Raw genomic sequence first — 56075 nt, 5'->3', positions numbered from 1 at the left:
GTATCGCCATCTACTAAGTCGACGAGTTGCAGACGTTCGAGCGCCTTGAGCTCTTCGCTGAAATCGACCGCCAGTTCGCGTCCGAATACTGAAGCGTAGCTCTTTCTGCTCAGTGCGGACAACGTGAGGCCAAGCAGGACGTAGCGACGCGCGAGATCTTCCGGCATCAGTTTAATTCCGTGCGATGCTATCGCGTTAGGATCAAAGGAGCGAGCCGAGAACGTGTCGATGATTGACGAAGCGGCACGTGAGTTGACGGCATAGTCCGTGCCATAGTGATATGGTCCGAAATAGCTTCTGGCCCCAGCTCCCAATCCTAGCAGCGGCGTTCCCTCGAAATCCGAGGCCTCCTGCCGGTAGGCGCGGTCAACAGCGATTTTGGTGAAACGCGTGAAGGATTCCTGGCGGTAGCCTTTGGACGCCACCAGAGCAACGTTCTGGTCGTAGACCTCATACTTTTCCACTTCAGAGAAGAATAATTCGGGGTTGTGCGCCTTCGAGGTCATGATGTTTGTCATGGGACGAACAACAACGGGGTAAAGAGAGAGTGTCCGCGGCTCGTAGTCGAGCACGCGGCCAAGCGAAAAGATCCAGGAGTCACGAGTTTGACCACGCAGGCCATAGATCAGATCAAGATTCACGTGGGAAAAACGTTCCGTCAGCGCTTTGAGTCCCGCCTCTGCAGTCTCGACCGAATATGGTCTACCAGAGTGCGCAAGTTCGCCGGGTACCATGCTTTGGATGCCCATGCTCATTCGGGTGACGCCAAAGGTCTTCAAGCAATCCAGAAGGTTGTTTTCAAAAGTGTCTGGCGCGCTTTCGACCGTAATCTCACATTTCCGGCTTCGTTTTGGAAATGCAGCGTCGAGGGCGGCGAAGAGTTTGCTGAATTGATGCTGAGTCAGCAGAGTTGGCGTGCCGCCGCCGAAATAGATACTTACAACCTCTCGATCTCCGAAGTATTCTCCATATCGCACGATGTGCTCCGCTAGTTGAGCAACATACGAGTCCCCCGTTGCTGGGTTTTGGTGCGTTGTAAGGAAGAGGGTGCAGTAGGTGCACCGGTAGCGGCAGAACGGGATATGGATATAGATGTTGATTTGCTTAAAACGGCTAGCCTGCTCAACGACATCAGTTATGCGGAGTGGCTGCGGAAAGGCCCGATACGCTCGCTTGGAAGGATAACCATATACGTAGGTTGGCAGCTCCTTTTTCGATATGCTTGTCCGAAGAAAGTCCAGACAATTCATGGCCTAACCTGCTGATTGCCAACCCGGTGAATGCCTGAACGCCGTCGTTCGCCGAACGACACAAGCAAGCAGATATAACCACCCGAGAATTCCACCGACTGCTCCTATGTGCAGATGCTTCTTCAGAAGTTAATTCGGTCGCACCGTAAGCTGACATATCGGTCTTCATTGTTGCTTTCCTTCTCAATGAGAGGATCAAACAGTGATGCCGGTCTGTAGCTCCAGCCGCCGGACAACGAGAGACGATCAAGAGTCGTGCCAACTGCGGGCGAAGAGACGCCGAACAGCAGTCCTACATTCCATTCGACAAGTTAACTGCGAGCGCGGCAGCCCGTTGGTCGAATAGTCGTGTGTCGCAGGCGCGACAAACGACAAGCCACTATCTGCGCGCCTTACGACACTGTCCGACGCCCGCACCTCGATCGGCCGATACCTCGACTTTTACAATGGCCGACGTCCACACTCGAGCCTTGACGGCAGCACACCGGATCAAGCCTACTTCAACCAGCCGCCAATCCGCATAGCGGCCTAACCCCGGCAGACGCTCCACTTATCGACGCGGAGATTCTGTTTAGACAACCGGGACCAGCTCAGTCTTGAACGTCTCCCTGAACATGTCGCCCGGCAAGTGAAACGAGTTGATCTGGCGACGACCATCTGAGAGGAGCTTGTAAGTGCGCACCGATCCAGAGTTAATTTGGTAATCGTATTCCGCCTCCTCGCCCTCGCCGAAAATCTCGGAGCCTCTACGATACTTGAACTCGCTACAGAACACCCGCTCGCCAACAAGAGCAGCGAGGTGTCCATCGATCGGCCTGCGTTTCGCGGAGTTGATGTTGACCAGCATGGGTTGAGACAAGCGACGAGAGGAAGAGATGCGCGGGACAGGCTTGCTTCTGCTCGGCGATAGAGAGCGGCTTGTTCCAGCGAGCGCAGGACCACGCGGCATCGCCGAACATCTCGGCGTGGCGTGGATGCAGGTCCGGCAAGAGATGCGCGCGAACGAGTGCTCATGGCAGTTTGCCAGATGGTTGCACATCGTCCGGCACTTGAACGCCATCTTGGCGTTGGGATTGTCGTGGATTCGAAGCGGTTGATATCGCAGTGACCGAGTTGCACCACGGCCATCTGACGGAGCGAGCGCAGCGTCATGACGCCGTCGATGTATTCGAGGAAGATCGTCGCCGCGATCTTGTAACCCTTACCGTAGCCGGGCTCTTCGATGGTCTTCCATCCGTTGCGGGCGCAGGCTTCCGCGCGGATGATGTTTTCGAGACCCGTCGTCGAGTCGAAGATCGCCGTGGCGTAGTTGTGCTCTTCGTTGACGAGCGCGCCGATGGCCTCGCACAGGTCGTTGTAATTGCGAACCTCGATAGTGTCCGCAACGATGCCAGCCGGGACGCTTTCGCCAGCCGCCGTCTGGATGAACACCGGGCGCGGAAACTCCGACGCCAGCGACGACTTGCCAATCTTCGGCACGCCATAGATGGTGATGATCGGTTGGTCTTCGGCAGCGGACTTCTTCTTGACGCTGCCCTTCAGTGAGATTGCCATGTGGCTCCCCGGTTAGTGCTCGACGGCGTCGAGCTTCAAAGTCTTCGTCCAAGCCAGCTGGTCCACGAGCCGGTAGCCGGTGCGGTTGATGGTCTCGATGACGACGGAGTGGCCTTCGGTCTTCGACCGGATGCGCGACATGAACATCGCGACGCCATGATCAGGACGGTCTTCCGTCCCGTAAAGAACGAGCATCGCCATCTCTTTGGTGACGCTGTCGTTCGCGAGCAGGACCAGGAACAGATCACGTTCCTTGGGGGTCAACCGCCAGTTGGTGGGCAGCGCGCCGGATGCGCGCATAGAGTTGCGCAGGGCGGCAAACTTCTGTTCGAGTGCTCTAACGCGCGCGACCAGTGCCTCTTTCGTTTCCTCAACCAATTCCATCCGTCGATTATCGCTTGACATCCGTCGTCTATCCGGTTTTATGCCGATCAATCGGCAATTTTTCCGTGAAGCCGCTGAACTTTCTGTAACGGACGAAGGCAGTGACGTCAACAGATGGCGACGGATGAATAACAAGAATCATCGATCGATCCGTCGCCGGACATGACAACACGGTAATGAGTGTTCGAGTAGCGATCCCAAAAGAGACGTTTTACAAAGGGGTTATTCGAAATGGTGATCAGCAGAGTGCGCAGGGGGTTGAAGACCATGAAGTCGAGAGCAGAAGAGAAGCGCACCAAAGCGCATCCCGCACTCGAAACCATCAAGGCGCGAATCGCGGAGCGTCTAGTGGCGGCGGGACTATCGGGAAGAGAGGCTTCGGTTCGCGCGAAGCTCGGTCTCACTTACGCGAACGACATTCTCTCAGGACGTTCTCTAAATCCAACACGCGAGACTTTGGCTAAACTTGGAACGGTTCTCGACACGGATGCCGACTATTTCTTCGGCACTCAAGACACTCCACGAAACACCCCGCATTCTAAGTTGGCTGCACTAATCAGCGCTGCCCCTGCGGTTGAGGCAACCGCTGCTCGCTCGACGATTCCATTATTCCAAATCGGCTTGCCCGATGCTGACGGCTTCTTTGCACTGAGCGCGGACCGCCGATCCACTTGGGCGTCGCCGTTGGCTTCGGAGCGAGACGCCTATGCGATCACGGTTCCCGACGACTGCATGGCTCCGCGCTATCGAATGGGTGAGGTGGTTGTCGTTAGCCCAACCAGGCCCGTTATGCATGGAGGCTTTGCTTTGGTGCGACAGACGGATGACCGCGTTGCGATTCGTCAGATCGTCACGATCTGGACTGACAAGATCACGGTAAGGTTGCTTAACGGGAAGGGCGACATGGACATCCCCCGTTCCGAGGTGAAGGCGCTGGAACGGATCATTGCTTCCTGTGAATTAGTCTGATCTTTTTATCCGTCGCGGTCCGTCGACATCCGTTGGCGTAACGGATGAGGCTACTTATGGTCCGTTGCTGCTCGGGAGAGGCAACGGACCATGCAAAGCATCAAACTGGTCGTTTTGGAGTCGGCCTACGCTGGGGCGGTGGACGACAATGTCGCCTACGCGCGGCGATGCCTGAAGGATCGCGCCCTGGACGGCGAGAGCGCGCAGGCTTCGCACCTTCTTCTCACTCAGGTTCTCGACGACACGAAGCTGGACGAACGCGCCATGGGGATCGCGCTCGGCCTCGCTTGGCGTGCAGTCGCGCACTACTCGACCTTCTACACAGGGGGTGGTCGAACGGAATGCGGGCGGCGCTCGATAGTGCCATCCTCGAACAGCGGGCCTTCCGGCAGCGCGCGCTCGACGGCCGCGTTCAATATCCGCCTCGCGTCGAGTTGCCCCTGACCGTCTATGAAGACGTGACCGCCAATGCGTGAGCCCATGTCCCACGCAGACAAGTTCGCGCTTCTGCGCGCAGGTCGCCTTGACCGACGGCGATTCGATGGTCGCTCGCCGCCATCTCGCAACCCTTGAAGACATCGCGATCCGCGACGAGATCGATCCGCGCCGGTCTTTACGACTACGCGAGCAACGCCTGCGTTGCTTCACCCATCCGAAGTATCGGACCGCCGACGAATGAAGGCGCACGTCGGCTCGGACCATCATTTTCAACCGGCTAGACAAGGGAGCCTTCCGTGAAATTCAAGATCAATCGTGACGCCTTGGCTGACATCGTAACGCGCGGCGTATCCAGCGCACCGAAGAACTCGCCTGCCGTCATCGCCAACAATGCGCGCATCGTCGTGCAGGATGGCACGATCTCCATTGCCACGACCGACTTCGAGATGATGGTCGAGGCGACCGGCGCGTGCGAAGTCGAGACCGATGGCGCGACGACGGTCGAGGCGTCGAAGCTGAAGTCCGTCGTGGATCGTCTGCCGAAGGGCGTCGATGTCACCTTCACCATGGACACGGCGAAGTACGAACTGATCGCGAAGGCAGGCCGTTCGCGGACCACCTTCCCGACCCTCGCCGCCGAAGACTGGCCTGCTCGCGACTACGCCATGGACGGCGCGCAGTTCACCATCGAAGGCGCTGATCTCGTCCGTCTGTTCGGCCACACCGCCCAGGCGCTTTCAACCGTGCTCAACTCGCCGATGCAGGGCGTCTTCCTTCACGTCGCCGAGGACGGGAAGCATCTGGCTGCCGTTGGCACCACCGGCACGATCCTGTTCAAGGCGACAGTCCCTGCGCCGGATGGTGCGGAGGACATGCCGCTGAACGACAACCGTCCCGGCGTGATTCTCTCGGCCGAGACCGTCAACGCCGTGCTGCGCCTCTATCGTAGCGCGGACGTTGTGAACGTGGTCGCCAACGCCAACTCGATCTTCTTCTACACCGAAACGACTCGCTTCTGCTCTTCGCTCTTGATCGGCACTTATCCGAACTACCTGCCGCTCGTTTCGAGCCCGGCTGCCGAGAGCATCGTCGTCAGCCGCGAATCGTGCGCGAGCACGGTCGCCCTGCTCGAAACCTTCGCTTCGAAAGAGTTGGGCCATCGCTTGCAGTGCGCCGGTTCGGAAGACGGCTTCGTGATCGCGGTCGGCAGCCAGACCGGCGGCAGCGTTGACGTTGTCGAGGCGACGATCAACGGCGACATCGCAGCGTTCGGCATCAACGGCATGTTCATGAAGACGATGCTCAATTCGTCCGAGCGAGCAGCATCGCGCTCCATCCCGACCATCGCAATCGTCGCATCATGTTCCAGGCAGATGACGAACATCTGACCGGCGTGATCGCGATGATGAACATCGCGACCGACCTCGCATCGGGTCCGAAGCATGAGTAGGACCCGCGACCGCGCCAACCGGCGCACCGTCACGATGCCTGACCGCGTCGGCCCTCATGTGAAGCTCGTCTTCGCAGAGATGGCGCGGCTCCGTGTCACCTATGACGAGACGGAGGAAGGTTCTGGCGTTCGCCGCGCTTCGATCAAGGCGTGGCGGCGCAAGAACAAGCCGCGGCTCGAGTCTCTCGAAGCGGTGCTCGGCTTTCTCGGATGGGACTTTGTCGCGGTGCCCCGCGCCAAGGTTCTCCCCGAGGAAGTCCGCGCAGAGCTTCAGCCCATCGCCGACAAGCTTGGCCTGACCATGCCGCAGGCGGTGACGGCTCTGATCGAGATCGTCACCGGCATCCATGAGCGCTTCCCCTTGCTGCGCGATCCGGCCGGTGCGCTTCAAGGGTAAGCGGAAAGAACGGCTGACCATCCATCCCGACCAACACTCGCTCTTGCAGGAAGTGCCGATCCATGTCGCACATTGACGACAAGACCACCAAGCAGATGATCGACGCAGCCGTGTCGCGAGGCGCGAAGCCGGAAGCCGAGTCGGTCAGCTTCGCCCTGCTCGACGCGCGCTTCCGTGCTTTCGAGATCAGCATGAGGCTCGATGCCGTGATCGCTGGCGTCCGCTCGGTCCGCGCCACCGTCACCATCCCCGTCTTGGATGTTGTCTAACGCTAGAACCGCCCCGGAAAGCTAAGCATTTCGGAGCCTTACCACCCCCCTTGCCCCAGGCGAGAAGCCGGATTAAACCCGGATCATCCGCCGCCCATCCGTAGGTTTGCTGCGGTTCCACGGGACAACACAGCGACGGGTCGAACTGCTCGACCGTGGAGGACTTCCGGAGATGGACGCCTGATTTCCGCAACTGTGCATTGGCCCGACTCGGACTTCCCGCGATGTGCGCACTTTCACGCCGGTGTGACATCCTGACGGTTGCCGGATCAGTATCTCTTGATGCGCCGATCTGCGTCACGTTGCGGGCATGGAAACCCGCATCGTCGATACCATCCCCGAGTGGCGCTATCACGCTGAAGTCATTGCTCGGCTTCACGCGCTCGAAGACGCCGGGCTTCCGATTACCTGTGCCGGAGATATGAACCGAGCCAAGCGTTCGCGACGCGAGCGCATGGAAGCCAAGGTAACGGGCCTTACGGCGGGCGAGCCCGACGTGCGCGTTTATATCACCGGCGGCTTTCTGCTCAGCATCGAACTGAAGACGCCGAAGGGATCGCGCTCGAAGGCGCAGAAGGAACGGCACCCCAAGCTTCCCGAGCGGCGCCGGCTGCATCACGGGCTCGGTGGACATCCAAGACGACCGCACCGAGATCGAGTGGTGCGGTTGGGGTCAGGACGATGAATCATGGTCGCTCGACTACAAGGTTCACTATGGCGCGCCCAACTCTCCCGGCTTTTGGGAGGTCGTGGATAACGCCTTGCTGCGCTCGTTCAGACATCCGTCCGGCGTCGAAATGCGCGTGGAAGCGGCTTGCATCGACTCTGGCGGCCACTTCACGCAGCACGTCTACAACTTCGTTCGGCCGCGCATCGCTCGCCGCGTCTACGCGATTAAGGGCATCGGCGGACCCGGTCGCCCGATCTGGCCGGTGAAGGGCGCCGTCAACAAGGCGAAGAACGTCACGATCTTCGTCCTGGGCGTCGATCAGGCGAAGGACATGCACTACAAGCGCCTCGAAGTGAAGGAGCCCGGCCCCGGATACTGCCATTACCCGCTGCTCGAAATCTATGACAAGAAGTTCTTCGAGGGCTTGACCGTCGAAAAGGCCGTGCTGAAGACCGATAGGAAGGGATTCGTCACGAAGGAATGGCACAAGGTCCATCAGCGCAACGAACCGCTCGATCTGCGCGTCTACAACATCGCGGCGCGGCTCTCGCTGGGCATCAACATCGAGCGTCGCTTGATGGCGCTGCGCATGGCAGCCGCTAATGCGTTGAATGCAGCGCCGCAAACGACCGCCGTGAGGGAAGAACCGGCCCCTGCGGCTCCCCAGGCCGTTCCTGGGCGGCGTCGGGTCCGCAGTCGTGGCGTTGAAAGTTAAGATTTGAGCGGTTAGATGAAAAGCATGATGACCAAGGACGATGTGCGCGCGGCTCGCACGAAGCTCGGCCAGATGTGGAAGCCCGGCGGCGGCGCTTTGACTGCGCAAGAGCTTGTGCGCGCCCTGGGTCTCTCGGAAGACCACGGCACCGACCATGTTTACAACATGGAGAAGGGCAAATCGGCCGTTTCCGGCACTATCGAAATGCTTTTGCGTATTTATCTCGCCGGTGGAGTGCCGCCCGACGATGTCGTGATCTTCAACGATACGCCGAACGGCCGTCGGCACAGAAAGTTGTCCGAGATGTAACTTTCCATCCCCGATATTCGCCTGTCTCAAGGACGTGGCAGGCGGGCTCTATCCTCGATCTGTCTATCCCTGAGCAACAGTTCTAGGTCGCCGCGCGGTGTGATGGCACTAGTTGAAGCATCTGCCAGCACCTTGGTTGCGATGCCATCGGGCCATGTCCTGATTTCGGCGCGGGGGTTTGATGCCGCGCACAGGCGCTCAATCCAGTTTAGAATGTTCATCTTGAGTATCCATTTTTGGGTATAGGTAGAGCACTGTAAAGATGCTGATATCAGCGCGGAACGCGACCGAATTGTGGCGCTTCGGCCCCGCTCGACCTGACGGAATTTCCGCAATGGGTCAAAGGGGCAAGCTGTGGATAAGCAAAACATTTCCGCTCAACCCGCAAGCGGAACTTCGCACGAGTTGAGGTCGCGCTAAGGGAGATCGGAACGATCTCTTTCGAGCGAGCCATGTCCCGTAGTTTCGGGTCATGGCAAAGACCGTCGAAGAGCAGCTTCAAGAGACCTTAACCTCGATCTCCCAGGTCGAGCAGAGTGGTCAGCGCTACACGATCAAGGATCGTGAGCTTTGGTGCGCCGATCTGCGCCAACTCTATCAGCGGGCGCAGCGCCTCGAAAAGCAGGCGGCGCGTGAGAAGCGCGGCGGCCTCCGTATTCAGCGGGTGATCCCGCTGTGATTAAGCCCGTTGCCCCGACCCTGATGGACCGCTTTCTGGCGGGCGTCGCTCCCAACTTCGCGACGCGCCGCTACCATGCGCGCCTCTCGCTCAACTACATGGGCCAATACGCGGGTGCGAAATCGAACCCCGCCGCGCTGAAGGCGTGGAAGACCCATCCCGGCTCGGCCGACTCCGACTCCCTGGGCGATCTCCCCGCGCTGCGCAGCCGCTCGCGCGATCTCGGCCGCAACAACCCCATCGCTGCCGGTGCGAAGCAGACCTCGAAGAGCAACGTCGTTGGCTCCGGCCTGCGCGTGCGTGCGAAGCTGAACCCGAAGCTGCTCGGCATGTCGCCGGAAGCCGCCGAGTTGTGGGAGCGCAAGTCCGAGACGCTGTTCGACCTTTGGGCGCAGTCCAAGCTCTGCGACATCACGCTCACGCAGAACTTCTATGAACTTCAGGGCCTCGTCTTCACCACCGTGTTCGAGTCGGGCGATACGTTCGTCCTGCGCCGCACGCCGAAGCGTCCGAACGCCGTCGTTCCGCTCGCGCTCAACGTGGTCGAGGCCGAGCTTCGGGCGCCCCCCGGCTTGCCGCCCGATTTAGCGCTGCGCGTCCCGCGTGCGCTCCTATAGAGCTGTATATCGGACTATGTTTGTTTAGGTGAGCTTAGGCCGTAGGACATCAACAGCCCGGCGCCGTTTCATCCGCGCGACCGCCGCATAGCCGCCGTGGGCGCCGCAGACCCAGAGCCCGTACCACGCCATCGCCAGCATGCCGCACGGCGTGCCGTCCCGCTTTGTTGCCGTGCATCGAATGCGATTTGTCCTCCCCGGCGCGAGCTGATTGTTTCGCATTGCAAGCCGCCAAGCGGCATTTCCTGCGGAGACGGGATGACGGTTCACCATGGGTCACCTCAGCGTGTGTGGTTGCTTTGGTTTGGGTTGCGCAAAATCGCGCTTCTACTGAAAGGGGAGGTCGGAGCCGAACTTCATTCGCTGAGGCGGACAAGGGCCGATACCTGATTTTCAGCCAATCGTCAGATCCATCGTGACTTAGGGCTGCAATGCCAATCGACCTAACCACGACGATCAGTTCAGCCAAAACGAAGGCCAAGCGATGACAGCGACAAAGTGCGAAATCCCCATACCGGCATGACAGAAAAAGTAGACCATCCCTTTTGACGCTACAATGCAATCCGCGCGGCTTATGAAAAGAGAAAAGTAGATCGAGTGCAGGACGCCCAAGCAATCCTGCGCGATAGCGGCCATAGGCGGATTATTGCTGCCGAGCGCGGCACGCAGACTGGCGGTCAAGTCATTCTTAAATTCTTGCGTTGCCGCTTGCAGCGCGGCCTTGTTGGGCTCGGCTTGACGATTGAGTTCGGCGCAGTCCGACGCCCAAACTGAGTGCGATTGAAGTAGAAAAATGACGGCCGCGATGCGCACTCTCATCGTCTGATCCCTCCACCCGGCCTTAATCATCTGGCAAAACCGCTAGTTGTCAATGAGTGACGTATCGCCTTAATGGAAAAAGAGCTATGATCCAGTTTTCCGACCAAATGAGATCTTTCCCGATGAAGAGCTTTTCAACTGTCATCCCAGTAGCAGTCGGATTGTCCCTATGCGGGGCGCCAAATAGCGTCGCTCAATACTTAGCTGGCTCGGCCCGCGAAGACTTCGTCAACGGGGCGATCAATGGTTGCGTTCGAGATAAAGATAGCGCGGATGAGAGAAAAGTGGTCCCAAACTCTCTATTTTCGGGATATTGCCGATGTTACCCTAACGGGTTGGCGGATAGGATCAAGATAGCCGACATGCAGTCCGACAACAAAGCCGCCACCGATCCGATTGTGAAGACCGTCGCGACGGCTTGCTATCAAGCGATGAAGGCTGAGGCGCTCAGATTGTACAACGCCGGACAATATCCAAAGCAATAGGCGGTGAACGAAATGGGCGAGCTTCACGAGAGATTTCCGAATGCTGATGAGCTGCTTGCGCTCACACCTGATGCATTCGCGCCGATCTTGCTACGGATTGCAGCAAACGCGCGGCAGAACGGTATGTTTGTCCCTTCGAGCATCCTGACGATGACGTTTGGTTCCGGGATGACATCTGAACGCGGCCCTATCTATCCGCATCCTAAGAACCAGCAGGTCGAAAGCTTGGTCGGCGAGACAATCGCATTGTTGGGCCGCGAGGGCATGATACATCCCGCACCCGGCACGAATGGGCAATACGGTTGGATGGTTCTGAGTACCATCGGCGAAGCAGCGCTGGACGGACCCGACGGGTATGAACTAATTCGTGCGCTCCGCACTTTCCCCAAAAACCTGCTCCACCCGCGTATCGAAGAAAAAGCATATGCCGCTCTACAGCGAGGAGACCATGTTGCCGCCGTAAGAGACGCGTTCACGGATGTTGAAATCTATGTCCGGGAGGCAGCTGGATTAACGCTTGACGATATTGGCACGGATTTAATGCGCACGGCATTCAACGAGAAAAATGGAAAGCTAAGCGATCAAAGTTTACCGAAGGCGGAGCGCGAGAGTTTTGCACATCTGTTTGCGGGGAGTATCGGTGCGTATAAGAACCCGCATTCTCACAGAAGTGTTGTGATAGATAATTTGCGTGAGGCTCAACGCCAAGTCCTCTTGGCTAGCCATTTACTCTACATCGTTGATGCCGCTAAGGCCCGGTTGGGCTAACGGGCTGGTCTATGCGCTGCGTGTTCGTCTTCGCGCTCAGCGGTGGCGCGGAAAGGCGAATGAGGAGGCGGCGTTGCTGATTAGCCACTATGTGCGCACGGCAGCAGCGCCACCAACTCATCGCCTTCGATGCGGATGATTGCAGGGCCGCTCGGATGTCTGCGCGCCAGCAGCTCATCTGCCATCCTCTGCACCGCTTTGACATTTGCCTTGAGGTGGAGGTTTGCCAAACGATAGCCTTCGGCACGAGCAGCACGCCGTGCATTTCCGGCCAGGCCCGTCTGAGCAACAAGGAAACCCCCCGACGCACCCTAACGTCACCGCCGTGGTGCTATAGCACCACACTAATTCAACGCATAATTAACCAAAGCATTGCATAGGGTGGGCAAATCAAGCATCTTACGCGCAAGAAGATGCATAAGAGGACGAAATGGAGCATTTTTCGGTCATCCAAAGCCTTTGCCGGGTGGGGCTTGATACCGGAGACGAGCGCGTCAGAAAGCAGGTCGAGCGACTGAGAGACCGCTTGATGAAGGCTGCCGACAAGCAGTGCGCAGACACACTGGATCGCCTTCTGACCGCCAAGCAATCAGAAGGCGCGATGGCCCCCAGTGTCGTGCAGGTTTCGCGCGCGCTGGTGAAGGGGGAGGAGCTGACTGCAAACGTCCATCCTCCCGTCGACCGTGAAACGAGTGTTCCTCTTGCGGAAGTGTTGCTCCACCCAGCGGCCGGACTACCGTCGCCGATACATAACGAAACTCTGCAATTGGCCCTGACTGCACTTGTCAATGAGTGGGGGAAGGTCGACGAGCTAAGGGCCATGGGCGTCGAGCCATCGCGCTCCTGTTTGCTATATGGCCCGCCGGGCACCGGAAAAACGCTTACAGCTCGAACGTTGGCCAGCAAGCTCGACTTGCCGGTTATTAATGCTCGCATCGACGGGCTCGTCAGTTCGTTCCTCGGCACAACCGCGCGCAACATCGCTAATCTTTTCGACTTTGCCAATCGATACCGATGCGTGCTGCTTCTCGACGAGTTTGATGCGCTAGCCAAGATGCGGGACGATCCGCATGAGCTGGGTGAGATAAAGAGAGTAGTGAATACCTTGCTGCAAAATCTCGATGCGAGAAGCGGCGTCGGTCTCACTATTGCAATCACCAACCATCAGGGGCTGCTCGATACGGCAGTTTGGAGGAGATTTGAAAACCACATACGGGTAGAGCTTCCTGATCTGGAAACTCGCTTGGCTATGTTGAATGCGTTCTTGCTGCCGCTTTCGTTGGAAGCAGATGTGACTAAGGCACTCGCGTTTGTAGTTGGCGCTCGTTCCGGCTCGGACCTTCGTACATTCGCTGACATGCTCAAGAGAGGGTTGGTGATGCGCGGTGAAGCTGCAACTCCTCAGGCTCTCTTTGCTTCCGTCAAGGCGCTCCTCCCGCGTTTGGGGATGGGTTACGAGGAGGGTACCCCAGCTCAGTACCTATTGAACGACGAAAACGCATTTATTGGCGCGGCAATACATTCGTCAGGGTTAGGTATCCGCCAAGAAAGTCTGGCTCAGATGCTGAACTGTAGTCAGAGCAAGATCTCGCGGGCAGCCGCAGAATGGTCGGAGCAGGTTCAATAGAAAGGCGAGACTGCGCATGGCTAACAACCCGGTTCAGATCGTACTTAACGACGACGCATTTCTCCGTGCCCCAGAGCCCGGCAGGGCTGGACCGGAGAAGGACTTCTTCGCTGGTGACGACGCAGCCTTTGCTGCCCACAAGGCTGCAATGCTGGCGTCCTTCGACCGGATAGACAAGCAGCTCGCAACATCTGCTACTGGTCCTCTGGTTTACGTCCGCGTGAAATTGCGTGTGGAGGCCGTCGCCAAGTCGTATCGCCCCAACCGAGCGCTGCTTACCTCCGATTTGTTTCCTTGCGTGGGCGCGGGTTCACCCGGTGAGCTGTATTTCCGTATGCCTCGGGTTCATCTCCATCGTCTCCGTGCGCGCATGCAAAGCGCGACCGAGCGTGCTGAATGGCGTCGTCCGGCTTCGGGGCGTGAACCGTGTTTGCTAGTAAACCGTGAGCGTTCAGAGTTGGGTGCAATCGAGAAATTGGAAATTGCGCCGCCAACTTTGAAGAGAACTTTTTCGGCCGCTGACGCTGTCACCGCCTTGCCAGATCCGAACGCGGCGAGCGGATATGTAGTCGAGTTGTTTGAGCAAGCGCCGATTGAAGGGACAAATGCCGACGATGTCCTCGGACTTCACAAATCGTTTGATACGCTGCAGCTCGTCTTGAGCAGTACTGAGGGCTATCGTTGCGCATCCGGCCGGCGAGCTCCGAAAGGGAGCTTTCTGCGCTTTCCGCTGGTTCTGCCTGGCCGAGATTATCAATGCCGGTCCCCACCACCGAGACGCGCACCGTACCTTCCAACTGCTCATCAAAAGCGGCGCCAATGATAATATTGGCATCCTGGTCGGCCTCTTCGCGAATGCGGCTAGCGGCCTGGTCGATTTCGAACAGCGTCAGGTCCTTGCCGCCAGTGATAGAGATGATGAGGCCACTGGCTCGCTTGATCGAGGGGTCTTCGATCAGTGGATTGGAAATCGCGGCTACGGCGGCTTTGAGCACACGCGATGGGCCAGAAGCCTCGCCCCTGCCCATCATCGCCTTGCCCTTTTCGCGCATAATCGAGAGAACGTCGGCAAAATCGAGATTGATCAAGCCCTCCTTGACTATAAGGTCGCTGATGCAGGCCACACCCGAATGGGGCACTTGGTCAGCCATGGCGAAAGCTTCGCCGAAGGTGGTCTTCTCGTTGGTCACCCGAAATAAGTTTTGGTTTGGAATGATCACCAGAGTGTCCACGGTCTTCAGCAGATCCGCGATGCCGGCTTCGGCAAGGCGCATTCGGCGTTGGCCTTCGAATTGGAATGGCTTTGTGACAACACCAATAGTTAGAATGCCAAGCTCACGCGCGGTCTTGGCAATAACAGGCGCTGCCCCGGTGCCGGTGCCGCCGCCCATGCCGGCGGTAACGAACACCATGTGTGCGCTGGTCAAATGATCACGGATGGCATCGATTGCCTCTTCGGCCGCGGCGCGCCCGACGTCAGGCTGCGAGCCGGCCCCGAGTCCTTTAGTCGTCTGGGTGCCCATCTGGATGAGGCTCTTGGCCTTCGACATCGAGAGCGCCTGTGCGTCTGTATTGGCGACGACGAAATCGACACCCTGCAAGCCGGCCGCGATCATGTTGTTGACGGCATTGCCCCCGGCGCCGCCCACCCCCGACCCTCACGGCGACTTGGTGGAGCGCGTCGCAGCTCAAGTTTCGACGAGGCGCGCATCAGACGTAATCTACTTGAACGCGTGCGATCCCTTGCAGCCATATGGGTACAATCCCCTGCGGCATGTCCGAGAATCGGATCGCGCTCGCCGCTTCTGGCTTCATCGAAGTGTTCAAAAAAATGTGGCCGGATGCATGGTTCGCATGGAGCACATTTTGCGAAATGTGTTGATGGCGCTGCTCGAGCAACCGCACGCCACGATGCACGACGTGCTGCGCACCCTCTCGGACCGGCAGTTCCGCGCTGATGTTGCGCGACACCTGAAGAATGAGACGGTCCGGACGTTCTTCATAGAAGAGTTTGCGCGATCTTCGTTTGGCTACCGTGCCGACAGCACAGCGCCGATCCAGAATAAGGTAGGCGCCTTTCTTTCAGATCCGATACTCAACAGACTTCTAACTGTTCCCCAGCATGATCTCCACGTGCGGCAAATCATGGATGAGCGCAAAGTACTACTGGTGAATCTGGCCAAAGCACAAATCGGTGAGGACAGCACGTCGCTCCTGGGCGGATTGCTGGTCACGACACTCGGGCTTGCTGCGTTCAGTCGCGCCGACCTACCCGAGTATGAACGGCGCTCCTTCTTTGTCTACGTTGACGAATTTCAAAACTTTACGACGCTCGCCATGGCGAATATGTTATCAGAGCTTCGCAAGTATCGGGTCGGCTTTACAGTCGCCCACCAGTACCTTTATCAGCTTGAACCAGACGTGCGCCATGCGGTGCTGGGAAATGCGGGAACGATTATTTCGTTCAGAGTTGGCTCGGAGGATCCGCCATATCTTGCTCGAGAGTTTCAGTGACGATTTGATGAGATCGATCTATTGCAGCTACCGAATTATCGCATCTACCTGAAGCTTATGATCGATGGAGTCCCCTCGGCGGCGTTCAGCGCGACCACGCTGGCTCCGATGAGGCGGTGAGCCTCAGAGGACGGCGACGAGCTAGCTCGTAGACGGTCGTGTTGGCCGGAGGAAGAAAGATGTAACTGTTAATTTGGCTCTTTATCCCTGGATCACTGGCATGGACACGGCGTGCCGATCGCTTCAACTTCGCTGGTATCGCCGTTCGGCGCACTGCCAGCTTGATGAGATTGTCGCATGGGCGCACCTCCTTGTCGCGTGGATTCCGCGGTAGGCTCCTGCGAGCGCATGGTGATCAAAACCGGTACTGCGCTGCCCGCATGGACGCTTTGCCAGGCTCGCCCATGATTGAGCGCTACAATCATGCCCGCAAGTCCACGCTTCGGCGCTTTTTTCCGTAGATGCCCGGATTGCCAGTTTTCGGAACACGGCCTTCTACTGGAGGAACACCGGCGGGGAATTTGATACTTAAACTGTATTTTCGCTATATTCCGGTGGCGAGGCCGCGGGATTCATCGTCTCGCGGCCTCATTCATTTCCGTAGCCCCCGGATAATTACGGTCGAGTTCGGCCACATTTCTCCCCCGTAAGGGCGAGCACTTCCATCGAGATTCAGCGCGCGTGATACTCGGCTGACTGTCGAGGTGTGCCATTTAATGGCGGAGGCGCCTTTTGTCGCAAACCGCCCGGACAAATCGGTGTCCCGGGATCAGACAACGCGAGCGTGGTCCTGCATTGGTCCGATGTTCGGCTGGACCGGGCAGGGACGGACAGTACCGCGTCGATATCGGTTTTCATACCACGGCGGACAACTTGATCGTGTAGCCCGCTGCGAAGCGCCTGCAGAACGTCCAATTCTCGATTCGGCACGACCCTTGCTCGGTTCTGGGCAGCATCACCGAATGCTCCAGATGCGGTGATGCTAGGGGCGGGCTCGGCGCCCGCGTCGCCGCTCGCGTCGGGTCCGCTCCGCCGGTTTGCTGTGGGGCGCATGCCCATGTCACGAGGGCCGCGTAATCATTCGTTCCGGCAACATCGGCCCGACGTAGTTCAACAGCGATCGGGACATCTCCCACACGGGCGTCATTCCGATCGGTCTTCACCGGCATGGCCGAAAGTGCCGCCTTAACCTGGCGGGCTTCCAAACTGACGGCCGGCAGCCCCAGTTCGATTAGATTTGCGGTCAGCCATTCTGACATCGGTCCGGCCTCAAGGCCCACCCGTTCAACTTGTCCAGCCCATGGTTCGAGGTACTGCACAATCGATGGCGCGTCCGCCAACGTGGTTCCCTCCCGGATAAGCTTTCCGGTCTCGTCCACCGCTCATACCGCAACGGAATTCAGCGAAACATCGAGGCCGACGTAGATCATGACTTTTTCCTTCGGATGGAGTTGGTCAGCCAAAACGTGCCGCGCGATAAATAGGTCAGACGATCGGGACCGAATACCCCATCTCATCCGTGAACCTTGCTCGCTTCATCTGTCCGTCCTTCTTCGGGCCGGTCTCTAACTCCTTCTGGCGGAAATACTCAGTGGCAGCTCAGGCAGACTAACGTGCTCTTGGGTGCTTTCGAAAGGCCACCGTGACGCTCAGCAATCCCGGAGATAAAGCGCGCATTTTTGGTTCAAAACGCTGCATTCCGGATCGTCCAAGAACACTAATTTCGTGAGCAGATCGCAGAACCCATCAGGAGAGCTACGTGCAGCCGAGGGCGAGGTGCCTGCTCCATCTGGTTCGCAACAATCTGATTTTAGGATCCGATATGCAGGAGGCTGTCCAGATGGTGACTGTGTATCTGATAGAAACAGTAAGGAATAACCCTTCCTAGGAGACATGGAGAAGGTCTGATCAATTCAACATGAGAGTCTTTCTAGAGAGTACTCAGATAGAGATCATAAAAAGGAGCTACTAATGTATAGCAGTAGAAATGGATACACAATCGCAAGCTCGGTATGGACACCTGGCTGCAGGCAGTGGATCGAGGATCACGCTAGTACTGACTGGTGGAGTCCTTTCTATATCAATTTCATGTTCGAACGGCTTCCTGGATCGGAGGAGGCCGTATTGGGCCAGATGCGTAGAGCAATCGAAAAATTCTATGGGCGCTTTAGTACGCGCTTTGACAGGACCCCGCGAGCCGAAGGTTCTCAACGGCATATACCGCGGTTGCTTCTCTTTCCGGACAAGCCCGTTCCAAAGCGGGAGAAGGCATCAATACGAGAAGTCTCAATCAATGCTGGGGGCCTCCACTACAATGGACCGATGATGATTCCGCGGTATTCGCGTTTCCATGGGTGCGTAATTGGCCACCTTCAGGAAAAGCAGCAGGCGTATGCTCGAAATGGCATCAGTCGCATTCATGCGAAGCCTATTTATGACGCTTCTGGTATCGCTGACTACGCCTGCAAGACGATTAGATGGAATAGGGCCGACCAAGACGACGTTTTGATCCTTCCCCGCAGCGTCAGTGAATTGCCAGGCCCGGACTGAATTTTTGGTCGCACAGTGATCTTCAGAATACGCTATGAGATGTGCACGTAGACGGTTTTGATGTGCACGCAGCTTTAAATGCCGCCTGACCATCACTGGCATGCAAAATCCGCTATGAGATGTGCACGCAAACGCTTTAGATGTGCGCGCAGCCCTGGGCATTGCACGACGGGGCTGCATCTTTAGCCGTGGCAGGCTTTGCATCGACAGTAATCCGGATGGTTGCCGAATTGCCAACGAACCAGCTGGGCCGGGAGTCTGCGCGGCTTTCTCCCTCCCGGTGCGGCTCGTGGCTGTTTCTTCAGGGATTGAAGTATCGGTCGCATCCATACCTGATCAGTCGGTCGTTCGCATTCAGTCGGAGCGTCCATCTATAGTGCCTCTTACGCCACCTCTTGGACGGTCGCGCGAGATCGGCAGAGTCTCTTGGGTGCTTCCATTCCACCAGGTCTTGCCTCAGTACCCGTTCGATTGCCGAGCTAAGATCGTCAATCGGTCTGATACAAACATAAGAATCGACGCTAGGGTCGGGACGGCTGGATAATAGCGCTTGTTCAAGCAGCTTCTGTGAGCTGCTCGCAACAATTTCGTGGATTTCCCACCGCCAAACGTCTTCGGCTTCTTCGTCTCTTGCGGGAGCGGCAAATACCTTAATGGTGCCGACGGCTACGACCGATTCTTGGATCTTGTCTAACGCCCGTCGGTTCAGGTTGATAACGGCCCCAATCGTGACCGGGTCGAGATCATTCAAGCCGCAGCTCCAGCTCGCGCGGCTGACACGAACCTCGAATAGGTCGGTTTGGTTGGCAAGCAATTTAGCAATTGAACGGCCGTGGGCCAGCTTCCGGCGCTCACGGCCAAAAGGGCAGACCTCCATGCAATCATCGGAGCCGCCGCAACTCCGCGCACCGCACCTTGCAAGTGCGTCTAGCTGGCGGCGGTTGAAGGCATTTCGTTTTAGCAGCGCCAATATGTCTTGCTGCTCACCGGCCGCGTGATCGCTATTCAATTCCGCTACAGCCGAGCTGACGCCGGAAATCATCGCTCAACGTCGCGCACTGACTGACAGCGTCAAGGCAGCAGCACGCGCAGCCTCAGCGTGCCCATCGGTCGATCCGGATATGAAAGTTCTGTTTGGAGGCGCGGAGTTCGGTAAAAACAATGAGATCGTCAAGGCCTTTACGAATGCGCTCCACGATCTTGAGCATGGGCCCGGACCGAACAACGAAATTAGGAAAACCCTCGACAATGCAGGACACGATATTGTGCACGGGCCAGGCCCGAACAATGAAATAAGGAAGCTCGGCAAACGTCTGAGTTTGTAGCAAGAAGGGCGCAAATACATGGCCGATAAAAAAAGCCCAGACGACATGCTCCGCGAACAGTGGGGCAAGGCGTCGCGGCTGACGCTTTCGGGCACAGTTGCGCTATTTCTTCTGACGCGCGGCGCGAAGTCCGGAGCGGACAAGATTCTCGAAATCCTCGGACTAGACTGGTCTTCGCTCAATGCTCATGCTGTTGCCCTTCTGGGTGTTCCCGTCGTCGCCACGCTTTGTGTCTGGTCGCTGTGGTGGGCGAAGGCTTTTGCGAGGCGACATACGGACGGGGCCTGGTTCGATAAGGTGGTCACCAAATCCGATCTTCGACTGATATCGGATAAGGCCCGCACTGTCGCGATCTGGTCGTTGATCCTGTTCGTCGCTCTGCCCCTTCTCGGTTTGGCTATCCTCGAGGGAACATTTTTGCACGGAAATCTCTACTTTGCGGTCGACGGCAACTTTAGCTGTCCTCAAAACTGCAAGGAGGAGGTCGGGGTATTGGCACATTTCTGGCCGGCGAATGGCCTCCCCGACGTTTTCAAGACGGCCTATCGTTACGACGGAAATCTCACCTACGTGCCGGTTTGGCAGCCCACATTGTGGTTGCTTTTCGGCATTGGAGCTTTGATCTATGCCGTGTCCTATCTGCGGCTAATCTTTGGAAACTCCGCTTCTCGCCAGCCGTCGGTCCAGATCCAGGAAGCGACGTCGTAAATCGTTCCGCTTCAAGCCTCCGGATCGGGATCTTCCTTCTCGCCGGTCGCGACGATCTTAGGCGACGCCGCAACGCCTTCGCCTAGTCCCACGGTACCCGCATCCAGATGTCGCGTCCTCTTCCCTCGTCAGAATGATCGGCATTGCCTCGGGATGAACGCGCTTGACCTCGGCGTTCGGATCGCGGGTCAAGAAGCCGAACACATCGATGGTAACTTTGCCTTCCATTTCCACTCCCTCCATCCACAAGGACAACAAGTCATAGGCGATCGACTTGATTACCAGCTTGATCCCTGAAGAATGATCGTCAGGAAGGGCCGGAGACTATGTTCGAACGCCTGCCTTCGTCCGGGGCCGATCCAGCGAAAGGCCTCCTGCCGCCGTCCATGCGCTGAGGTCTCTCCAATCCTGCCGGCTAAGTGGCAGCCTGAGAAAGAACAGTGCCGGAGTGCAATCGAGGGCCATCACGTCGTCGGGCGTGAAGTCCGGCTTGCCGCACAGCTCGGCAAGCCTTTTCCTGAGCTTCGACCCTTATCAACCGGAGCCAAGCTAAGGTGCCCGTGGGCGTCCCGCGCGAGGCTGCGCGAAGGCTATTCGCTCAAGAACCGATCCCGTCCGGTCAAGACAGCCGAGGCCAGCGGCGCAATTGTCAAGCGGTCCGCTCACGCAGCGTCGAACGCCTGCGGCCTCGATTCAGCTCATTTCGCGGAGGCTGCGGCCATAGCGCTCGGTCATCACTGGAAACGCGATGCCGCTAACGCAGTTGTACGATCATCGCTAATCACACCGATGTCACTGCAACGATTTAATCAGGTGCGGCGGATTAGGTTCTTGATCCACGCCATCGCCGTCTCAATGGCCCAATCGGTTTGATGAGAAGTCAAGGCGGGGGGTGGTTGACTCCCCGCGCCATGGCCATGCGGGTTCCGAACGTGAATGAAGTAGGCCTTCAACGTGTCTCCCTCCCATGGGACAAGGAACCGTCCGTTCTGATGGCTAACAAGGTTGTCAATGTAATTGGCGGCGCCACGCTCGCGGCCCGTCGACCAGCCCTTGTCGTCGGATATGATCTTGATGGTGCTCTCGAGCGCCTTTGCCGCATGAAAGACTGCATCTTGGCGCTGTCCGTCGGCGTGCTCGATTGCTTCCTTGAGTTCGCGATCGACGTTTGCCCATTTTGCATCTCGCAGTAACGCCCAGCAGGGCTCCGCGATGCGCGTCTCGGTCAGCTCGTCTCGCGCAAACTGCAGGATCCCGTTGTGATAGTGCATCCCAATCCGGGCCTGCCGGAAGCGACTGTTCAGCTCATCCACGGCGCGTGCGACCTTGGTGATCGCGTCTGGGGCAGCTCGGCTGAGTTCGCGAGCACGCTCTTCCGCCAAACGGAAGAGCAGCTCGACCAAGCTGAGACGCCTTTTCAGAAAGGTGTCTGCGGTCCCATGACGATCCTTCCATAGGTCATACACCTCGGTCAGGAATTCCCCGCAAGCGGCGTCCCAGGACGGCGCGTCGTAGAGACGCCCGCGTCCTGTTTCGCGTACCAGCGCGTCGTGCGCGCGCTTGAAGAAGTCATCGTTGAGCTGCAAAGGCTCAACAAGGTCGCCGAAGATGATGTGTGCAACCTGAACGAAAAGTTGGTGAATCTCAGCGGTCGGCCGATCGCCCCAATAGATCTGCTGAGGGTAACGGCGAAAAAACACGTCCTCGATCATGATGTTTCCCCGTTAACGGGGCCATTTCCACGCAGGTTTTGAAGTTCGTTTAGAAAAACTGTGCCGACATCGACAGCTTGCTCCGCGGTCGTCGGGTCGACGTCCATACCGTGCGCGGCCTCGTTCATGACTCTCAGTGAGTCCAGAAGCTGCGCGGTGCTGGCGGGGGCGAGGCTGCGACGATGCAGTTCGCGCAGCATGTTGCTGAGGCCAGTCGGTCGAGTCGGAGCAAAGCCGTGCTCGTCCATAAAGTCGTGCAGGGCTCTCTCGATCTCCATGCGCATTTTGACGAGAGACATGAGCGGAAACTCACGAGCGAACTCCTCCACAGTCGGCAGGTCTTGCTGAAGCTGGGGCGGCAGTGCAGGTGAGAGCTGATATTGCGCTACACCCATCGGCTTGCTCGCGTCGCGTAGAGCATATTCGACGATCACCTCGTTACGGCCCTTACAGAGGATGATGCCGATCGTCGCCTGATCGTCGCGGTGCCGGAGTTGATCGTCAACTGCCGAGAGGTAAAAGTTCATCTTCCCTGCGAATTCGGGCTTGAAGTCTTCGATCTTCAGTTCGATTACCACGAAGCAGCGCAATCGAAGGTGATAAAAGAGCAGATCAAGATAGTAGTCCTGGCCGGCGACCTCGAGATGATACTGGCTGCCGACGAAGGCAAAGCCCTTACCAAGTTCGAGGATGAGCGACCGGAGGTGCTCGATCAGCCCACGTTCGAGGTCACGCTCGAGCATCTCGGGGCCGAGCGAGAGAAAGTCGAAAGTGTAGGGGTCTTTCAGGACCTGCTGGGCGAGCTCCGATTGCTCGGCTGGCAGGGTCCGCGAGAAATTTGTGAGCGCGCTGCCCTGGCGCGCGAACAGGTTGCTATCGATCTGATGAATGAGGACGTTGCGGCTCCATCCGTGTTCAATCGCTTGGTGGGCGTACCAAGCGCGCTCCTCGGGCGCCTTGACTGCATCCAGCAGGCGGACGTTATGGCCCCAAGGCAAAAGTGCAACAACCTGTTGCACAAATCCGCCATCCGGCCACGCCTCCGCGAAGGCGCGCATATACTTCAGGTTTCGGGCCGAGAGCCCGGTCATCTCAGGGAAGGCTCGGCCCAGGTCGTCGGCTAGACGATCGATGACCTTGGCGCCCCATCCCTCCCGGTCCTGTCGCGCGAGGATATCGCGTCCGATGTTCCAATAAAGCAGGATCAGCTCACGGTTCACCGAGAGAGCGGCACGATGCCGCGCCTCCGCGATCTTCCGTTTAACGTCGCTGACGAACGCCGAATAGCTTTGGGCGTCAATTTCGGTCGTTGGCTTGGCCCCTTTTCGGGCCGAGAGGGATTTGGAAGGTCGCTTGCTCACGCGGCCACCTTCAAGCGCTTCTTCGCCAGCATGGCGCGCACGAACTTGTCCCACTTTGCCATTCCCGCGCGCTTCTCGGGCATGTAATGCCAGCGATCATAGTTCTTGGAACTGACGTCCTGGAGCGCATGATTTTGCAGACGATCTCGAATTTCTTTGGACACGCCGGCCTTGCCGGCCAGGGTCTTGAAGGTTCGCCGAAGGTCCCGATTTGTTGCGTAGGGGATCACGCCGCGGTCCCGCTGACGCCAAACGAAGCTATAGAGCGTACCGTGGCTTACGGGCTTGGATGGGTCCTTCGCTGAGGGAAAGAACCAGCCGTACTTATTTGGCTTGATCGACTCAATCAATTCGGCGGCGGTCGATGGCACTGGAACAGCGTGGGGCTGAAGGTTTTTGGTTTTGGACCAATCGATGATCTTCTCCGGCGCATCCCATTGATCGACATGCAGGCGCGCGATTTCCTCGACGCGTTGACCAGTCAGCATGATCAGCTGCACGGCGCGAGGATAGGAGGGATGAACCGGCGTATCGGGGCATTCCAGCCAGCGATAGAGTTGCACGAACTCTTCTTCATCGAGCCAGCGCGTGCCCTGGACCTTAGGTTCGGTCGGAATTTCCGAGGCCGGATTGAATGGGATACGGAAGCGGCGCGGGGATGTATTCCGATAATCGTTGTCGGATTTCATCCCCCAACTATAGGCCGCGCGGATGTAACATCGCACGTGATCGGCCATCGAGCGGGCGCCACGCTCGTAGATCGGCCGGATAAGTTCGACGATCTCTTCAGACTCGATCTCACGAGCCAGCCGGTTGCGCCCGAGCGTTCCAGCGATCTTGTTGAGGCCCTTCTCTGTCTCCTTCCAGGATGGTTTGCCGGCGGCCTTGAGCGACGCAACATAGCCCTCAAACAGATCAGCGACGGTGCCGGGACGAGCATCCGTTGCGATCTTGATGCTGCGGCCTTTCTGGATCACATCGGCGTAGTCGCGCTTGAAGATATCGCGCGCCTGAGCCAAGGACGTCGACGGATAAGCGCCCAGCTTCTTTTTAGCGCGTTTGCCGTCGCGCCATTGCTGCGCCATCCAGTCTGCGGTCACACGCTTCGGCATCGGCTTGAGGACGAGGAGAAGTCGGCCGGTGCCGCGGCCTTCACCATCTGCGAGGTTTTCTTGTTTCCGGCTGAGTTCGACGCGCTTCAGCGCGTGTCGGATCGCGGTATTAGTCAGGCTTGGCATTTCTTCTGTTCCGCAACTGGGATCGGTCGGGGAGAAACGGGGATCGTTTGCTGGGAGCGGAAGGCCGTTCGCTATCCCTCTAACCGCTCCCAATTTGCCATAGCCGACCCCAGTGCGCAACGTGAGAAAATTACTACTTTCATAGGTGTTTCAGAGGGATCAAGCGTGATCCAGCGTGATCGAATAGGAGGCAGTGGGGTGGTTGTGCACGAGGATCAGGGCGGTCGCTGATAATTCCAGCGCGCGCTTGATCACTTCGCGCGGATAGACCGGGGTGTGGTCGACGGTGCCGGTCTGCTGCACCTCGTCGGCGATGAGCTGGTTGCGCTTGTCGAGAAACAGCAGGCGAAACTGCTCCTTGTCGGCAAACGCCATGCTGGAGCGGCAATAATCGATCACCTCGTTCCAGGACGACAGCGCGTTGCGGCTGTTGACCTCGCCCTTGGTCACGCGGCTCGCGGCGGCCGCAATCAGCTTGAGCTGGTTGATCGCGGCTTCGCCGATGCCGTCAACCTCGCGCAAGCGCGCCACCGGCGCGTGCACGACCTCGGCGAACGAGCCGAAGGTCTTGATCAGCGTCTTCGCGAGCGGCTTGGTGTCGCGCCGCGGCAGCGCCGGAAACAGCGCCATCTCCAGGAGCTCGTAATCGCTCAGCGCATCCGCGCCGGCATTGTAGAAGCGCTCGCGCAGCCGCTCGCGATGGCCGTGATAATGCGGCGCGTCCTCAGGTTTGCTCTTGTCGTGGTCCGGCTTGGCGGGCATCGGCCGCCAGCATCGCCGGGGGCTAGCGCTTTTGCAACCGTCAATTGCGTCGGCGAGTTCGGTTGATGCCTAAGGGTGACCCTGAAGGATCACCCGATCTGCTTCTCGCCGTGCCGCTCCGACAGCGTAAAAATCTCGACGCCATCAGCGGTGACGCCGACAGAGTGCTCGAACTGTGCCGACAGCGATCGGTCGCGGGTGACGGCAGTCCAGCCGTCGGAGAGGATCTTCACATGCGGCTTGCCGAGATTGATCATCGGCTCGATGGTGAAGAACATGCCGGGCTTGAGCTGCACGCCTTCGCCGGGCCGGCCGATATGAATGATGTTCGGCTCGTCGTGGAACATGCGGCCCAGACCGTGGCCGCAGAAATCGCGCACCACGCTCATGCCCTGCGGCTCGACGAAGCTCTGGATGGCGTGACCGATGTCGCCGGTGGTGGCGCCGGGCTTCACCGCGGCGATGCCGCGCATCATCGCTTCATAGGTCACCTCGATCAGCCGCTCGGCCTTGCGTGCGATCGGGCCGACCGCATACATCCGGCTGGAATCGCCATACCAGCCGTCGACGATGAAGGTGACGTCGATGTTGACGATGTCGCCTTCCTTCAGCGGACGGTCACCGGGCATGCCGTGGCAGACCACGTGGTTGAGCGAGGTGCAGGTCGAGTAGCGATAGCCGCGATACATCAGCGTCGCCGGATAGGCATTGTTGCTGAAGGCGAAGTCGCGGACGAATTCGTCGATGCGCTCGGTCGGCACGCCGGGCCCGACGATGTCGGTGAGCTCGTCGAGGCACTTGGCCACCAGCGCGCCCGCCTTGCGCATGCCGGCAAAGGCGCTCGGCCCATGCAGCTTGATCTGTCCGGTCTTGCGCAGGGAGGTATCGGAGGCTTCGACGTAGCTCATGCGGGCGCAATCTTCTGAGGTGGGCTCGATATCGGCGGAAAGTCTTGATTTCAGGCCCCAATTTAATGATTGCGGGCCTTCGCGCAAGCCAAGGCAGCGCGTTTTCGAGCGACGTGGCTACCGGTTCGTGTGAAGAAAACGCGTCAAAACAAGGATCTTGCCGCCTGTTGCGCCCAAAAGCGGGCCTAATTCGGGACTTCTACGGTGGTTTCCACCGGCAGCGCGCCGCCGCGGATGCGGATTTCGCGGACGGGGTAGGGAACCCGGATGCCCTCGCGCTTGAAGGCGTCCCACAGTGCCAGCATCACGTCGCTCTTGACGTTGTCCATGCCGTCGGGGTCCGCGATCCAGAAGGTCAGCGAGAACTTCATCCCGGCTTCCGCGAACTCGGTCAGGATGGAGTTCGGCGGCTTGCCCTTGGTCGCGCGCGGATGGGCCGCGGCGGTCTCGGCGGCGAGCTTGGTGACCAGGCGGGGGTCGGCGTCGTAATTGGTGCCGAAGGCGATCTTCACCAGCGTGTTCTTGTCGGTATAGGTCCAATTGACGACCTTCTGCGTCACCAGATCCTCGTTCGGCACCAGGAACTCGCGGCCGTCGCCGGCGGCGACGGAAATGTAACGCGTCTTCATCGCGCTGATGCGGCCGGTATTGTCGCCGATGGTGACGAGGTCGCCGGGCTTCACCGATTTGTCGGCGAGCAGGATGATGCCCGAGATGAAGTTGGCCACGATCTTCTGCAGGCCGATACCGATGCCGACGCCGACCGCGCCGGAGAACACCGCAAGCGCCGACAGGTCGATGCCGACCGCGCCGAGCGCAATGACGATTGCGACGGCAAGAAGCCCGATGCGGATGATCTTGACCAGCAGCACCTGCACGGACGGCGTCAGATCGGTGGTTGCGTTGATCCGGCTCTCGGCGAAATTGCTCGCGATGTTGGTGAGCCACAGCGCGATCAGCAGGAGCGCGCCGGCCTTGAGGACCAGCAGCGGGGTTAGCCTGAGGCCGCCGAGCACGATCGCGTAGGAATCGAGCAGGTCGACCGTCGTATCGAGCTGGCCGAGGATCGAGAGCGCGGCGAGAAGCCACGCCGTGATCGACACCAGGCGGACGATGAAGGCGTTGCGCAGCACCGAGGTCACCAGCCGGATCACGAGCCAGGCGAAGCCCAGCTTGGCGGCGACCATCAGCAGATAGGAGCGGCTCGGCCAGGTCGCGTGATACATCACCACGCGCGAGATGATCACGAGCAAGGTGAACACCGCCGTCGAGGCGCTGGAGACCATCACCCGGGCGAAGTGCCGGAGCGGCAGCGGCCAGCGCATCCTCAGCGCGGTCATGTCGACCCGATTGCGCACGCCGGTCTCCGCGGCATAAGCGATGCCGGCCGCGGCCAGGATGAGGCCGAATTGCAGGTAGAACCAGGGCGAGGAGATTTCCGCCCCGACGCTGCGCGCGGTGGTCTGCACGAACTCCATGAAGTCCTTGAGGTCCATGTCCATCGGTCTCGTCGGCAAGCGGAGAGGAATTGATTCGAGGGAGCCGCAGAATCCCACAAAGAGCGCGGCCGGGCCATCGATACACCGCGAAGTGAAGTGCGTTAAGGCCGTAAAATGCGGGCAGATTGCCGCGAGCGGGAGAAATGGGTTGGCGTGCCGCTGCGGCGACGATAGAGATGCTGAAGCAGAATGATTGTTGGACGAATAGGGTACCGGCAAGCGCGCTCTTCGCCTCTCCCCGCTTGCGGGGAGAGGCCGGATCGCATCGTCAGATGCGATCCGGGTGAGGGGGACTCTCCGCGAGTCCATCTGTCACCGCCCCCGCGGAGAGCCCCCCTCACCCCAACCCTCTCCCCGCAAGCGGGGCGAGGGGGCGCACTGCCGGTGCCTGCCTAGCCCTTTATTGCGTCCATTCCGGAGTAACCCGCAGCACCGCATGGCCTCTCTCGACTCCGTCAGCATCGCCATATTGCTCGGCTCCGTCCTCGTGATGGCCGGTATCCTGTCGAGCCTGCTTGCGCTGCGCTTCGGAGCGCCCTTGCTGCTCGTCTTCCTTGTGATCGGCATGCTCGCGGGCGATTCCGGCCCCGGCGGGCTCCAGTTCGACGACGTCCGCACCACCTATCTGGTCGGCTCGGTGGCGCTGGCCCTGATCCTGTTCGACGGTGGCCTGCGAACGCGCTTTGCCAGCATCCGCACCGTGCTCGCGCCGTCCGTTGTGCTCGCGACCGTCGGCGTGCTCTTGACCGCGCTGATCACGGCGCCGTTCGCCAAATACGCGCTCGACCTCAATTGGACGGAGTCGCTGCTGGTCGGCGCGGTGGTCGCCTCGACCGACGCCGCCGCCGTCTTCCTGCTGGTGCACACCCAGGGCCTGCGCCTGCGCCCGCGCGTCGGCGCGACGCTGGAGGCCGAATCCGGCACCAACGATCCTTTCGCGATCTTCCTCACTTTGATGCTGGTCGAATACATCTCACTGGGATCGAGCTCCGCAAGCCATGTGGCGATGGAGTTCATCCAGGAGGCGGTGCTGGGCGCCGTCGTTGGCGTCTTCGGCGGACGGCTCGTCGTCATCGCGCTCAACAAAGTCGCGCTGCCGCAGGGTCTGCACGCGCCGTTCGTGACGACCGCGGCGCTCGTGATCTTCGGCGGCTCGCAGATCATGCACGCCTCCGGCTTCCTCGCGGTCTATCTGGCCGGCATCATCATCGGCAACCGGCCGACCCGCGCGCACAATTCGGTGGTGGCTTTCCTCGATGCCGCAACCTGGCTGGCGCAGATCGTGATGTTCGTGCTGCTCGGCCTGCTGGTCTCGCCGAGCCGGTTAGGGGCCAGCGTGCTGCCGGCGGTCGGGGTCGCCTTCGTGCTGATGCTGGTGGCGCGGCCGATCGCCGTGTTCGTGTGCCTGGCGCCGTTCCGCTTCAACTGGCGCGAAAAGATATTCATCGCCTGGACCGGCCTGCGCGGCGCCGTCGCGATCTTCCTGGCCTCGATCCCGATGCTGGTCGGCCTGTCCAAGGCCTATCTCTATTTCGACGTCGCCTTCGTCGTCGTCATCATCTCGCTGCTCTTGCAAGGCTGGACGCTGGCCCCCGCCGCGCGCAAGCTGCACGTGGCGCTGCCGCGCGCCGAGCGCGGTCCGCGCCGTGTCGAGCTGGATCTGCCCGGCCAGCTCGAGCAGCAGCTGGTCGGCTATCCGGTGCGGCCCAAGAGCCTGTATTTCCGCCGCGGCCTGATCCCGTCCTGGTCCAAGCCGACGCTGGTGATCCGCAACGAGAACATTTTGACGCCGCTGGAGGCCGACCCCATCGCGCCCGGCGACTACATCTACCTGCTGGCGCCGCCGGAAAAGGCCGAATCGCTCGACCGCTTCTTCGTCGACATGCAGCCGAGCTCGGCGCCCGATCCGCATCTGCTCGGCGACTTCATGGTCTCCGGTGAGCACACGCTGGCCGAGCTCGCCGGGATCTACGGCGTCAAGGTCGGCGAGGACGAGGGCAAGCTGACGCTGGCCGATTATTTCGACGTCCATCTCGACCGCGCCCCGAAAGAGGGCGCCGAGCTCCCGCTCGACGAGATCGTGCTGGTCGCGCGCAGCATCTCCGGCGGCCGTGTCAACGTCGTCGGCCTGCGCCTGCCGGAAGAAGACGAGACGCCACCGCCGCTGACGCGGGCGCAGGCGCTGCGGCGCAGGCTTGCGGATGTGTGGACGTCGGTAGCGGGGGTTTAGCGAGGCTCGACCTTCGCTTTTCGAATGACAGTTCGTAGCCCGGATGGAGCGCGGCGTAATCCGGGGCCGCTGTATCGGTACGAAAGAGTCCGGATTGCGCTGCGCTCCATCCAGGCTACGCTCTCACGCCAGCACCTTCACCCCGCCAAAACTCGTCACCCGCCCCTGCTTCAGCATCACGATCTGCGTCGCGAGCTGGCGCAGCTCGGCGGCGTCGTGGCTGACATAGACCATCGGCACGTTCGCCTCGTCGCGCAGCCGCACCAGATAAGGCAGGATCTCGAGCTTGCGGCCCTCGTCGAGCGCGCCGAGCGGCTCGTCGAGCAGCAGCAGGCGCGGTTTTGCCAGCAGCGCGCGTCCGAGCGCGACGCGCTGGCGCTCGCCGCCGGAGAGCTTCCCGGGACGGCGGCCCTGCAGGTTACCGATATCGAGCAGGTCGATGACGCGCTTGTGCTGCGCCGGATCCGGCGCCAGGCGGTTCATCTGCCGTCCATAGTCGAGATTCTGCGCGACGTTGAGATGCGGGAATAGCCGTGCGTCCTGGAATACATAGCCGATGCGGCGGCGCCAGGCCGGGACATGGATGCCGGCCGCGGTGTCGTCGACGGTTTCGCCGTCGAGCACGATGGTGCCGCGGTCGGGCCGCAGCAGCCCCGCGATCATGTTGACCAGCGACGTCTTGCCGGCGCCCGAGGCGCCGAACAGGCCGATGACGCGGCCCTCGCCGGTGAAGGATGCTTGAAGCGAGAATTCACCGAGTTGCTTCTCGACGTCGACGCGCAGCATGGTCAATTCCCGTGCAGGCGCTGCGTAGCGCGGCGAGCGAACCATTCGGCGGCGATCAGTGCGCCCAGCGCCAGCACGATCGAGACGATCACGAGCCGGCCGGCCGCGGCGTCACCGTCCGGCGTCTGGATCAGCGAATAGATCGCCGAGGAAATCGTCTGGGTCTCACCGGGAATGTTGGAGACGAAGGTGATGGTGGCGCCGAACTCGCCGATCGCCTTGGCAAAGCCGAGCACCATGCCGGCGAGCACGCCGGGTAGCGCCAAGGGCAGCGTCACCGTGAAGAACACTTTCCATGGCGCGGCGCCGAGCGTCTCGGCGGCCTGCTCGAGCCGGCGGTCGATCGCCTCGATCGACAGCCGCATCGGCCGCACCAGCAGCGGGAACGACATCAGGCCGCAGGCCAGCGCCGCTCCGGTCCAGCGGAAGGCGAAGACGATGCCGAAAGTGTCGGCCAGGAAGCCGCCGACGAGTCCCTTGCGGCCGAAGGTGAGGAGCAGGAGATAACCGGTGACGACAGGCGGCAGCACCAGCGGCAGATGCACGAATGCGTCGAGCATCGACTTGCCCCAGAAATCGCGCCGCGCCAGCAGCCACGCCAGAGCGATGCCGAATGGCGTCGCCACCAGCGTTGCGATGATCGCGACCCTGAGCGAGAGCAGGATCGCGGTCCATTCGGCGGGAGAGATGTCTGACATCAGGTGGTGAATATCAGATTGTCGGGCTGACCAGGAACTTGAAGCCGTATTTTTCCAGAATGGTCTTGGCGGCCGAGGAGCGCAGGAAGGCGAGATAGTCGCTGGTCCCGTCCTTCGCCGTCGCGGTCGCGGCGACCGGATAGATGATCGCGGGATGCGACTCCGCCGGGAAGGTGCCGACGATCTTGACACCGGGCTCGACCTTGGCGTCGGTGGCATAGACGATGCCAAGGTTGGCCTCGCCGCGCGCCACCAGCGTCAGCGCGGCGCGCACGCTCTCGGCCATCGCGAATTTCGGCTCGGCGGCGTGCCATGCCCCGAGCTTCTCCAGCGCCGCCTTGGCGTATTTGCCGACGGGTACGGACTTGACGTCGCCGGTTGCGATCCTGCCGTCGCCGGCGAGTTTTGCGAGGTCGAAACCTTGCGTGATGGTGACGTTGTCGATCTTGGAATCCTTTGGCGCGATCAGCACGATGCTGTTGCCGAGCAGATTGACTCTGGAAGGCTCGTTGATGGTCTTCCTGGCGATCGCGTAGTCCATCCAGTCGGTGTCGGCGGAGACGAACACGTCGGCCGGCGCACCCTGCTCGATCTGCCGCGCCAGCACCGAGCTCGCGGCATAGCTGACCGAGAATTTGACGCCGGTCCTGGCGGTGTAGGCGGCGTCGATCTCGTCGAGCGCGTTCTTCATCGACGCCGCGGCGAACACGGTGATGGTCTTGTCCTCGGCGGCGGCCGGCGAAAGGCTCGCGCTTGCGAGGATCACGAGGGCGGTGAAAAGTCGACAAATGCGTAACATGGGGAGCGCTCCGTGCGAGGCCGCGCGCGCAAGATGCACGCACAGGTCTGGCGTTGGTGGGTCAGGTTGCGACGGGTGGAAGCGCTGCTCCATGGGGCCCGGCTGCGGCTTACGGCCGGCAGGGATATCGCAATTGCGAAGATAGCAGGCTGGCGCCCGAGGTCAAAGGGTGGCCGCTTGTCCGGCCGGGCGGGCCTATTGCGCCGGCAGGATCGCGATCCCGACCGAATTCTCCTTGGCGCCGCTGAGCTGAAGTACGAAAGGCCGCGCCGAAAGCTCGTATTTCACGGACTTGCGGATGCCGCCGCAACCGGTCGCACCGCTGAAGGCCACGGGCTTGAGAACATGCCCATCCTGGACCACGTCGATCCAGGCGCCGGCGGACAGGCTGATCGTGTAGAGCCCGGCCGTGGCGGACTTGACGCTCGTGAAGCCGGCGAAGCTGCCGTCCTTGGGCGCGCGCTCCGGCGGCGTCGGCAGTTTTGCCTCGCTTGGGGCAACCAGTCCCAGCGTGATGGCCGAGGAGGGCAAGCTCGCCTGCTCGCTTCCCGATGCGAGCGTTGTGCGGTCCGGCGCGGTGAGCGCGGCGCGCTCGCGCTCGATCGGCCATTTGAACTTGTCGCAGCCGCTCGGTTCTTCAGCGGCGAGAGCGGAGGTCGCGCCGAACGAGAGCGCAGCGAGGAAGGCAAAGACGCGCATGTGAAATCCCATCGTTGGCCGCGCGAGCGGTGCGAGGCTTGCGGTCAGGCTTGTTCGACGGGATGCGCGTCCCGGAGATGCCGCGGGCTTACGGCTGAGCGGCGAGGTCATCCTAGCGCATTATTATGACGCGAACCAACCAACGAGTTCGTCATTCCGGGACGACAGCGGCAGAGCGGCCTACACACACACTACGGCTTTGCATCCGCCCCATGCAGCACCGCTTTGCATGCTGCCGGCATCTGCGCCAGCGTCATCGGCGGTTTCGGCTTTGGCGGCTCCGGCGGCGGCTTGGGGTGCAGCACCGCGTCGGAGAACCAATAAGCGAGATCGGCTGGCTTGCAGCCTTCGTCCTCGGCCTGCGACGGCTGGCCCTCGCATTCGCGGGCGCCCGCTGGGCAGCGCATGCGAATGTGGAAATGGTAATCGTGGCCCCACCAGGGGCGGATCTTCGAGAGCCAGGCGCGGTCGCCCTTGGCCTCGCGGCACAACGCCTTCTTGATCGCGGCATTGACGAAGATGCGCTGCACCGCCGGCTCCCGCGCCGCGTCGCGCAGCACCAGCACATGGCCTGACGTGAACACTTTTGGATCGATGTCGAGCCGGTCGTGGCGCACCATCATCACCGCCGACATGTCCTCGCGTTCCTCGCGCGAGAGGCGGCGGTCCGGCATCGGCGTCAGCCAGATGTCGGCATCGAGGCCGATCTGGTGGCTGGCATGGCCCGACAGCGCCGGGCCGCCGCGCGGCTGGGCGATGTCGCCGACCAGGATGCCCGGCCATCCCGCGTCCTTGCGCGCTTTGGCCGCGAGCCGCTTGATCAACGCGATCATCTCGGGGTGGCCGTAGCTGCGGTTGCGCGACAGCCGCATCACCTGCCAATTGTCGCCGTTGAGCGGCATCTGCTCGGCGCCGCCGATGCAGCCCTTGGTGTAGGAGCCGATGACATGGGCCGCCCCCTTCGACGGCAGCAGCTTGCGCGCGAACAGCTCCTTGGCGGCGAGATCGGGGTCGTTGGGATTGGCCCGCGGCGGCAGCGGCTTCGGGGTGACGCTGCCCTTGTCCTGGGCCAGCGCGCCGCCGGCGGTCAGGAACGTCGCTAAAACCAGGAGAGGGGTGAGGCGGCGGGGACTCATGCGCAGCACTTATAACCCAACACGGCGTCGGGGTTAAGAATCGGGCTGTGCCGCGGCGGACGATCTCACAGCGTCTTGACGGCCGTTGCCCCAGCGCGAAGGCGCGCCCGGCATGTCGATCCCACGTCCAACAAGGTCGTCCAAAAGTCGTAGTTTTTTCGTGGGGCCAGCCGGATTCTTAACAGTGCGATAACCGTATCCTGCATTGACCAAAATTCATGCGCGGAGCGCGGACCGTTTTCTAGCGGCATGCAAGCCGATGCATTTTCGGAATTGAATCATGAATAGCGCGCATATTTGCGTCGCGTCTTTCTGCGATAGCGGCGAGGCAACAGGTTTGCCGCGCCCTGTGACGCTGCTGCGCCTCTCAAACAGGCAAGTCGATCCGGTCTACAGTTGCCGCAAGGCGCGGCCGCGGCCGGCCGGACCACCCAAGATTACTTTTTTTTCAGACACTTGCCCCAAAACTTGCGCCGTTGGGCGCGACTGGGACGAGTGAAGTTGGGTTTGGGGTCTCGAAAAACAAGAAAACGAAAGCAAAACGTGCTTGCCCGGGCCGGCCAATCGCCGCGCAAGCCGCGCTTCGCGCGCGCGCCGCGCGCCCTTTCGGAACGCGATGAAGTCCTGCGCAGCCGCGCCGAGGCGGAAGCCGCGATCGCGGACGCGCGCAAATCCCATGAGCGCCTGCGCCAGGCCGTCGACATCCTGCCGCAAGGCATCGTGTTTCTCGACGCCGAAGGCCGCTACGTCCTCTGGAACAAGAAATACGCCGAGATCTACAGCAAGACCGCCGATCTGTTCGAAGAGGGCGCGCGTCTCGAAGACACGCTGCGCATCGGCGTTGCCCGCGGCGATTATCCTGAGGCGATTGGCCACGAGGACGAGTGGATCGCCGAGCGACTGCAAAGGCTCTATCAGCCCGGCGCGCGCCACGAGCAGAAGCTGTCGGACGGCCGCGTCATCCTGATCGACGAACGCCTGACCGACGATGGCGGCGTCGTCGGCCTGCGCGTCGACATCACCGAGTTGAAGCAGCGCGAGGCCTCGTTCCGCCTGCTGTTCGACGGCAATCCCGTTCCCATGATCGTCTGCGCGCTGGACGACGAGCGCATCCTCGGCGTCAACGACGCCGCGGTCGCGCATTACGGTTACAGCCGCGCCGAGTTCGAGCGGTTGAAGATCCGCTCGCTGCAGGCCTTCGACAGCGAGCCGCCCTGGACCGCCGGCTCGACCGGCGAGGAGCAGGCCGGCCGCACCTGGAAGCACGTCAAGGCCGACGGCGCGCTGATCGACCTTGCGATCTATTCCCGCGAATTGACCTATGCCGAGCGGCCGGCGGTGCTGCTCGCGCTGATGGACATCACCGAACGCAAGCGCGCCGAGGCACGGCTCGCCTTCATGGCCCAGCACGACGGCCTGACCGGCCTGCCGAACCGCAGCCTGCTGCGCCAGCAGGTCGACGAGATGCTGCTGCACACGCGGCGCAGCACCGACAAGGTCGCGCTGCTGATGCTGGGGCTCGACAGTTTCAAGTCGGTCAACGACACGCTGGGCCATGCGGTCGGCGACAAGCTGCTGCGCGGCGTCGCCAAGCGGTTGCGCTCGACGCTGCGCGAGGAAGACGCGCTGGCGCGGCTCAACTCCGACGAATTCGCGATCGTGCAGAGCGGCCTGACGCGCCCCGAGGACGCGGTGATGCTGGCAAAACGTCTGCTTGCGGCGATCGCCGATCCCTATCTGCTCGACGGCCATTCCGTGGTGATCGGCGCCTCGATCGGCATCGCGATGGCGCCCGGCGACGGCGATGATTCCGAAAAGCTGCTCAAGAGCGCCGACATGGCACTGTCGCGCGCCAAGCTGGACGCGCGCGGCAGCTTCGCCTTCTTCGAGGCCGCGCTCGACGCGAAAGCGCAGAGCCGCCGCAAGATCGAGGTCGAGCTGCGCGGCGCGATCCAGAACGACGTGCTGCGCCCTTACTATCAGCCATTGATCGACCTGCAGAGCGGCCGCATCACCGGCTTCGAGGCGCTGGTGCGCTGGCCGCATGCCGAGCGCGGCATGGTCTCGCCGGCCGAGTTCATTCCGGTCGCCGAGGATACCGGCCTGATCAATCCGCTCGGCGGGCTGATGCTGCGCAGGGCGTGCCTCGATGCCGCGACCTGGCCGGACGACGTCCGCGTCGCGGTCAACCTGTCGCCGCTGCAGTTCCGTAGCGGCAATCTGCTTTCGATCGTGACGGACGCCTTGAGGCATTCCGGCCTGCCGCCGCGGCGGCTCGAGCTCGAGATCACCGAGACGCTGCTGCTGGAGAAGAGCGCGCAGGTGCTGGCGACGCTGCATGCGTTGCGCGCGCTCGGGGTGCGGATCTCGATGGACGATTTCGGCACCGGCTATTCCAGCCTCAGCTATTTGCGGAGTTTTCCGTTCGACAAGATCAAGATCGACCAGTCCTTCGTGCGCGATTTAGGGGCCAATCGCGAGGCCCAGGCGATCATCCGCTCCATCGTCAGCCTCGGGAAGGGTCTTGGCGTCACCATCACCGCCGAAGGCGTCGAGACCGAAGCCGAGCTCAGCTGCCTGCGCACCGAGGGCTGCGACGAGGGCCAGGGCTTCCTGTTCAGCAAGGCCCGGCCGAACGCCGAGATCATCAGCCTGCTGGCCGCGCAGCGCGGCATCGACGGCGAGGACGCCGCGCTGGTGGCGTAGATCTTGGAGCGTCCGCTTCCAGGTTGAAGTTCGGGGCTACCGGCGACAGTGGCGGATGAACGTCACATTCCGGGCGTATAGGTACGTGTACGGGTCCACCTGTTCGAGCGCGTGGTGCTTCATCACCCAGTCCCGCACCGCAGGCGCATAGGACGACATCATCAACTGAGTCTCGCCGGGGTTGATGCTGCGGTCGCCGTGATGCGCGGCGTGAAACATGAAATAGCCGCTCGGGGCAATGCAGATCTTGTCGAGGGGAACGACCCCCAGGACCGTTGTGCAAGACGACTTGCAGCGACCGTCGATCACCACGCGATCATATTCTGCGTTGACGTGTGTGTAGGTGTAGATATGCGCGGCGGTGTTTCCGCCGGGGTCGTGAAGGTAATAGACCTTTTCCGCAGAGGCGGGCGCCGCCATGACCAACGTGAAGAGGATCGTACCGATCAGGGTTGGAATCCGCCGCATATCACCTCCCTTTTGTCTGGGCGTGTCCTGCAGATTATGCTGTTGTGAGACGCTACCTTAGGCTGCCGAAGGGTGTGATCAAAATGCGTTGAGCAACCCTATGGATCCAGCCAACGTGTCCGCGATCGGCCGCCGTCGCTCGGCGCGCACCGAGCTTGAGCCGACAAGCGGATCACGGCTCGGGCGTTGACAGGATTGCCTTCCCCACATCCTCGTAATGGCTATCCCGCGCCTGGATCTGCTGCGCGATCGCGTGCATGTCGCGAAATCGGCGTTCGAACGGGTTGCTGCGAAACACCGCGGTCGCGCCGGCCATGTGATAGGCGGTGTCGACCACACGTGCCGATTGATGGATGGTCCAGGTCGCGGCCAGTCGCACCGCGCTGCGGTGCGCGGCGCTGAACTCGCCCGTCGCGGACAGCTCGCGCCACATCGCAGTCGCGGAGGCATGGAGATAGGCGCGCGCGGCGCGCAAATCGCCTTCGGTGCGGCCGATCAGCCCCTGGACCGCCGCGTTGCCGCGCATCGCGCCGGCCGCCAGTGACGGGCGCTTTTCGCGCGCAAGTGCAATCGCTGCATCCAGCGTCGCGCGTGCCACGCCGAGCGACACCGCGGCAAAGCCGAGGCTGAAGGCAGCGCCGGTGCCGATCCTGTAGAGCGGGCCGGTCTCGCGCAAGCCTGACGGCACGTCGCGGAACGCCGTGAAGCGCTCGGGGACGAAGAGGTCGCTCACCTCGTAGGAATCGGTGCCGGTGCCGGCGAGCCCGATCGCCTGCCAGACATCGTGCAACGTCGCGCTTGCGGCAGGAAACAGAATGGTGCGCACTTCCGGCGAGCCATCGGCGTTCTTGCGCGGCGTGCCGTCAGTCCCGAGAATGCGCACATGCGCGCCCAGCCAGCTTGCCTGCCGCGAGCCCGAGGCAAAATCCCACCGCGCCGTGACGCGATAGCCGCCGCCGACCGCGCGCGCCTCGTGCGCGATCGCGCCCCAGGCCAGGATGCCGGGCGCAGTGTTGAAGATCTCCTGCGCGGTATCGCGATCGAGCGAGGCCGCGATCATCGCGCAGACGCTGCATTGCCCGAGACACCAGGCCGTGGACGCATCCGCCTTCGCGATCTCCTCCAGCATCTGCATGAAGGTTTCGATGGGAGCTTCAGCTCCGCCGAGGCTCTGCGGCAGCAGCGCGCGATAAAAGCCGTTCTCGATCAGCGCCGCGACCACGGAAGGCGTCAGCCGCCGCGTCCGCTCGATCTCGTCCGCTTCGCGCGCGATCAGCGGCGCGATGGCGCGGGCACGTTCGACGAGTTCAGATCCGGGAAGCTCCGACATTCGCGTGTCCTCGCCCCTTCTGTCGTGAGCGGTGAGAACAGGATGGTGGTCTATTTGACGGGGAGGATCAAGGTGCGGCCATCTCCGCGCGCGCCGCAAGAAGGCCGGGGTCGTGAACCTCGGCAACGCGGCTCGCGACGAACAACCATCATCGCCGCGAACGTCGCGCCGGCTGAGGTTGCCCATGCCGATCGTCAGAATCCTCATCGTCCTGCTCGCGCTCGCTTCGCCGGCGTTGGCGCAGGACGGGGCCCGTGACGCGGCCGCCGCGGGCGAGGCCGCGCGGATGTTCCGGGTCTACGTCGAAGGCGTGGCGAAAAAAGGAGAGCGACCCGACCTGACCCGGCCGGAGACCACTGCGCTGCTCGGCCGCGTGTTCGATGTTGGAGCCCTGGAGGCGTTGCCGCCGGCGAAGGCGAGCGACATGAGCTGGCTGATGGAGTGGATGGACGCCGCCAACGCGACCTCCAAGCTGTTCGCGCTGTATGGCGCGAAGCCGGGGGCGCAGCCCGATCTTGCGGCGCTCCAGCGCAACATGACCGAGTATGGCGATCAGTACGCGGCGGCGATGAACTTTGCCATCCGCGGCATGGCGCGCGAGGCGGTTGCGGGCGAGCTGTTCATGGCGAGCCTCGCGCCGGAGCAGCGCACCCGTATCCGCCAGGATGGATTTACGGGCTTCCGCCGGAGCGCCGCCGAATTCATCCTGGGCACCGTCTGCGCGGCGATCCAGGGCGCGGGCAAATCCGCCAACGCGCGCCTGGTCGCCGCCGCCATCCGCGACACGCGCGAGGTCTGGGCGAGCTTCCTGCTGCCACAGGATCGAGCCCGTGTGCTCGAGCAGCTTGCCGACCTTCCCAGATGGGCACCGGACGAAACGGCGCGAACCGATCTCGCCGCCTTCACGGCCGCGCTGCGAGCTGTGAATTGAGCCCCGGCGGCGGCTTGCGGGCGCGCGTTGCCTGCTCGAAGGCATAGGCCAGCCGCAGCAGCTTGTGCTCACTCCAGGCTCTCCCTGCGAAGGCGACGCCGAGCGGATAATCGGGCGTGTCCTTGCCCTCCGTTGTCCCCGAGACGAAGCCGCCCGGCACCATGATGCTGGGATAGCCCGCCTTGGCAGCAATCGCAGCGCCCGTGGCGCCGGCGAACAGCACCGCGTCGAGCTTGTGCTGGTTCATGTAGGCGTCCATGCCGCGCGTCTTGGCCGAGAGCAGGTCCATGGCACGGGCCGACTTGTACTCGCGCTCACTCAAATCGCCCCTGGTCAAGTCAGCGGCCAGGAAATGGTCCTGACCAAAGCGCAACGCCTTCCCCGCGTTCGCTTCGTTGAAGGCTATGACGTCGCTGATGGTCTTGATGTCCGTGCCGGTCGCCCAATCCCTCAAATAGAGGTTGAGATCGTGCTTCAGCTCGTAGAGGAAGACGACCGGCGGCCTCGCGATGGTGCCCTTGTGTACGCTCAGTGGATTGCGGTTGAGCACGGCCATGGTCGTGCCCGGCCCGCCGATCCAGCCCAGCGTCGGCATGTTGGCGCGTACGATGACGGCGCCGATATTCTCCAGCACCTTGATCGTCTCGGTCATCACCTTGACCCAGTCGGGCGGCAGCTTGCCGTAATAGCAATCGTTCAAGGGATCGGCGGGGTCGCTCGGCACGCCGATGCGCGCGCCTTTGATAGCGTCGGCGGTAAGGCCCGCGGTGAAGTCGACGGGCCGCCGCTGCTTTCGTGTCGCCGGATCGAGCGGGTCCCTGGCGGCCAGCACGTTCAGCAGCAGCGCCGCGTCGCGCACGGTGCGCGTCATCGGCCCCGCGGTGTCCTGGCTGTGTGCGAGCGGCAGGATGCCGGCGCGGCTGATCAGTCCGACGGTGGGCTTCACGGTGACGAGACCGTTTTGGCTGGCGGGGAACAGCAGCGAGCCCGAGGTCTCGGTGCCGATCGACGCCGCACACAGGCCGGCCGCCACCGCGACCGCCGACCCCGAGCTCGATCCGCCTGGCTGCACGACCGGGATGCCGTGTTCGTCCGCCAGCGCCGGCGCGTTCACCTGACCGCCTAGCGACGAATAGCCCGAGGGCATGTCGACCGCGAGCATGTTGGCGAACTCCGTCAGGTTCGCCTTGCCGAGGATCACCGCAACGGCGTCGCGCAGCAGCTTGACGAGGGTCGCGTCGTCCCTGGCGCGCGCGCCTTCCAGCGCCAGCGAGCCGGCCGTGGTCGGCTGCTTGTCGCCGGTGGCGATGTTGTCCTTCAACAATATCGGCACGCCGGCCAGCGGCCGCCCGACCGATGGCTTGATGTCGTCCAGCTCGGCCGCGATCGCGCGCGCATCGGGATTGAGCGCGCGGACGGAATTGAGCGCGGGGCCGTTGCGGTCATAGGCCTCGATGCGCGCGAGATAAAGTTCGGCCAGCGAGGTGGCGGTGAGCTGCCCGCCGGACAAGGCGTCGACGATCTCGCTCAACAGCGCGTGCTCCGGCGCCAGCGCGGCCGGCCCCTCCGTGCCGGCGACAATCGGGGCGAGGCGAGCATCGCCGCGGATCGGCTGGTCCATCTGTCCTCTCGGGCGGCTTGCGACGATTATGCTACCAATGGTAGCATTGAGCTCGGTTGCGCGGCAAGCCGATTGCCGGTCACGCGGCGCAGGCGTGAGATTTCGATCTTTCCAGCGGCTTCAGTTGAGCGATCCATGGAGTGCACGATCCGGCCCGCGCGCGAAGACGATGCCGATGGCATCAGCGAGGTCATTTTGCATGCGCTGCGCGAGACGAACGCAAAGGACTACACGGACGAGATTATCGAACGGGTCGGGCGCAGCTTCAGTCCGGATGCCGTCAGGCAGCTGATAGGCAAACGTACAGTCTTCGTCGCCGCCATTGGCGGCCGCATCATTGGAACGGCAAGCCTTGAAGGAAGCGTCGTCCGCACCGTCGAGGCTCTGCGGCAGCAGGGCACGATAAAGGCCGTTCTCGATCAGCGCGGCGACGACGGCCGGCGTCAGCCGCCGCGTCCGCTCGATCTCATCTGCTTCGCCCGCAATCAGCGGGGCCAGCGCCCGGGCACGTTCGACGAGACCAACTCCGGGAGTTGCGTTCATGCGCGTTTCCTCGCCCATTCTGCCGTGAGCGGTGAGATGCGCGATGGTGGTCTATTTGGCGGGGAGGATCAAGGTTCGGAACGGCGGTTCACTTCGCTTCAACCGCCGCATTCAGAGAACCTGCAAATCTCATCCATCGACATAGGCGGCCAGTTCGTCCGGCGTTCCCGTGGGAAAGGCATCTTTGAGATAATCGAGGAAGGCGGATACACGAGCGCTCAGCAGTCGTCGCGATGGGTAGAGTGCCCATAAGGCGATCTCCGGTCCATCGACGTCGCCCCAATGCACCAGCGTGCCGGCCGCGAGATCGTGACTCACGAGCGACACAGGCAATCGACCGGCGCCCACACCTGCCCGCACTGCATCGCGAACCATGACAAGCGACGACAAGCGAAGAACCGGATCAACTTTAATTCGCGGTGGTCCAGCCGGTGCCGTCATCTCCCAGATCGCGGTCTGGTCGCTCGCCCCGCGCACCACCACGGGAACAGTGATATCGCCCGCGGGTAGAGCAAGTTTCGGGCTTGCGACGACCACCAGCCGATCGCGCAGGAAAACTCGTCCGACGAGGTTCTCATCCGGATTCGGATTGACCCGGATCACGAGGTCATAACCTTCCTCCACCATGTCGACGGCCCGGTCTTCCGTCGTGATCTCGAGCCGGACCTCCGGATATCTGAGCGCGAACCCGGCGGCGAGCTTGCCCATGGCGGTTTGCGAGATGAGCAATGGCGCGCTGATCCGCAAACTGCCCCGCGGCTTGTCTCCACCTGAAGCGATCGCGGTTGCCGTCTCGTCAAGCTCGGCGAGCAATGCCGTCGTCCGCTCGAACAGCGCCCGGCCTTCCTCGGTGAGCTTCAGCAAGCGTGCTCCGCGCTCGAAAAGGCGCAGATCGAGGCTGCTCTCCAGTTCCGCCACCCGGCGGGAAAGCGTTGCTTTTGGGCGCCCGGCAGCCCGGGCGGCCCGTCCGAACCCTCCGTGCCGGGCGACGAGGTTGAAATCGGCAAGTCCGAGCAGGTCCATTCGTTCCACCAGTAAGACAGTCTGTCCAAATATACCATCTATTGGTTCGAATTTGGATCGCTAGTTTCCGGGTGTCTTCCAACCCCAAACCGGAGTGATCCCCATGACCATCCTCGTTACCGGCGCCACAGGCGCTGTCGGCCGCCAGGTCGTCGAACAGCTCGTCAAGCGCGGTGCCGACGTGCGCGCGCTCGTCCGCGATCCCGCGAAAGCCAGCTTCCCAGCAGGCGTCACGGTCGCGCAAGGCGATCTGCTCGACGTCGATGCGCTTCGCGACGCTCTCGCAGGTGTCTCCACCTTATTTCTGCTCAACGCAGTCGTGCCGGATGAATTCACGCAGGCGCTGATCACGCTTAACCTGGCCCGCGAGGCCGGCGTTGAACGGGTCGTCTATCTCTCGGTGATCCACAGCGACCTCTACGTGAACGTGCCACACTTCGCGGGCAAGTTCGGCGTCGAGCGGATGATCGAGCAGATGGGCTTCAATGCCACCATCCTGCGCCCAGCCTACTTCATGCAGAACGAACTCACGATCAAGGACGTGGTGACCGGATACGGCGTCTACCCGATGCCGATCGGCAGCAAAGGCCTCGCCATGATCGACGTGCGCGACATCGGCGAGATCGCAGCCCTCGAGCTGGTTCACCGCGAGCAGGCCGCAGGACCGCTGCCGCTGGACCGCATCAATCTCGTCGGCCCCCACACGCTGACCGGCGCGGATGTCGCCGGCATCTGGTCGGACGTGCTGGGGCGCGCGATCGCCTATGGCGGCGACGATACTGCCAGCTTCGAGAAGAATCTCAGGCAGTTCATGCCGGGCTGGATGGCGTTCGACATGCGGCTGATGAGCGAACGCTTCCTCACCGATGGAATGATCCCCGACGCGGGCGACGTCGAACGCTTGACGGCGCTTCTGGGCCGCCCCTTGCGCTCCTATCGCGACTTCGTGTCCGGGATCGTGGCCTCGGCCTGAGGCACGAGCGCGCTCCAACCACGACGACAAGGAATTCCATCATGATCAGTTCTGCGGATGATAATGCAAAGGCCCCATTGAAGGTGCTGGTTCTTGGAGCAACCGGCCCTACCGGGCGTCGGATCGTCAGCCAGGCTCTGGCGCGAGGACATCAAGTGACCGCGCTCGTGCGGTCACCCGGGAAGGCGGGCGAGCCGAGCGGCGCAAGAGTCGTCGTTGGAGACGCTCGCGACGAGAAAGCATTGCGTGAGGCCGTCTCTGGCCAGGACGTCGTCGTCAACGCGCTCGGTACCCCAGCGAGCCTATTCCGCGAAGTGACGCTGCTCTCGACGGCGACGCGCGCGCTCGTGAACGCGATGAAGGCCGAGCAAGTCTTCCGGCTGGTCTGCATCACAGGGATCGGCGCGGGAGACAGTGCCGGCCATGGCGGCTTCGTCTTTGACCGCGTGATTTTCCCGCTGCTTCTGCGCAAGGTTTATGCCGACAAGAACCGGCAGGAAGCGATCGTCAGAAACAGCGGGCTCGACTGGATTCTCGTTCGCCCCGCCGTCCTGAACGACAAGTCCGGCCGCGGCGCGATCCGGGCGCTCACGGATCTCGGCGGCTTCAATGGCGGAGCCATCTCGCGAGAAGATGTTGCGGCATTCGTGCTGGACCAAATGCAGGTCGACACCTGGCTGCATCGTTCGCCGTTGATCACGTGGTGAGCGCGTGATCAACGGTTGGCCGTTGCGCGTTGCCTCCTCACGCCGCAGCGCGGCCCAGGTCGAGCAATGGTCTGCGTTTCGTCGGGAAGCTCAGCGCTACCGCGACGGCGGCGAGGCCGATCGCGAAGGAGCCGACGTGCAGCCATGTGTAGCGCTGGAAATTGTCGAACACGAGTCCGCCGGCCCACGGCCCGAGCGCCATGCCGAGGCTGGCGAAGGCCGACACTGCGCCGAACACGGTGCCCATGATGCGCGCGCCGAAGAATTCGCGGACCAGCACCGCATAGAGCGGCATCACCCCGCCATAGGCGAGGCCGAACACCACCGAGAGCGCGTAGAATTCGCCGAGCTGAGCGACCGCAAGATAGGTCGCGATGCACATCGCCTGCACAAGGAGGCCGCCGACCAGCACGGGCTTTGCGCCGATGCGATCGGCGAGGGCGCCCAGCAGCAGGCGGCCGCCGAGGCCTGAGACGCCGGCGACGCTGTAGACCGTCACCGCCGTGAGCGGAGCGATGCCGCAGACCATCGCATAGGACACCATGTGGAAGATCGGGCCGGAATGCGCTGCGCAGCAGGCGAAATGTGCCGCGGCGAGCGCGATGAATTGCGGCGTGCGCAGCGCCTGCGCCGCGGTCAGCTCGACCTCCGGCGCCGAGTCTGCACCGGCGGCGCCCGCCGCCACCGGCGCCGGGCGCACCAGGAAGCAGGCGGGGATCAGCAGCGCCCACGCAGCGATGCCGATCACCAGCATCGCGGTGCGCCAGTCATAGGTGGTGATCAGCCAGCTCGCGGTCGGAGCGATGGTCACCGGCGACACGCCCATGCCGGCGGAGACCAGCGCCACCGCAAGGCTGCGGTTGGTCTCGATCCACGCGCTCGCGAGCGCCATCATCGGTGCGTAGAAGCTGCCGGCCGCAATGCCGATCAGCACGCCGAAGCAAAGCTGGAATTGCCACAGGCTTGTCGCCTGGCTTGCGGTCACGAGACCAAGCCCCAGCAGAACGCTTCCCGCGAGCACCACGATACGCGTGCCAAAACGGTCCGACAGCGTACCCCACAGGAACGCGGCAAATCCCATGCAGAGGAAATCCAGCGTCGCCGCCGCTGAGACGCCGGCGCGCGACCAGCCCATCGCTTCCGATATCGGCTGCAAAAACACCGCCAGCGACAGCATCGTGCCGAACCCGACACAAGTCATCAGCGCACCCGCGGCGACAACGACCCAGCCATAGTCGAAGCGTGACGGCTTGCTCATGCGTTTCCTCGCGCTGTTGGTTTTGTTGGTGATGCGCGCGGGGATGGTGGCCTATCGGAGGGCGGAGGGCAAGGCTGGGTGTTGAGCGCGCTTCCGTCGCCATGCAGCCGGCCGCGGCGGCATGGCGGTCTATTTGGTGTGGTGATTAGCGACTGTCCTTCCAGGATCGCACAAATAGCGCGTCCCAGAACGACCAGCATATGACCTTAGTCATTCGCGATCAGCGCGGCCGGAGCGGGCCCACAGTCACGATTTGCTCGCGCGCCCGCTCATTCACTCGCGCAAACTCCTCCATGACGCGTCTGAACAATCCCGGATCGATTGACGCGATCAGGCCATGATCCGGCGTATCCAGATCGGGAAAGTAGCCCTTGTGGATCGGAAGATACGCGCGGACGCGCGTATCGATGAAGAATGCGGAGCTGTTCTTGTTCTGACGCGCCCTGTCCAATGGGACCTGGATGATCCCGATCGGCAGACTGTCGCCGAACTTCCTGACTTGAGACGAGGTGTAAACTGCAACCGCGGCGCCGTACGCCGGCGCCTGGTGTCCCAGCATCTTGGAGGCGTCGATTGCAGAAAACGCGCCGATGATGATCGCCGCGTGCCGCGTCCGTGCGGGAATGTCGGGAGTCTCGGCGAACGGAAAGTAACTCCAGACCATGTCGCCGCGTCGGAAGGGCGGGGCCATTCAGGCCTCACTGGAAAAGTGAGCGCCTGAATGCGTAGTCCTCATCGCTTTCGTCGGCGTCGCGATGGAGCTCATAATTCTCGAGCGAGAGCGGCGGCATTTTCGAGAAATCCTGCACCACCTCGACGTAGTCCAGATGGCGGCGCATGACCTCCTCGACGAGTTCTTTCACGCTTACATTGTTCAGCCGAGCAACGCGCGAAGCCTTGTCGTAAAGTTCATCGTCGAGATGTACCGTGATGTCGGCCATGACAGGTTTCCGGTGAGGGCAGCTGAACCTACTTGGCAATATAGCGGGCCTTGCCGCCGCATTAAAGGTGCCGCCAATCCCGCCGCCGCTGACGGTGGCCGCCAGGGCCCTGCGATCACGGGCGGCGCGACGATGACATTCTACCCCCGTTTTGCCCGACGGAGCAAATCGATTTCGTAAAATCGAAAAATCGCAGTGCCGCCAAGGGAGCGGTTACTGTGCATGGGGTTGTTTTCGCGTTTTTGTTTGTCGGGCCCCGAGTGGTCCGGGCCGAACCCGATTCTCCGAGGCCGGAATGGCCCGAACCCGCCTCAGCTATCCACCTTCAGCGCGGCAATGAAAGCTTCCTGCGGGATGTCGACCTTGCCGAACTGCCGCATCTTCTTCTTGCCTTCCTTCTGCTTCTCCAGAAGCTTGCGCTTACGCGTGATGTCGCCGCCGTAGCACTTTGCGGTGACGTCCTTGCGCAGCGCGCGGACCGTCTCGCGGGCGATCACCTTGCCGCCGATCGCCGCCTGGATCGGGATCTGGAACATGTGCGGCGGGATCAGCTCCTTCATCTTCTCGACCATGGCGCGGCCGCGTCCCTCCGCGCGGGTGCGATGGACCAGCATCGAAAGCGCGTCGACCGGCTCGTTGTTGACGAGGATCTGCATCTTGACGAGGTCGGCCGGCTTGTAGTCGGTGAGATGATAGTCGAACGAGGCGTAGCCCTTGGAGACCGATTTGAGCCGGTCGTAGAAGTCGAACACGACTTCGTTGAGCGGCAAATCGTATTTCACCATGGCGCGGGAGCCGACATAGGTCAGCTCCTTCTGCGAGCCGCGGCGGTCCTGGCACAGCTTCAGCACGCTGCCGAGATATTCGTCGGGCGTCATGATCGTGGCCTCGATCCAGGGCTCCTGGATCTCGGCGATCTTGACCACGTCAGGCATGTCGACGGGATTGTGGATCTCGATCTCGGTGCCGTCGGTCAGCTTCATCTTGTAGATGACGCTCGGCGCGGTCGCGATCAGATTGAGATCGAACTCGCGCGACAGCCGCTCCTGGATGATCTCGAGGTGCAGCAGGCCGAGGAAGCCGCAGCGGAAGCCGAAGCCGAGTGCGGCCGACGTTTCCATCTCGAACGAGAAGCTGGCGTCGTTGAGGCGCAGCTTGCCCATGGCGCCGCGCAGCGTTTCGAAATCGTCGGCGTCGACCGGGAACAGGCCGCAGAACACCACCGGGATGGCCGGCTTGAAGCCCGGCAGCATCTCCGTCACCGGCTTCCTGTCGTCGGTGATGGTGTCGCCGACGCGGGTGTCGGCGACTTCCTTGATCGCGGCGGTGATGAAGCCGATCTCGCCGGGGCCGAGCTCGTCGACCTGCTGCATCTTCGGCGTGAAGAAGCCGACGCGCTCGACGTCATAGGCGGCGCCCGTACCCATCATGCGCACGCGGCTGCCCTTCTTCATGACACCGTCGACGACGCGGATGAGAACGACGACGCCGAGATAGACGTCGTACCAGCTGTCGACCAGCAGCGCCTTCAAGGTCGCATTGCGGTCGCCCTTCGGCGGCGGCAGGCGGGTGACGATGGCTTCCAGCACGTCGGGCACGCCGAGGCCGGTCTTGGCCGAGATCATCACCGCGTCGGAGGCGTCGATGCCGATGACGTCCTCGATCTGCTGCTTGATCTTCTCGGGTTCGGCCGCGGGCAGGTCGACCTTGTTCAGGACCGGGACGATCTCGTGATTGTTGTCGAGCGCCTGGTAGACGTTGGCGAGCGTCTGCGCCTCGACGCCCTGGCTGGCGTCGACCACGAGCAGGGAACCTTCGCAGGCCGCCAGCGACCGCGAGACTTCGTAGGCGAAGTCGACATGGCCGGGCGTGTCCATCAGGTTGAAGATGTAGTCCTTGCCGTCCTTGGCGCGGTACTGCAGGCGCACCGTCTGCGCCTTGATGGTGATGCCGCGCTCGCGCTCGATGTCCATGGAATCGAGCACCTGCTCCTTGCCCGCCATCTCGCGGTCGGAGAGGCCGCCGGTCATCTGGATCAGGCGGTCGGCCAGCGTCGATTTGCCATGGTCGATATGGGCGACGATGGAGAAATTGCGGATGTTGGAAATGGGGACGGTCGTCATGGGCGCGGGATACCACTCACATCCCCGTGCGGCAACCATATTGCTGTAATTTCAGGGCCTTTCTTCACGCCAAGCTGATTCCACGATGGGCCAAAACGCGCTAGGCAAGCGCCCATGTCGACCACGTCTCTTCCCACCCCTGGAGTGCGCACGAAGGCCCGCCCGAGCTTTGCCCGCTTCCGGGCCTGGCTGGTTGCCTGCGCGGTCCGCCCCGAGGCGAGATTGTGGCTGGTGATCCAGCTCGCCATCCTGCATGCGGTGCTCTGGACCTTCATCCTGATCAATCTGAAGGCAGCGCAGGACGTTCACATGGACGTCGCAGAAGCCTATGGCTGGGGCCAGAAATTCCTGTGGGGCTATGGCAAGCACCCGCCGCTGTCGGGCTGGGTCGCCGGGCTCTGGTTCAAGCTGTTCCCGGCGGCGGACTGGGCGACCTATGCGCTGGCGATGGCGACGGTCAGCGCCGGCATGGTGATCTGCTGGCTGGTTGCCTTGCGCGTGGTGGATGCGCGGCGCGCGTTCCTGGTCGTGGTGATGGTCGCGCTCTACCCGATCTTCAATTTCAAGGGTTTCAAATACAACCCGGATCTGCTTCAGCTCGTCACCCTGCCGCTGCTGGTGCTCGCCTATCTCAATGCATTCGAGAAGCGGAGCTGGCAGTCCGGCGTCCTGCTCGGCCTTGCCGGCGCGCTGGCGCTGATGACCAAATATTGGGTGCTGACCATGATCGGCGCCATCGGGCTTGCCGCGCTGATCCATCCGGAGCGGATGAGATTTTTGGGTTCGCCGGCGCCGTGGGTCGCGATCGCGACGATGGTCGTGGCGATGATCCCGCACGTGGTCTGGCTGGCCGAGGCGCATTTCGTGCCGCTGACCTATGCCGGCGACACCTACAGCCTCGCGGACAGCGGCCAGGTGCATCAGCTCGTCACCGGCTACATGCTGCATAATCTCGGACTGCTGGCATTGCCGGTGGCGCTGGCCGGGCTCGCGATGGCGCTGGTGCCGCCGTGGATGACGTTGCTCGTGCGAGCACCTCTGCGCATCGTCACGCGCGCCTGGGCGCGCGGCGCCAATCCGGGCGTCAATGTCTCGCAGGCGCTGAACGTGTGGATGATCCAGATCATCGTCGCATTCGGCCCGCCGCTCGGCGCGCTGGTCTTCGGCGTCTACCTGAAGACCGATTGGGGCATCTCGCTGTTCTTCCTGGTGCCGCTCGCGCTGGTCGCGATTCCGGCGCTGCGGGTGCAGGGCGCGAGCCTGTTCAACATCGCCGCGATCTGGCTCGTGCTCAGCGTTGCCACGCTCGCCGCCTCGCCCTGGATCGCCGCGCGCGAGATGACGGCCAATGCCGGCAACACGGCGACCTATGGCGCGCGCTCGGAGCTCGCACGCGAGCTGACCCAGGCCTGGCACGCGCGCTTCGCCTCGCGCTGGGCGGTCGTTGCGGGGACGATGGAAACGATCCAGCCGATGGTGTTCTACAGCCCCGATCACCCCAGCCCGTTCACGCCGAACGAGGCGTGGGCGTCGGGGCTGACCTCGCTCGACGACGTCAAGAGATACGGCTTCATCGGCGTAGTCGATCCGACCGACGAACGACTGCCCAAGTTCGAGAAGTGGGTTTCGGAGGTGGCGCCGAACGCCGAGCGCGTGATGATGACCACGCGCCGCTTCACCCACGGCAAGGCCGGCCCGGCGATGAGTTGGAACGTCTACATCGCGCCGCCGGCGAAGTGAGAGGTGCCGTAGGGTGGGCAAAGCGCAGCGTGCCCACGTCTGATGAGTTCGTGGGCACGGCGCTTCCGCGCCTTTGCCCACCCTACGGCACTACGGCAACCGAGCGCGTGGTTCAGATCCCTTCCTCGTTGAACTTGCTTTCAACGAGCTCGGTGATCGCCGCGAGCGCAGCTTCCGCGTCGGTGCCGGCGGCGGCCACGGTGATCGTCGTGCCCGGTCCTGCGGCAAGCATCATCAGGCCCATGATCGAGGTGCCGCCGACGGTCTCGCCGCCGCGCGTCACCCAGACCTGCGCATCGAAGCGCTCGACGGCCTGGACGAATTTCGCGGAGGCTCGCGCATGCAGGCCGCGCTTGTTGATGATCAGGAGGTCCTTGGAGATCGCGCCCGCGGGCACGCCTGTCCCCGCTTGTGGCGCCTCGTCGCTCATTTGCCGGCGAGCACGCGGCTGGCGATGGTGACGTATTTGCGGCCTGCTTCCTGGGCCATCGCGATCGCGTCGGGCAGCGGACGCTCCTCGCGCACCTTGGCGAGCTTGACCAGCATGGGCAGGTTGATGCCCGCGAGCACTTCGACCTTGGGCCGGCTCATGCAGGATATTGCAAGGTTCGACGGCGTGCCGCCGAACATGTCGGTGAGGATCGCAACGCCGTCGCCGGAATCGACGCGGTTAACCGCCTCGATGATGTCACTTCGGCAGAGATCGGAATCATCTTCGGCGCCGATCGTGATCGCTTCGATTTGCTTTTGTGGGCCCATGACATGTTCAAGCGCTGCCTTGAATTCGTCGGCAAGGCGCCCGTGGGTCACAAGTACTAGACCAATCATCGGAAAACTCCTCGCGGGCGCTTTTGGTGCACCGCACGAACGCGCCACTTTGACCATCCAGAGCCCCTGCGCAAGAGGGGATGTTGCGTATCTCCCTGAATCTAGACGGATGGATGAGGGGAGCTGCGCCGGTCTATTCGGTCGCGATAGTGGGGTTCATATGGTTACCATTTCCCTTCAAACAATCGCCTGAGGGGTTAACGGAAGATGAACTCTTGGTAGTGGTCAAGGCCGCGACAACCAGTGGGAGGGGTGAATATCCGCGGCCAACCGGGATTCGTGGTATTTCGACACCGGAAATGAGGGTTTTCAGCGAATCCGCCGCAGGCAAGCGCTCGGCGTCCGCGGCATCCAGATCGACGACGAGACCGACGGTCGCATGCTCCACGAAGACGCAGCGGCGGATCCCGAGGCCCCGGATCTCGATCAGGCCAGCCAATACCGGCGCGGGGCGGACTTCAATTTCATCGCCGACTGTCGCCAGATGGACACGGTCATCCCCGACCAGAACGGCCCTTTCGACCACGCCCGAGCGTCCGGCCATGATCAAATCAAAGGCAAGGCGCGACTTGCCGGAGCCCGAGGGACCGCGGATCAGCACCGCCCGATGTCCGACCTTGACCGCGGAGGCGTGAACGCTCGGCCCGACTTCGTTCAAGCTGCCTTCTTTCAAGCTGCCTTGGCTCATAGCGCCGGCAGCCTCACCACGAAGCGCGCGCCGGTGATCGTCGGCACGCCCTCGTCATCCGGCGGGCCTGCACGGTTCTCGGCCCAGATGCGCCCGCCATGGGCGTCGATGATCTGCTTGGAGATCGACAGGCCGAGGCCGGAGTTCTGGCCAAAACCCTGATGCGGACGGTCGGTGTAGAAGCGCTCGAAGATGCGTTCCAGCGCGTCGTCGCGAATGCCGGGGCCGTCATCGTCGACCACGATCTCGATCTCCCCGCGCGCGCGGCGGCAGGTGAGGCGCACCTTGCTGCCGGGTTCGGAGAACGACTGCGCGTTGGAGAGCAGGTTGGAGACCACTTGCCCGAGCCGTGAATCGTGACCGCTCACGGCGAAGGTGTCGGTCGGGCTGCGGCCCTCGAAGCGCGTCTCGACCGCGACGTCGTGGCCGAGCTTGGTTTCGTTGGCGACGGACACCAGCGTCGTCAGCAGGCGGCGCAAATCGACCGGGATCGCATCCTGGCGCTGCAATTCGGCATCGAGGCGGCTGGCGTCGGAGATGTCGGAGATCAGGCGGTCGAGCCGCTTGACGTCGTGCTCGATCACCTCGAGCAGGCGCGCGCGGCTGTTCTCGTTGCGCGCCAGCGGTAGCGTTTCGACCGCCGAGCGCAGCGAGGTCAGCGGATTCTTCAATTCGTGGGCGACGTCGGCGGCGAACATCTCGATCGCCTCGATGCGGCTGTAGAGCGCGCTCGTCATGTCGCGCAGGGCGCCGGAGAGATGGCCGATCTCGTCGCGACGGCGGGTGAAATCGGGGATCTCGATGCGGGCCTTGATGCGGCGGCGGACGCGCTCGGCGCTGTCGGCGAGCCGGCGCACGGGCCCGGCGATCGTGCTCGCGAGCAGCAGCGACAGCATGATCATGACGGCGGCCGCGACGCCGCCGACTTTCAGGATGGCGAGGCGTTCAGCGGTGACCATCTGGTCGATGTCGTCGCCTTGCGTCGACAGCATCAGCGCGCCATGGATCGCGCGCGAGCGCAGCACGGGGACCGCGACCGAGACGATCACCTCGCCGCGGGCATTGACCCGCACCATCGAGCGCTTCTGGCCCTGGAGCGCATCGCCCACCTCGGCATAGCCGTTGCCGTTCTCGGGGCCGAGCTCACGATAAAGCGGCAGGTCGCCGCGGTTGAGCCAGGTGCGCACCGCGACCATGCCGCGCTCGACGAAGCCGGGCTTCTCTGCCGGCGGCGGCAGGTCGAGGCGCAGCACGTTTTCGAGGTTGCGGCTGTCGAGCAGCAGGCTGCCGTTCGGATCGTAGATGCGGGCGCGCGTCTTGGTCGGCGAGATCAGCGTGCGCAGCACCGGCGCGACGCGCTCCGGGTTGATCGGGAAGTCCAGCGGCGAGTACTCGTCCGAGCCGCCATAGGTCTCGCCCGGCTTGAGGTCGAGCAGCCGGTCGGGATCGATGGTGATGGCGTTGGTCTGCACCGTGGCCGAGGCCGCAATCGCGCCGGCGATGATCTCGGCCTGCACCAGCAGGCTCTGCGCCCGCGCGTCGATCAGTCCGGCGCGGAATTGCGACAGATACAGGATGCTCGCCACCAGCGCGACGAGGCCGGCGAGGTTGAGCGAGACGATGCGGCGGGTCAGGCTGGAGAAGGACAGCGCGAAGAAGAATTGCCCGGCGCGCTTGAGCCAGTTCAGCGGTCGGAAGCCCTGCGGCTTGTCCTCGACAAACTGCTCCTGAACGCCGTCGGATGCGACGTCGCCGGCGCTCTGGTTGGGATCAGGCTGCGTTCGGTCCAGCAATGCTTACGCCCGTGTTAGGACGGCGTTGAGAAGGTCCCCACACCTTAGAGCGATCCCGGTCCCGATGGAATCAGAACCGGCGATGCTCGTCGTCGTTCGTGAAGGCGCCTCGCGCCTCAGGCTTCCTTGAAGCGGTAGCCGACGCCGTAGAGCGTCTCGATCATCTCGAACTCGTTGTCGACCACCTTGAACTTCTTGCGCAGCCGCTTGATGTGGCTGTCGATGGTGCGGTCGTCGACATAGACCTGGTCGTCATAGGCGGCGTCCATCAGCGCGTTGCGGCTCTTCACCACGCCGGGCCGGGTCGCGAGCGCCTGCAGGATCAGGAATTCGGTGACGGTCAGCGTCACCGGCTCGTTCTTCCAGGTGCAGGTATGCCGTTCCGGATCCATGCGCAAAAGGCCGCGGTCGAGCGCCTTGGCGTCGTTCTCCTTCGGCGCGACGGTCGGGTCCTTCGGCGCCGAGCGGCGCAGCACCGCCTTGACGCGCTCGACCAGCAGGCGCTGCGAGAACGGTTTGCGGATGAAATCGTCGGCGCCCATCTTGAGGCCGAACAGCTCGTCGATCTCCTCGTCCTTGGAGGTCAGGAAGATCACCGGCAGGTCGGACTTCTGCCTGAGCCGGCGCAGCGTCTCCATGCCGTCCATGCGCGGCATCTTGATGTCGAGGATCGCAAGATCGGGCTGGGTGGTGCGGAAACCGTCAAGCGCGGAAGCGCCGTCGGTGTAGGTCATGATGCGGTAGCCTTCGGCTTCCAGCGCGATCGAGACGGATGTGAGAATGTTGCGGTCGTCGTCGACCAAAGCGATTGTGGGCATGAGCCTCTGCTTTCTGCTTTCCGTTTGGGTCGTGGCTTGAAACGGCGAGCAATCCACTGATGCGCCGCATACATGGGTGCCGATGTCGGCGTTCGAACCTTGTCACCGAGCAATGCAAGCTGGGCTGAAGTGTGACCAAGTTCCCCGAAACACGGCAGATCCGCCGCATGTCGACCCATAACCGGGCCCCCGTTTACCCGAAAAAAGGCCCCCCTTGCAACCACCTGAGCCGAGAAAGCCGATGCAACCGACCCCTGATTTCGACCCCGCAAAGCTCGCCAAATCCCTGCTGCGGCGATCGCGGCAGGGGGCGCTGGCAACTCTCATGGCCGGCAGCGGCGACCCCTATTGTTCCCTGGTCAATCTGGCCAGCCATCCCGACGGCTCGCCCATCCTGCTGATCTCGGGCCTCGCCGTGCATACAAGGAACCTTCTCGCCGACAGCAGGATCTCCCTGATGTTGGACGAGCGGGCGGCGGGCGATCCGCTGGAAGGCGCCCGGATCATGCTGTCCGGCCGGGCGGAGCAGGCCGGTGCCGAGAAGGATTTGCTCCAGCGACGGTATCTTAGTGCCCATCCGTCGGCGGAAGGCTTTGTTTCCTTTAAGGATTTCTCTTTCTTCCGGATCCACCCCACGGGAACCCATCTGGTCGCCGGCTTCGGCCGGATCGTCGATCTCAAGCCCGCCCAGTTCCTCACAGACCTCACCGGCGCCGAGGATCTCCTGGCGGCGGAGGCGGGGGCTGTCGAACACATGAATGCCGATCATCGCGACGCCATGGGCCTCTATGCGACCAAACTCCTTGGCGCTGCTGCGGGGAACTGGCGCTGCACCGGCTGCGATCCGGAAGGCCTCGACATGCAGGACGGCCAGAACGCGCTGCGGCTGGACTTCCCGGAGCGGGTGACCGACGGCACATCGCTGCGCAAGATGCTGGTCCGCCTCGCTGGCGAAGCACGCATGAAGATGGACTAGAACGCAACAATTTGAACGCCGCGCCCCATCGCTGCGACCCAAGACGATCAGGTCTTAAGGCTCGCAGCGAGGGTTCATGACGCGTCGTCGTTTGGCATTGGCCGCGGGTCTGGCGCTCGCGATCGCCACGTCGCTTGCCACGCCCGGTCTTGCCCAGAAGAGCGATCTGTCGGCGCAAAGCGGGCGCATCAATGCGCTCCGAAGCGCCGGCAAATATGCGGAGGCGCTGCCGCTGGCGCAGGCCATGGTGGCCTCGCTCGAGAAGACCAGCAACAACCGCGAC

At 62.1% G+C, this 56075-nt stretch carries 54 protein-coding genes and 5 pseudogenes (2 of these 59 only partly in view); 26 read left to right on the top strand and 33 right to left on the bottom strand.

What is annotated here, in order from left to right; translation table 11 throughout:
* Positions 1 to 1250, bottom strand: partial view of a radical SAM protein gene (locus GGD61_RS08290; RefSeq protein WP_183230505.1) — the 5' portion only. 103 nt of this gene lie to the left of the window's left edge; 1250 of the gene's 1353 nt are visible here — the first part of the coding sequence; its start codon is at positions 1248 to 1250; the stop codon falls past the left edge of the window.
* Positions 1251 to 1632: 382 nt separating this feature from the next.
* Here GGD61_RS08290 and GGD61_RS08285 point away from each other — a divergent pair.
* Positions 1633 to 1782 (top strand): annotated as a pseudogene (locus GGD61_RS08285) (integrase core domain-containing protein); the annotation flags it as partial.
* Between the two features lie 78 nt (positions 1783 to 1860).
* On the opposite strand, the pseudogene GGD61_RS08280 reads toward GGD61_RS08285, so the two are convergent.
* The 3 genes and pseudogenes from GGD61_RS08280 to GGD61_RS08270 all read right to left on the bottom strand — a co-directional run.
* A pseudogene (locus tag GGD61_RS08280) lies at positions 1861 to 2097 on the bottom strand (cyclic nucleotide-binding domain-containing protein); the annotation flags it as partial.
* Positions 2098 to 2387: 290 nt separating this feature from the next.
* Positions 2388 to 2804, bottom strand: a pseudogene (locus GGD61_RS08275) (AAA family ATPase); the annotation flags it as partial.
* 12 nt (positions 2805 to 2816) lie between these two features.
* On the bottom strand, positions 2817 to 3188 hold the full coding sequence (locus tag GGD61_RS08270) for a helix-turn-helix domain-containing protein (protein WP_246785890.1): 372 nt from the start codon (positions 3186 to 3188) through the stop codon (positions 2817 to 2819).
* A gap of 267 nt (positions 3189 to 3455) precedes the next feature.
* Between GGD61_RS08270 and GGD61_RS08265 the strand changes: the two genes are divergently transcribed.
* The 11 genes from GGD61_RS08265 (at position 3456) to GGD61_RS08215 (ending at position 9701) form a co-directional block, all read left to right on the top strand.
* The gene (locus tag GGD61_RS08265) at positions 3456 to 4157 is read left to right on the top strand and encodes a LexA family transcriptional regulator (protein ID WP_246785889.1); all 702 of its coding nucleotides are present in this window, start codon (positions 3456 to 3458) and stop codon (positions 4155 to 4157) included.
* Positions 4158 to 4247: 90 nt separating this feature from the next.
* Positions 4248 to 4601 carry a hypothetical protein gene (locus tag GGD61_RS08260; RefSeq protein WP_210310987.1) on the top strand — a complete coding sequence of 118 codons (354 nt, stop codon included), beginning with the start codon at positions 4248 to 4250 and terminating at the stop codon, positions 4599 to 4601.
* A gap of 79 nt (positions 4602 to 4680) precedes the next feature.
* Positions 4681 to 4836 carry a hypothetical protein gene (locus GGD61_RS08255; RefSeq protein WP_183230503.1) on the top strand — a complete coding sequence of 52 codons (156 nt, stop codon included), beginning with the start codon at positions 4681 to 4683 and terminating at the stop codon, positions 4834 to 4836.
* A 55-nt stretch (positions 4837 to 4891) separates the two neighbouring features.
* Positions 4892 to 5983: a DNA-directed DNA polymerase gene (locus GGD61_RS08250; RefSeq protein WP_312012621.1), complete on the top strand. Its 1092-nt coding sequence runs from the start codon at positions 4892 to 4894 to the stop codon at positions 5981 to 5983.
* Between the two features lie 54 nt (positions 5984 to 6037).
* Positions 6038 to 6442 (top strand): hypothetical protein, encoded by a 405-nt coding sequence (locus GGD61_RS08245; RefSeq protein ID WP_246785888.1) that lies wholly within the window; start codon positions 6038 to 6040, stop codon positions 6440 to 6442.
* A gap of 62 nt (positions 6443 to 6504) precedes the next feature.
* Positions 6505 to 6711, top strand: coding sequence for a hypothetical protein (locus GGD61_RS08240; RefSeq protein WP_183230502.1), 207 nt, complete (start codon positions 6505 to 6507; stop codon positions 6709 to 6711).
* A gap of 310 nt (positions 6712 to 7021) precedes the next feature.
* Positions 7022 to 7396, top strand: a complete 375-nt coding sequence (locus GGD61_RS08235) for a hypothetical protein (protein ID WP_183230501.1) — start codon at positions 7022 to 7024, stop codon at positions 7394 to 7396.
* Complete coding sequence (locus tag GGD61_RS08230) at positions 7338 to 8096, top strand: terminase gpA endonuclease subunit (RefSeq protein ID WP_409362454.1); 759 nt, start codon at positions 7338 to 7340, stop codon at positions 8094 to 8096. The genes GGD61_RS08235 and GGD61_RS08230 overlap by 59 nt, the downstream gene beginning before the upstream one ends.
* Positions 8097 to 8120: 24 nt before the next feature.
* Positions 8121 to 8405: a hypothetical protein gene (locus GGD61_RS08225; RefSeq protein ID WP_183230500.1), complete on the top strand. Its 285-nt coding sequence runs from the start codon at positions 8121 to 8123 to the stop codon at positions 8403 to 8405.
* Between the two features lie 472 nt (positions 8406 to 8877).
* Complete coding sequence (locus GGD61_RS08220) at positions 8878 to 9084, top strand: hypothetical protein (RefSeq protein ID WP_183230499.1); 207 nt, start codon at positions 8878 to 8880, stop codon at positions 9082 to 9084.
* On the top strand, positions 9081 to 9701 hold the full coding sequence (locus tag GGD61_RS08215; RefSeq protein WP_312012620.1) for a phage portal protein: 621 nt from the start codon (positions 9081 to 9083) through the stop codon (positions 9699 to 9701). Before GGD61_RS08220 ends, GGD61_RS08215 begins: the two co-directional genes overlap by 4 nt.
* A gap of 456 nt (positions 9702 to 10157) precedes the next feature.
* On the opposite strand, the gene GGD61_RS08210 is transcribed toward GGD61_RS08215, so the two are convergent.
* The gene (locus GGD61_RS08210; RefSeq protein WP_183230498.1) at positions 10158 to 10520 is read right to left on the bottom strand and encodes a hypothetical protein; all 363 of its coding nucleotides are present in this window, start codon (positions 10518 to 10520) and stop codon (positions 10158 to 10160) included.
* Positions 10521 to 10606: 86 nt separating this feature from the next.
* Here GGD61_RS08210 and GGD61_RS08205 point away from each other — a divergent pair, with 86 nt between their 5' ends.
* From GGD61_RS08205 to GGD61_RS08195, 3 genes are all read left to right on the top strand, one after another.
* The gene (locus GGD61_RS08205; protein ID WP_183230497.1) at positions 10607 to 11005 is read left to right on the top strand and encodes a hypothetical protein; all 399 of its coding nucleotides are present in this window, start codon (positions 10607 to 10609) and stop codon (positions 11003 to 11005) included.
* A gap of 12 nt (positions 11006 to 11017) precedes the next feature.
* The gene (locus tag GGD61_RS08200) at positions 11018 to 11773 is read left to right on the top strand and encodes a TIGR02391 family protein (protein ID WP_183230496.1); all 756 of its coding nucleotides are present in this window, start codon (positions 11018 to 11020) and stop codon (positions 11771 to 11773) included.
* Positions 11774 to 12203: 430 nt separating this feature from the next.
* Positions 12204 to 13400: an AAA family ATPase gene (locus GGD61_RS08195; RefSeq protein WP_183230495.1), complete on the top strand. Its 1197-nt coding sequence runs from the start codon at positions 12204 to 12206 to the stop codon at positions 13398 to 13400.
* A gap of 527 nt (positions 13401 to 13927) precedes the next feature.
* On the opposite strand, the gene ftsZ is transcribed toward GGD61_RS08195, so the two are convergent.
* Positions 13928 to 15049 (bottom strand): cell division protein FtsZ, encoded by a 1122-nt coding sequence (ftsZ, locus tag GGD61_RS08190; protein ID WP_409362453.1) that lies wholly within the window; start codon positions 15047 to 15049, stop codon positions 13928 to 13930.
* Between the two features lie 232 nt (positions 15050 to 15281).
* Between ftsZ and GGD61_RS08185 the strand changes: the two genes are divergently transcribed.
* Entirely contained in the window at positions 15282 to 15914 is a 633-nt protein-coding gene (locus tag GGD61_RS08185; RefSeq protein WP_183230494.1) for a type IV secretory system conjugative DNA transfer family protein, read from the top strand.
* Between the two features lie 1136 nt (positions 15915 to 17050).
* Here the strand turns inward: GGD61_RS08185 and GGD61_RS41610 are convergent.
* Both GGD61_RS41610 and GGD61_RS08180 read right to left on the bottom strand, forming a co-directional pair.
* Positions 17051 to 17197 (bottom strand): annotated as a pseudogene (locus GGD61_RS41610) (IS110 family transposase); the annotation flags it as partial.
* A gap of 1568 nt (positions 17198 to 18765) precedes the next feature.
* On the bottom strand, positions 18766 to 19506 hold the full coding sequence (locus GGD61_RS08180; RefSeq protein ID WP_183230493.1) for a hypothetical protein: 741 nt from the start codon (positions 19504 to 19506) through the stop codon (positions 18766 to 18768).
* A gap of 79 nt (positions 19507 to 19585) precedes the next feature.
* Here GGD61_RS08180 and GGD61_RS08175 point away from each other — a divergent pair, with 79 nt between their 5' ends.
* Both GGD61_RS08175 and GGD61_RS08170 read left to right on the top strand, forming a co-directional pair.
* Positions 19586 to 19789: a hypothetical protein gene (locus tag GGD61_RS08175; RefSeq protein ID WP_183230492.1), complete on the top strand. Its 204-nt coding sequence runs from the start codon at positions 19586 to 19588 to the stop codon at positions 19787 to 19789.
* A gap of 18 nt (positions 19790 to 19807) precedes the next feature.
* Positions 19808 to 20497, top strand: coding sequence for a hypothetical protein (locus GGD61_RS08170; RefSeq protein ID WP_183230491.1), 690 nt, complete (start codon positions 19808 to 19810; stop codon positions 20495 to 20497).
* A gap of 809 nt (positions 20498 to 21306) precedes the next feature.
* On the opposite strand, the gene GGD61_RS08165 is transcribed toward GGD61_RS08170, so the two are convergent.
* The 6 genes from GGD61_RS08165 to GGD61_RS08140 all read right to left on the bottom strand — a co-directional run bounded on the left by GGD61_RS08165 (position 21307) and on the right by GGD61_RS08140 (position 27980).
* Positions 21307 to 22209 (bottom strand): AbiJ-NTD4 domain-containing protein, encoded by a 903-nt coding sequence (locus GGD61_RS08165; protein WP_183230490.1) that lies wholly within the window; start codon positions 22207 to 22209, stop codon positions 21307 to 21309.
* A complete protein-coding gene (locus GGD61_RS08160) occupies positions 22206 to 23624 on the bottom strand; it encodes a PDDEXK nuclease domain-containing protein (protein ID WP_183230489.1) in 1419 nt (472 codons plus the stop codon). The genes GGD61_RS08165 and GGD61_RS08160 overlap by 4 nt, the downstream gene beginning before the upstream one ends.
* Positions 23567 to 24808 (bottom strand): site-specific integrase, encoded by a 1242-nt coding sequence (locus GGD61_RS08155; RefSeq protein ID WP_183230488.1) that lies wholly within the window; start codon positions 24806 to 24808, stop codon positions 23567 to 23569. Before GGD61_RS08155 ends, GGD61_RS08160 begins: the two co-directional genes overlap by 58 nt.
* A gap of 159 nt (positions 24809 to 24967) precedes the next feature.
* Entirely contained in the window at positions 24968 to 25570 is a 603-nt protein-coding gene (locus tag GGD61_RS08150) for a RadC family protein (RefSeq protein ID WP_183230487.1), read from the bottom strand.
* Between the two features lie 89 nt (positions 25571 to 25659).
* A complete protein-coding gene (map, locus tag GGD61_RS08145; RefSeq protein WP_018316408.1) occupies positions 25660 to 26478 on the bottom strand; it encodes a type I methionyl aminopeptidase in 819 nt (272 codons plus the stop codon).
* Between the two features lie 185 nt (positions 26479 to 26663).
* Entirely contained in the window at positions 26664 to 27980 is a 1317-nt protein-coding gene (locus tag GGD61_RS08140) for a mechanosensitive ion channel family protein (RefSeq protein WP_183230486.1), read from the bottom strand.
* 433 nt (positions 27981 to 28413) lie between these two features.
* Here GGD61_RS08140 and GGD61_RS08135 point away from each other — a divergent pair, with 433 nt between their 5' ends.
* Positions 28414 to 30207 (top strand): potassium/proton antiporter, encoded by a 1794-nt coding sequence (locus GGD61_RS08135; RefSeq protein WP_092261240.1) that lies wholly within the window; start codon positions 28414 to 28416, stop codon positions 30205 to 30207.
* A gap of 123 nt (positions 30208 to 30330) precedes the next feature.
* On the opposite strand, the gene modC is transcribed toward GGD61_RS08135, so the two are convergent.
* The 5 genes from modC to mepA form a co-directional block, all read right to left on the bottom strand.
* Positions 30331 to 30993 carry a molybdenum ABC transporter ATP-binding protein gene (gene modC / locus GGD61_RS08130; RefSeq protein ID WP_092261239.1) on the bottom strand — a complete coding sequence of 221 codons (663 nt, stop codon included), beginning with the start codon at positions 30991 to 30993 and terminating at the stop codon, positions 30331 to 30333.
* A gap of 2 nt (positions 30994 to 30995) precedes the next feature.
* On the bottom strand, positions 30996 to 31691 hold the full coding sequence (gene modB / locus GGD61_RS08125; protein ID WP_092261238.1) for a molybdate ABC transporter permease subunit: 696 nt from the start codon (positions 31689 to 31691) through the stop codon (positions 30996 to 30998).
* Between the two features lie 13 nt (positions 31692 to 31704).
* On the bottom strand, positions 31705 to 32490 hold the full coding sequence (gene modA / locus GGD61_RS08120; protein ID WP_092261237.1) for a molybdate ABC transporter substrate-binding protein: 786 nt from the start codon (positions 32488 to 32490) through the stop codon (positions 31705 to 31707).
* A gap of 195 nt (positions 32491 to 32685) precedes the next feature.
* Entirely contained in the window at positions 32686 to 33189 is a 504-nt protein-coding gene (locus GGD61_RS08115) for a hypothetical protein (protein ID WP_177237362.1), read from the bottom strand.
* Positions 33190 to 33380: 191 nt separating this feature from the next.
* Positions 33381 to 34325: a penicillin-insensitive murein endopeptidase gene (gene mepA, locus GGD61_RS08110; protein WP_183230485.1), complete on the bottom strand. Its 945-nt coding sequence runs from the start codon at positions 34323 to 34325 to the stop codon at positions 33381 to 33383.
* Between the two features lie 543 nt (positions 34326 to 34868).
* Between mepA and GGD61_RS08105 the strand changes: the two genes are divergently transcribed.
* Complete coding sequence (locus tag GGD61_RS08105) at positions 34869 to 37031, top strand: bifunctional diguanylate cyclase/phosphodiesterase (protein WP_092261234.1); 2163 nt, start codon at positions 34869 to 34871, stop codon at positions 37029 to 37031.
* A 36-nt stretch (positions 37032 to 37067) separates the two neighbouring features.
* On the opposite strand, the gene GGD61_RS08100 is transcribed toward GGD61_RS08105, so the two are convergent.
* A complete protein-coding gene (locus GGD61_RS08100; RefSeq protein ID WP_092261233.1) occupies positions 37068 to 37499 on the bottom strand; it encodes a hypothetical protein in 432 nt (143 codons plus the stop codon).
* A 172-nt stretch (positions 37500 to 37671) separates the two neighbouring features.
* A complete protein-coding gene (locus GGD61_RS08095; protein ID WP_092261232.1) occupies positions 37672 to 38829 on the bottom strand; it encodes an acyl-CoA dehydrogenase family protein in 1158 nt (385 codons plus the stop codon).
* A 184-nt stretch (positions 38830 to 39013) separates the two neighbouring features.
* On the opposite strand from GGD61_RS08095, the gene GGD61_RS08090 reads away from it, so the two are divergent.
* The gene (locus tag GGD61_RS08090) at positions 39014 to 39760 is read left to right on the top strand and encodes a hypothetical protein (protein WP_092261231.1); all 747 of its coding nucleotides are present in this window, start codon (positions 39014 to 39016) and stop codon (positions 39758 to 39760) included.
* Here GGD61_RS08090 and GGD61_RS08085 read toward each other — a convergent pair.
* The 3 genes and pseudogenes from GGD61_RS08085 to GGD61_RS08075 form a co-directional block, all read right to left on the bottom strand.
* Positions 39732 to 41381, bottom strand: a complete 1650-nt coding sequence (locus GGD61_RS08085) for an amidase family protein (RefSeq protein ID WP_183230484.1) — start codon at positions 41379 to 41381, stop codon at positions 39732 to 39734. The genes GGD61_RS08090 and GGD61_RS08085 overlap by 29 nt on opposite strands.
* A gap of 366 nt (positions 41382 to 41747) precedes the next feature.
* A pseudogene (locus GGD61_RS08080) lies at positions 41748 to 41924 on the bottom strand (acyl-CoA dehydrogenase); the annotation flags it as partial.
* 129 nt (positions 41925 to 42053) lie between these two features.
* Positions 42054 to 42947, bottom strand: coding sequence for a LysR family transcriptional regulator (locus tag GGD61_RS08075; RefSeq protein ID WP_092261229.1), 894 nt, complete (start codon positions 42945 to 42947; stop codon positions 42054 to 42056).
* Positions 42948 to 43050: 103 nt separating this feature from the next.
* On the opposite strand from GGD61_RS08075, the gene GGD61_RS08070 reads away from it, so the two are divergent.
* Together GGD61_RS08070 and GGD61_RS08065 are read left to right on the top strand one after the other, a co-directional pair.
* Positions 43051 to 43920, top strand: coding sequence for an SDR family oxidoreductase (locus GGD61_RS08070; protein ID WP_092261228.1), 870 nt, complete (start codon positions 43051 to 43053; stop codon positions 43918 to 43920).
* A 41-nt stretch (positions 43921 to 43961) separates the two neighbouring features.
* Positions 43962 to 44627 (top strand): NAD(P)-dependent oxidoreductase, encoded by a 666-nt coding sequence (locus GGD61_RS08065; protein ID WP_092261227.1) that lies wholly within the window; start codon positions 43962 to 43964, stop codon positions 44625 to 44627.
* A 37-nt stretch (positions 44628 to 44664) separates the two neighbouring features.
* On the opposite strand, the gene GGD61_RS08060 is transcribed toward GGD61_RS08065, so the two are convergent.
* The 4 genes from GGD61_RS08060 to lepA form a co-directional block, all read right to left on the bottom strand.
* The gene (locus GGD61_RS08060; RefSeq protein WP_092261226.1) at positions 44665 to 45885 is read right to left on the bottom strand and encodes an MFS transporter; all 1221 of its coding nucleotides are present in this window, start codon (positions 45883 to 45885) and stop codon (positions 44665 to 44667) included.
* A 220-nt stretch (positions 45886 to 46105) separates the two neighbouring features.
* Entirely contained in the window at positions 46106 to 46576 is a 471-nt protein-coding gene (locus tag GGD61_RS08055) for a hypothetical protein (RefSeq protein ID WP_092261225.1), read from the bottom strand.
* Between the two features lie 7 nt (positions 46577 to 46583).
* Complete coding sequence (locus GGD61_RS08050) at positions 46584 to 46826, bottom strand: hypothetical protein (RefSeq protein ID WP_092261224.1); 243 nt, start codon at positions 46824 to 46826, stop codon at positions 46584 to 46586.
* Positions 46827 to 47137: 311 nt separating this feature from the next.
* A complete protein-coding gene (gene lepA, locus GGD61_RS08045) occupies positions 47138 to 48949 on the bottom strand; it encodes a translation elongation factor 4 (protein WP_026201664.1) in 1812 nt (603 codons plus the stop codon).
* A gap of 114 nt (positions 48950 to 49063) precedes the next feature.
* Between lepA and GGD61_RS08040 the strand changes: the two genes are divergently transcribed.
* A complete protein-coding gene (locus GGD61_RS08040; RefSeq protein WP_092261223.1) occupies positions 49064 to 50689 on the top strand; it encodes a glycosyltransferase family 39 protein in 1626 nt (541 codons plus the stop codon).
* Positions 50690 to 50801: 112 nt separating this feature from the next.
* Here the strand turns inward: GGD61_RS08040 and GGD61_RS08035 are convergent, their stop codons facing one another.
* From GGD61_RS08035 to GGD61_RS08015, 5 genes are all read right to left on the bottom strand, one after another.
* Positions 50802 to 51119, bottom strand: a complete 318-nt coding sequence (locus tag GGD61_RS08035; protein WP_018316388.1) for an HPr family phosphocarrier protein — start codon at positions 51117 to 51119, stop codon at positions 50802 to 50804.
* Entirely contained in the window at positions 51116 to 51517 is a 402-nt protein-coding gene (locus GGD61_RS08030; RefSeq protein WP_007597752.1) for a PTS sugar transporter subunit IIA, read from the bottom strand. Before GGD61_RS08030 ends, GGD61_RS08035 begins: the two co-directional genes overlap by 4 nt.
* Positions 51518 to 51650: 133 nt before the next feature.
* Entirely contained in the window at positions 51651 to 52175 is a 525-nt protein-coding gene (locus GGD61_RS08025; RefSeq protein ID WP_092261393.1) for an HPr kinase/phosphorylase, read from the bottom strand.
* Positions 52176 to 52201: 26 nt separating this feature from the next.
* Positions 52202 to 53998: a sensor histidine kinase gene (locus tag GGD61_RS08020; protein ID WP_018316386.1), complete on the bottom strand. Its 1797-nt coding sequence runs from the start codon at positions 53996 to 53998 to the stop codon at positions 52202 to 52204.
* Positions 53999 to 54114: 116 nt separating this feature from the next.
* A complete protein-coding gene (locus tag GGD61_RS08015) occupies positions 54115 to 54816 on the bottom strand; it encodes a response regulator transcription factor (RefSeq protein ID WP_008542552.1) in 702 nt (233 codons plus the stop codon).
* A 241-nt stretch (positions 54817 to 55057) separates the two neighbouring features.
* On the opposite strand from GGD61_RS08015, the gene GGD61_RS08010 reads away from it, so the two are divergent.
* Positions 55058 to 55792, top strand: a complete 735-nt coding sequence (locus tag GGD61_RS08010) for a HugZ family protein (RefSeq protein ID WP_092261222.1) — start codon at positions 55058 to 55060, stop codon at positions 55790 to 55792.
* A gap of 76 nt (positions 55793 to 55868) precedes the next feature.
* Positions 55869 to 56075: the 5' end (the start) of a tetratricopeptide repeat protein gene (locus GGD61_RS08005; protein WP_092261221.1), read on the top strand. It continues 2388 nt past the right edge of the window; only the first 207 of its 2595 coding nucleotides appear in the window; it begins with the start codon at positions 55869 to 55871; the stop codon falls past the right edge of the window.

Source organism: Bradyrhizobium sp. SBR1B (assembly GCF_014198205.1).
Classification (GTDB): Bacteria; Pseudomonadota; Alphaproteobacteria; order Rhizobiales; family Xanthobacteraceae; genus Bradyrhizobium.
This window is presented reverse-complemented; position numbering and strand designations above follow the sequence as displayed.

Coding starts and splice junctions, on each gene's coding strand:
- GGD61_RS08150 (WP_183230487.1), bottom strand. CDS start 25,570: ATGCCCGCCAAGCCGGACCACGACAAGAGCAAACCTGAGGACGCGCCG.
- GGD61_RS08245 (WP_246785888.1), top strand. CDS start 6,038: ATGAGTAGGACCCGCGACCGCGCCAACCGGCGCACCGTCACGATGCCT.
- GGD61_RS08205 (WP_183230497.1), top strand. CDS start 10,607: ATGATCCAGTTTTCCGACCAAATGAGATCTTTCCCGATGAAGAGCTTT.
- GGD61_RS08240 (WP_183230502.1), top strand. CDS start 6,505: ATGTCGCACATTGACGACAAGACCACCAAGCAGATGATCGACGCAGCC.
- GGD61_RS08170 (WP_183230491.1), top strand. CDS start 19,808: ATGGCCGATAAAAAAAGCCCAGACGACATGCTCCGCGAACAGTGGGGC.
- GGD61_RS08260 (WP_210310987.1), top strand. CDS start 4,248: ATGCAAAGCATCAAACTGGTCGTTTTGGAGTCGGCCTACGCTGGGGCG.
- GGD61_RS08195 (WP_183230495.1), top strand. CDS start 12,204: ATGGAGCATTTTTCGGTCATCCAAAGCCTTTGCCGGGTGGGGCTTGAT.
- GGD61_RS08165 (WP_183230490.1), bottom strand. CDS start 22,209: ATGATCGAGGACGTGTTTTTTCGCCGTTACCCTCAGCAGATCTATTGG.
- GGD61_RS08095 (WP_092261232.1), bottom strand. CDS start 38,829: ATGTCGGAGCTTCCCGGATCTGAACTCGTCGAACGTGCCCGCGCCATC.
- GGD61_RS08115 (WP_177237362.1), bottom strand. CDS start 33,189: ATGCGCGTCTTTGCCTTCCTCGCTGCGCTCTCGTTCGGCGCGACCTCC.
- GGD61_RS08060 (WP_092261226.1), bottom strand. CDS start 45,885: ATGAGCAAGCCGTCACGCTTCGACTATGGCTGGGTCGTTGTCGCCGCG.
- modA (WP_092261237.1), bottom strand. CDS start 32,490: ATGTTACGCATTTGTCGACTTTTCACCGCCCTCGTGATCCTCGCAAGC.
- GGD61_RS08015 (WP_008542552.1), bottom strand. CDS start 54,816: ATGCCCACAATCGCTTTGGTCGACGACGACCGCAACATTCTCACATCC.
- GGD61_RS08010 (WP_092261222.1), top strand. CDS start 55,058: ATGCAACCGACCCCTGATTTCGACCCCGCAAAGCTCGCCAAATCCCTG.
- GGD61_RS08175 (WP_183230492.1), top strand. CDS start 19,586: ATGAAAGTTCTGTTTGGAGGCGCGGAGTTCGGTAAAAACAATGAGATC.
- GGD61_RS08225 (WP_183230500.1), top strand. CDS start 8,121: ATGATGACCAAGGACGATGTGCGCGCGGCTCGCACGAAGCTCGGCCAG.
- GGD61_RS08055 (WP_092261225.1), bottom strand. CDS start 46,576: ATGGCCCCGCCCTTCCGACGCGGCGACATGGTCTGGAGTTACTTTCCG.
- map (WP_018316408.1), bottom strand. CDS start 26,478: ATGAGCTACGTCGAAGCCTCCGATACCTCCCTGCGCAAGACCGGACAG.
- GGD61_RS08075 (WP_092261229.1), bottom strand. CDS start 42,947: ATGGACCTGCTCGGACTTGCCGATTTCAACCTCGTCGCCCGGCACGGA.
- lepA (WP_026201664.1), bottom strand. CDS start 48,949: ATGACGACCGTCCCCATTTCCAACATCCGCAATTTCTCCATCGTCGCC.
- GGD61_RS08035 (WP_018316388.1), bottom strand. CDS start 51,119: ATGAGCGACGAGGCGCCACAAGCGGGGACAGGCGTGCCCGCGGGCGCG.
- GGD61_RS08180 (WP_183230493.1), bottom strand. CDS start 19,506: ATGATTTCCGGCGTCAGCTCGGCTGTAGCGGAATTGAATAGCGATCAC.
- GGD61_RS08070 (WP_092261228.1), top strand. CDS start 43,051: ATGACCATCCTCGTTACCGGCGCCACAGGCGCTGTCGGCCGCCAGGTC.
- GGD61_RS08155 (WP_183230488.1), bottom strand. CDS start 24,808: ATGCCAAGCCTGACTAATACCGCGATCCGACACGCGCTGAAGCGCGTC.
- GGD61_RS08135 (WP_092261240.1), top strand. CDS start 28,414: ATGGCCTCTCTCGACTCCGTCAGCATCGCCATATTGCTCGGCTCCGTC.
- GGD61_RS08265 (WP_246785889.1), top strand. CDS start 3,456: ATGAAGTCGAGAGCAGAAGAGAAGCGCACCAAAGCGCATCCCGCACTC.
- GGD61_RS08030 (WP_007597752.1), bottom strand. CDS start 51,517: ATGATTGGTCTAGTACTTGTGACCCACGGGCGCCTTGCCGACGAATTC.
- GGD61_RS08090 (WP_092261231.1), top strand. CDS start 39,014: ATGCCGATCGTCAGAATCCTCATCGTCCTGCTCGCGCTCGCTTCGCCG.
- modB (WP_092261238.1), bottom strand. CDS start 31,691: ATGTCAGACATCTCTCCCGCCGAATGGACCGCGATCCTGCTCTCGCTC.
- GGD61_RS08200 (WP_183230496.1), top strand. CDS start 11,018: ATGGGCGAGCTTCACGAGAGATTTCCGAATGCTGATGAGCTGCTTGCG.
- GGD61_RS08220 (WP_183230499.1), top strand. CDS start 8,878: ATGGCAAAGACCGTCGAAGAGCAGCTTCAAGAGACCTTAACCTCGATC.
- GGD61_RS08210 (WP_183230498.1), bottom strand. CDS start 10,520: ATGAGAGTGCGCATCGCGGCCGTCATTTTTCTACTTCAATCGCACTCA.
- GGD61_RS08270 (WP_246785890.1), bottom strand. CDS start 3,188: ATGGAATTGGTTGAGGAAACGAAAGAGGCACTGGTCGCGCGCGTTAGA.
- GGD61_RS08235 (WP_183230501.1), top strand. CDS start 7,022: ATGGAAACCCGCATCGTCGATACCATCCCCGAGTGGCGCTATCACGCT.
- mepA (WP_183230485.1), bottom strand. CDS start 34,325: ATGAGTCCCCGCCGCCTCACCCCTCTCCTGGTTTTAGCGACGTTCCTG.
- modC (WP_092261239.1), bottom strand. CDS start 30,993: ATGCTGCGCGTCGACGTCGAGAAGCAACTCGGTGAATTCTCGCTTCAA.
- GGD61_RS08065 (WP_092261227.1), top strand. CDS start 43,962: ATGATCAGTTCTGCGGATGATAATGCAAAGGCCCCATTGAAGGTGCTG.
- GGD61_RS08085 (WP_183230484.1), bottom strand. CDS start 41,381: ATGGACCAGCCGATCCGCGGCGATGCTCGCCTCGCCCCGATTGTCGCC.
- GGD61_RS08185 (WP_183230494.1), top strand. CDS start 15,282: ATGGCGCTGCTCGAGCAACCGCACGCCACGATGCACGACGTGCTGCGC.
- GGD61_RS08100 (WP_092261233.1), bottom strand. CDS start 37,499: ATGCGGCGGATTCCAACCCTGATCGGTACGATCCTCTTCACGTTGGTC.
- GGD61_RS08040 (WP_092261223.1), top strand. CDS start 49,064: ATGTCGACCACGTCTCTTCCCACCCCTGGAGTGCGCACGAAGGCCCGC.
- GGD61_RS08140 (WP_183230486.1), bottom strand. CDS start 27,980: ATGGACATGGACCTCAAGGACTTCATGGAGTTCGTGCAGACCACCGCG.
- GGD61_RS08050 (WP_092261224.1), bottom strand. CDS start 46,826: ATGGCCGACATCACGGTACATCTCGACGATGAACTTTACGACAAGGCT.